The following is a 56,371-nucleotide window of genomic DNA, read 5'->3' as shown; positions in this document are numbered from 1 at the left end:
CCGTGCGCTTTCGGTTCCTTTTCGTATTCAAATGGTTCTCCGTCCGGCGCTGTTTCCTTCAGCCAATTTTGTTCAGCGCTTTCTGCTCCATCTGAGAAATGAATAAGCTTATGGGAGAATGACTGTTTTTCCAGCGCCTTCGGGAATGTCGAAGGAACGATCGGACCTTCCTGTTCTTCTAATTCTTTAATGGCCGCAAGCCATTGGTTTTGATGCATGGTATCGCGGGCCAATAAAAAGCTGAGCATATCTTTCACGCCTTTATCATCGGTCATTTCATACAGGCGTGCGACTTGAAGCCTTCCTTGTGATTCGGCGTTCAGATTGGCGCGGAAGTCTGCCAGAAGGTTTCCGCTTGCGACGATATAGCCTGCGCTCCACGGAACGCCCGTGCTGCTCTCCGGCATGGCGCCGAGTCCTGAGACAATGGCATGATGCGGGTTCATCCCGCCTAAAATGGACCCGATGACCGGATCATCAGCCGCTTTTTCCTGCTCTGCCAGCGGGGCGTCTTCTAACAGTCTCGCAATCATCGTCGCGATCATTTCGACATGGCCGATTTCTTCCGTCGCGGTATCCATCAGAAGATCCTTATATTTTTCATTGCCCCGTGTATTCCATCCTTGGAACAAATATTGCATGGCGACGGATATTTCCCCGTATTGTCCCCCTAAAATTTCCTGCATCTTTTTTGCGAACAGCGGGTCAGGACGATCCGGTTTAGCCGGATGCTGCAGTTTTTTCGTATGTGTAAACATGTCTCCATCTCCTTTTTTGCTCTGTCCCTATTTACTTCCCCGGCGGGAAAAGGGATGAAACGGAGATGGGCGTATTGGTCCTGCTAAGGCTCGCGGCGCAAGGATAACAAATCCTGCACAAGCCCGCGGCCGATCACCTGTTCATATTGTCCGTAAATCGGGTCGAGGCGTTTCATCCATGTGTTCTTTTCCGCTTTGCTCAGCACATGAATATGAATGGATGAATTCTTCTTTATCTCTTCAAGCTGGTCTTTATTCATTTTCTCAGCGGAGGCTTCGTTCCATTCCGTCGTTTCTCTCATCGCCTCCGTTAAGATGGTTCTCGTTTTTTCTGTCTGTGAATTCCAGAAATGCTCGTCGGTCATCACGGCATAACCGAGGTACCCGTGATTGCTGATTGTCAAATAATCTTGAACATTATAAAATTTTTTAGAATAGATATTTGAAATCGTATTTTCCTCTCCGTCTACGAGATTGCTTTCCAAGAGCTGAAACGTGGAATTAAAGGAATCCTGCCGCGGGTGCGCGCCGAGCAGGCGGTACTGGTCCTCGATCACGCTGCTCGGCATGATCCTGAGCGCCTGTCCTTTCAAATCGTCCGGAGAGAAGATCGGCCCTTTATTTGACGTGAGCTGCTTAAACCCGTTCGTCCAGTACGCCAGTCCTTTCAAATGATGCTTTTCTAATGAAGTGAACAGGCGTGTGCCGATTTTGCCGTTGAGGCCTTCTTGCACGGCTTTATAGTTTGTAAACGCGTACGGCAGATCCAAAACACCCCATTCGGGAGACAGTGATCCGAGCTTTGAGGTGGAGGGAGCGATGAATTGCACGTCCCCGTTTTGGAGGGCGTTTATTTCTTCATTATCTGAATAGAGGCTCCCGTTTGGAAACACCTCTACTTTAATGGTGCCGCCGGACTTTTGATAGACAAGGTCGGCAAACTTATTCGCCGCCCGCCCTTTAGGCGTGTTTTCAGCAACGACATGGCTGAATTTGAAAACGATTTGATCTTTCAGGCCTTCCTGTTCGTCATCATAATACGGTTCTTCCGTTGAGAAATGATCATGAAAGCCGATGAATAAAGCGGTTCCGATACCGAGTACCATCAGGCTGAGACAAGTCAGCAAGCTTTTCATCGAAAACCCCCTCCGCCATTTTCTATAACAAGCATAATCGGGCGGGCCGTTTTCGTAAAGAGACGGAAAGGAAGAGGCCAATGACGAAAAAAAAGCTCACCATCCGCTGGAAAATCACCATACTTTCGTATATCGTCGTGCTTTTTACCTTTTTGATCGTCGGCATCGTGCTGATCGGCAATATTCAGCATACAGAGGAGCGCGAGCTGAAAAAACGGCTGATGAATACCGCGCGGACGGTATCTGAGATGACCGATGTCAAACGCGCCCTCGAGCAGAAAAAACAAAGGGAAGACGTGCGCCATGCGGTCGAAGAAATAAGGATCATCAATGAAGCGGACTACATCGTCGTCATGGATATGGATCATATCCGCTATTCACATCCCGTCAGCACAATGATCGGAAAGCGTTCAAGGGGTGAGGACGAAGCCGCGGCGTTCGCCGAGCACATTTATTTTTCCGAAGCAAAGGGAGAGATCGGCACCGCCGTCCGCGCTTTTTATCCCATCAAAGACCGGGATTTGAATCAGATCGGCGTTGTTCTGGCCGGTAAAACGCTGCCCGGATTCGGTGAAATTCTTCTTCAGCTGAAACATGAAATACTGTTTATCGTTCTGCTGGCGCTCGGGTTCGGACTGGCCGGCTCCTTTTTACTGGCCCGCCACATCAAAAAACAAATGTTTTGGCTGGAGCCCCATGAGATCGTGAGAATGTATGAGGAACGGACCGCTACGTTTCATTCAATGAATGAGGGCGTCATCGCGATTGATAACCAGCATCACATCACCATTTTTAATGAAAAAGCGAAGCAGATATTCAATGTCAGACAAGAGACCGATGGCAGGCTGATCTGGGACGTGTTAAAAGATTCGCGGCTCCCTGAGATCGTCGAGCGGAACCGAGCCGTATACAATGAAGAAATCCAAGTCAGCGGAAAGGTGATCATGAGCAGCAGAATTCCGATCGTCATGAAAAAGAAGGTCATCGGAGCCGTCGCCATTTTTCAGGACAGGACGGAAGCGGCGAAAATGGCGGAAGAACTGACCGGTGTGAAAAATTTTGTCGATGCGCTCAGAGTTCAAAATCATGAACATATGAACAAGCTTCACACCATCGCGGGACTGATTCAGCTTGGAAAATCAGAAAAAGCGCTCCAGCTTGCTTTTAAGGAATCGTCAGAACAAGAAAGCGTCACTGATTTTCTTCATCAGGCCATTCAGAATGATGCTGCGGCGGGGCTGTTGTTAAGCAAAATCAAAAGAGGAAAAGAGCTTGGCATTTCTGTGAAAATTGATGAAAACAGCAGTTTCTCGGCATTTCCGGAGCATGTCGACCAGCATGACATCGTCGTCCTGCTCGGCAATTTAATTGAGAATGCGTTCGGCGCATTCGAAACAGCGGACACGGAGGACAAACATATTGACATCAGTATCGAGCAAAATGATGAAGTGCTTGCTATATTAATAGAAGACAACGGAAGCGGGATTTCCGATCAGCACATCCCGCGCCTTTATGACAAAGGGTTTACCGTCAATAAAACGGGAGGAACGGGATACGGCTTGTACCTCGTCAAACAAATCGTCGACAAAGGGATGGGCGTTATTGAAGTCGACACACGGCAGGGACAGGGAACGGCATTTTCTATTTTATTTCCGATGAAGGGGGAGGAATCATTCGATGGACATCAAGGTGCTGCTTATTGAAGATGATCCGATGGTGCAGGAGGTGAATAAAGAATTTATCACCGGTGTTTCGGGGTTCCGCGTCATCGCCACGGCCGCTGACGGAGACGAGGGAATCAGGCTTATAAAAGATCTGCGGCCCGGGCTCGTGGTATTAGATGTATACATGCCGAAAAAAGACGGAATTAAAACGCTCCAGGAAATCAGAAAACAAAAGCTCGAAGTGGACGTCATCATCGTCTCGGCCGCAAAAGACAAAGAAACAATCCAGCTTATGCTGCAAAACGGTGCGGCCGACTATATTTTGAAGCCGTTTAAGCTGGAGCGGATGAGACAGGCGCTCGAAAACTATAAACAATATAAACGGAAAATTGAAGAGCATGACACCATGTCGCAAGAGCAGCTTGACATGCTGCTTAAAATTCCGCAAAATCCGTCCCGGGATCTGCCGAAGGGGTTAAATCATTTTACGATGAATGAAATTTTGACTTATATGAAACAGCAGACGGAGCCGCTTTCAGCTGAAGAAGCCGCCAAAGCGCTCGGGATCGCAAGGGTGACGGCGCGGCGTTATCTTGATTTTCTTGAGAAAGACGGCCAGATTAAGCTCGACATTCAATACGGGGGAGTGGGCCGGCCGGTTAACCGCTACAAATTCGTCCGCTAGCCGAGACCAAAAAGACCAAAATGTCCGTTATGATCATAAGCTTCCCCTCTTCGTATGAAAACGCTATCATTCTCGTATAGACGCAGCGAGAGGCAAGGGGGAGTAGGGATGAAAATTTTCAAAAATCTTACGGTGCAGGTCATCACGGCGGTGATCATCGGCGTCATTGTCGGACTCGTATGGCCTGAGGCCGGGAAGCAGATGAAGCCGCTCGGCGATACATTTATCAATGCGGTAAAAATGATTATCGCACCGATCATATTCCTGACGATCGTGCTCGGCATCGCTAAGATGGGAGACATGAAAAAAGTCGGCAAAGTCGGGGGAAAAGCATTTATTTATTTTGAAGTCGTGACCACCATCGCCCTTATTATCGGACTTCTGGTCGTCAATATCATGAAACCCGGTGAGGGGCTTGATTACAGCAAGCTTGAAAAAGGGGATGTCTCTCAGTACACGCAAAACGGGGGACAGGGGATTGACTGGATTGAGTTTATCACTCACATCGTTCCGTCAAATATGGTTGACGCTTTCGCAAAAGGCGACATTCTTCAGGTCTTATTCTTTTCTGTTTTATTCGGTGTCGGCCTGGCGGCGCTCGGTGAACGAGGCAAAAGCATTATTGATTTCTTTGATAAACTGTCGCACGTTTTTTTCAAAATCATCGGCTACATCATGCGCGCGGCGCCGATCGGCGCATTCGGGGCCATGGCCTATACGATCGGGCACTTCGGCCTTGATTCCATCAAGCCGCTGGCGAGTCTGATGCTGTCTGTATACGTTACGATGTTCCTGTTTGTATTTGTCGCTTTGAATATCATTTGCAAACTATTCGGTTTCAGCTTGTGGAACTATCTCCGTTTTATTAAAGATGAACTGCTCATCGTTCTCGGCACAAGCTCTTCTGAGTCCGTCCTTCCGCGGATGATGGATAAAATGGAGCGTTACGGCTGTTCCAAATCGGTTGTCGGCCTTGTCATTCCGACGGGGTATTCTTTTAACCTGGACGGCACCTCGATTTATCTTTCCATGGCGACGGTTTTTCTGGCGCAGGTGTTCGGCGTTGACCTTACCATCGGCCAGCAGGTTACGATCATTCTCGTGCTGATGCTGACATCAAAAGGCGCGGCGGGCGTAACCGGAAGCGGATTTATCGTACTCGCCTCCACTTTATCGGCGCTTCAGGTTATCCCGCTGGAGGGACTGGCGCTGCTCCTCGGCGTCGACCGCTTTATGAGTGAAGGAAGGGCGATCGTCAACCTGATCGGAAACGGAATCGCCACCATCATCGTAGCCAAGAGCGAAAATGAGTTTGACGAAACGAAAAGCACACAGGCCGTAAAAGAAATGAAAACGGCGGTATAAAAGGAAAGGAACGGCATGCATCGGGCATGCCGTTCTTTTTTTCGGCCTCCATGAGTAAAAAAGATAAATTTGTTTAAATTTATTAGGAGGTGGACAAAGACCTTAGCGTCATTTTGTTATATAATTTACAATTAGAGAGTGAAAGATGAAATCTAAGGGCTTTTTGTCCTAGCAGGAGTGTATAAATGGCGGCTATTTTTAAATTTTTTCAGCATCCGGGTGTCAGACGTTTTTCCGTTTTTCTTGTTTTGACTGGGGTGTTAGTTGTATTCCGAAGTATGATTAATTTGATTTTGCTTACGTTTATTTTTACTTTTCTGATGGATCGGCTGGAGACTGTCATCCGGCACGTGTTGAACCATTTTTTCCGGATCAGCCAGAGGGTGGTCATCACCGTTTTATATATTGCGCTGGCTGTCGGAGCGACTGTCGGAGGCTTTGTCTTTTACCCGATTGTTGCCAAGCAGATTGAACAGCTGATTAAGCAGATCAAGCACATCGCGTATCATCCCGATGTCATTCCGTTTTATGATGAGATATCGAGCGTGTTCGGCGATATCAATATCGGTTCCTATGTAAAAGAGGGTTTTAATGTACTGTATACATACTTGGCCGATATCAGCACTTTCGGTTTGCAGGTCGTGATGTCACTGATTCTCAGCATGTTTTTCCTGTTCGAGAAAAAGCGGCTCACGGAGTTTATGAAAAAATTTCAGCACAGCAAGCTGTCTGTTTTTTACTACGAACTTGCTTATTTCGGCAGCAAATTTGCGAGAACATTCGGCAAAGTGCTTGAAGCCCAATTTATTATCGCGCTGGTGAACTGTATCCTCACCTTGATCGCATTGGCGATTCTGCATTTTCCGCAGCTGTTCGGCCTTTCAATCATGGTCTTTTTCCTCGGGCTCATTCCCGTGGCGGGTGTGGTGATTTCGCTCATTCCGCTCAGCATCATCGCGTATACGACGGGCGGCGCAGCGTATGTCATCTACATCGTGCTGGTCATTTTCGTCATCCATGCGATTGAGACGTACTTCCTTAATCCGAAACTGATGTCAGCGAAAACGGAACTGCCGATCTTTTTTACCTTTACGGTTCTGATTTTCTCGGAACATTTCTTCGGCATTTGGGGCTTGATTATCGGAATTCCGATTTTTGTGTTCCTGCTTGATATTCTGGATGTCGTCAATAATGAAGAGAAGGAAAAAAACGGACCGGTCCCGGATAAGACATAACGTCGGCTCCGCTCTTCACGAATATATGACTAATGTTATAATGCAGACAGTGCCTATGTACGGGCACTGTTTATTTTTTGTGAAAAAGGAGGAAGGCTGTATGACTGAGCCGATTTTACATATTGAAGGCCTTGACAAAACAATAGGCAAAAAGCACATTTTAAAAAACATCAGCATGGATGTCAGGCAGGGCGAGATCATCGGTTTGCTCGGTCCGAACGGGTCGGGAAAAACCACACTTATCCGAATCATCGTCGGTCTTTTAAAGAAAAACAGCGGCACGATTACAATTAACGGCTTTCAGCACGATGCTGATTTCGAAAAAGCGCTTGAATCAGTCGGAGCGATTGTGGAAAATCCTGAATTCTACCCGTACCTGACGGGGTGGGAAAATCTGAAGCACTTTGCCAACATGCACAAAAACATCAAAGAGGACAGGCTTCAGGAAGTCATCGAGCGGGTCGGGCTCACAAACGCCGTTCATGACAAAATTAAAACGTATTCCCTTGGTATGCGTCAGCGTCTCGGGATTGCGCAGGCCATTCTTCACCGTCCGAATCTGCTCATTTTAGATGAACCGACAAACGGGCTTGATCCCGGCGGAATGAAGGATTTCCGCGATCACTTAAAGGAACTCGCGGAGCTTGAAGGGACGAGCATCCTTTTTGCGACGCATTTATTGCGTGAAGTGGAGGACCTTTGCGACCGTGTCATCATCATTCAAAAAGGTGAGATCAAAACAGAGGTTGTTCTGCGCGGCGCTGAGGAAAAAGAAGAAAAAGCCGTCCTCGACATTCAGCCGGCTGACGAAGCCTTCGAATGGCTGTCCCAACAGCAATTTGCTCCGGAGAAAAACGGCGGGGGCATTACCGTCACCGTAGCGAAGAAGGACATCCCGGCATTAAACCGTGCGCTCGTCGGACAAGACTTTCTCGTGTATTCCATCATGCCGTATGCGGAATCGCTGGAGGATGAATTCATGAAAGTGACGACGGCGCTTCAAGAGGAGGGGGAGACGAATGTTTAAATTGACAGCGAATGAGCATATGAAGCTCTTTAACCGAAAAGTCTCATTAGTGGCGCTGATTCTGATGGCCGTTCTCCAATTTATTATGGCGCTTGTCATTAAACGGCTTGTCATCAGTTCCGGAACGGATGAGAATTTCATCGGCTATATGGCGTACGCGCCCGGGCTGAATATTCTGCTTGAGGCGTTAACAATCGTGATCGCGGCAACGATCATTTCCGCTGAATTTGATAAGAAAACGATCAAATTTTTGTTAATCCGCCCGGTAAAGCGGGAGCGGATTTTTGTATCTAAACTCATTACCGTATTTTTGGTCAGCTTGTACCTGTATGCGGCGTACTATGTTCTGTCTCTGCTGTTCGGCATGGCTTTCTTCGGCGTGTCGGTGACATCTGAATCAGGGACGCTTCTTATGAACACCCTGAAAGTAATCGGCACGAACTGGGTCGAGGCATTTGCGATGGCATGCTTTGGCTTGTTGTGTTCTTCTGTATTCCGAAACAGCGCAACGGCCGTCATTTTGTCATTTATCGTGCTGTACGGCGCAAAATCACTCGTGACGATTATGTCGCTCTTCCAAAACAAATGGGGAAGTTTTCTGCTGTTCGCAAATACTGACCTGACGCAATATATGAGCGGGGCGAAACCGCTGTTTGCGGGAATGACGCCGTTATTTTCCGCAGGCATTATCATTATCCATATCGTATTCTTCTTAGCCGTCGCTTGGTGGAGCTTTTGCAAACGCGATGTTCGGGTATAAAGTAAAGGAATGACATTTTTGTGAAAAAGATCACGATAAATCAATAATTTATGCTATTTTGATTTATAATAAAGGTAATGACGGAGGTGCTCACTTGAGAAATTTTATTACCGCATTACCGATTGTGTTATTGCTTGGTTTTTCCTTTGTGTCATTCATGTTCCAATTCGAACATCTTGTTTATTTCAGACTTGCGCTGGGATTGTTTTCTACAGTGGGGCTGTTTCTCTTATATAAATTGAAGACGGGATTCCGTTATTTCATCATCTATCTGTATGCAAGCTGGATCGTGCTTGCGGCAGTTACCGCGTTTGAAGAGCCGATTTTTTCAAGCTTTTTCTTTGGCGGGCTTGTGATGACGATGGGGTATCTCACATATATGCTGATTTATCTCGGGCTCAAGCAGGACCGCGGCCCGGAAGCAGTCTGAACGCGCTATTCCATGGAATAGCGTGTTTTTTTATACAGCCTCACAGTTGCGAAACGAGACTTGAATCTCTATAATACTTATTAACTTTATCGGAATTATAATGGGGGGATTCCAGTGTCTTTATGGATACAGAATGAACGGCAGAGGGAATGGATGGAAAAAATCGGCCTGCTTGCAGACGAATTTCAAAAAACAGCCCCGCTTGATGATGAGGCGGGCCGTTTTCCCGCTGAGAAAATTCAAAGACTGCGCGACGCAGGATATACGGCGTTAACGGTACCAGAGGCATTCGGCGGTGCAGGCATTTCCGTTTATGATATGGTGCTGTTTCAGGAACGGCTGGCGCGGGGAGACGCGGCCGTTGCTCTCGGAATCGGCTGGCATTTATCCGTCATGGGTGAGCTCGGAGAAGGAAACAGCTGGGATGAAGATGTCTTTTCATTTATCACAGAAGAGGTGAAAAAGGGAGCTGTCTTGAACAGGGCAGCGACGGAACGGCAGACCGGCAGTCCGACGAGGGGAGGAAGACCCGGCACCTCCGCTGTCAAAAAAGACGGAAAATGGGTGCTGAACGGCCGAAAAACCTTTACAACCCTTTCGCTGACTTTAGATTATATGCTTGTGACGGCATGGATTGAAGAAAAACAAACGACCGGTGTTTTTCTCATTCATAAAGATCAGGCAGGCGTCTCGGTCGAAGAAACATGGGATATGATTGCCATGAAGGCGACCGGAAGCCATGATCTCCTTTTAGATCATGTCACGGTCAGTGAAGAGCGGCTTGTGGAGCTTATCAGCGGGCCGAGAGCGGCGAAAGTGAATGGCTGGCTGCTTCACATTCCCGCTGCTTATCTGGGTATCGCTCAAGCGGCAAGGGACTATGCCGTCCGGTTTGCATCCGAATATTCGCCGAACAGCCTGAACGGACCGATTAAAGACGTGCCGGCCGTTGGGCAGCGTGTCGGGGAAATGGAGCTTGAATTGTTAAAAGCGAGACAGTTTCTCTTCACGGCGGCGCAAATGTATGATGACCCGAAACGCCGCCCTTTCATCAAAAACGAGCTCGGCGCCGCAAAACATATTGTGACAAATGCCGTCCTTTCTGTTGTTGATAAAGCAATGAGAATCACCGGCGCAAAAAGCCTGGAGCGAAACAATCCGCTTCAGCGGTATTATCGGGATGCCCGGGCCGGCCTTCACAATCCGCCGATGGACGATGCGGTCATCGGCAAATTAGCGGCGGAAGCCTTTGAGCAATAAAAAAAAGAGCCTAAAAAAGGCTCTTTTTATGTATGGCTGTTGTGCCGGAGCAGTTTTTGATGTTTGCGGTCAATTCTGTCATAGATCACATTCATCAGCTTTTGATTATTCATAATGGCCGCCTTGTTTTCTTTTATCAGCTGTTCGTATGTTTTTATTTTACGTTTCGCCATGAGCCTGCACCTTCCTAACATATTTGTATTCGCTTTCTAATTCTCCGAGCGATAATTCATATAAATGCCGTTCCGACTTTTTGTATATTCCGTTATTGATCAGCAAATGGATCAGATGTTTTTTTCGTCCTTCAACTGATGATCTGAGCTGAGGAGAAGACCTCATGATTACCCTCCTAATCAAATGATATTGAGAATCATTATCATTTAATGAAAGTATACAATGGGTATATTCATATGTAAAGGAAAAATACCGCCAATTTTTCGACAAAAAGTTTCCCGGGGAATAATGCTGTCGAATTGATTTGATTCTGACAGATCAAAGCTGCTATTTTTCCGCTTTTCCATCCATACTATGAATGAGAATGGAGGAGTCCTTACATGAATGATCAAACGGCAAACTTAAAACGGGGTGAGAAAGGCGCGATTCTTAATATCGCCGCGTACCTCATCTTTGCCGCCGTCAAACTGGTGATCGGTCTTATTTATCATTCCGAAGCGCTCAGAGCGGACGGGTTAAATAATGCCACGGATATTGCCGCATCGCTGGCTGTGCTGATCGGGCTCCGGATTTCCCAGCGCCCCGCGGACAGTGATCATGCCTATGGACATTATCGGGCTGAAACAATTTCTTCATTAGTTGCGTCTTTTATTATGATGGCGGTCGGTATTGAAGTGCTGATCGGAGGAGCAAAGGCGATTGTCAGCGGAACGAAGGCCGAGCCGAGCTTCATCGCGGCATGGACGGCGCTCGGAAGCGCGATTGTAATGTACGGCATGTATGTATATAACAGCCGTCTTGCGGATCGGGTTAAAAGTTCTGCGCTTCATGCGGCGGCGAAAGACAGCCGTTCTGACGCCTATGTCAGTATTGGGGCGTTTATAGGCGTCTTAACGGCCCGGCTTCATCTGCCGTGGATTGATCCGGTCATTGCTTTTCTGATCGGAATCATCATCTGTAAGACGGCATGGGACATCTTCAAAGATGCTTCCCACTCATTGACGGACGGGTTTGATCTGAAAGATTTGGAGCCGTATAAACACACAGTAAAAGAAATAAAAGAGGTCAGCAGGCTGAAGGATTTGAAAGCAAGGTATTTGGGGAGCACGGTTTATGTGGAAATGGTCATTACGGTAGATCCTGGACTGTCTGTGAAAGAAGGCCATGAAGTAGCCAATGAAGTCGAATATGCAATAAAACATGAACATGATGTGACTCATGTCCATGTTCATGTAGAGCCTGAAGTCATAAACAAAGATCGTGAAACGAATTAAATATGCTGTGATAAAAACTCTGTGACCTCTTCGGGCGTTTTCGCGTTTGCGCTGTGAAGATGCGCTTTCTTTTCGCCGTTTTTAAAGATCAGAAGGCTCGGGATGCCCATTACCTGATATTTGTCGGCAAGCTCAGGGAGCTCGTCTCTGTTCAGTTCATACCAATCATTTTGATTATATTCTTCCAAAATATCGCCGATGAACATATTCATGCGCGTGCAGTCAGGGCACCAGTCAGCGAAAAATTTCACGATGATTTCCTTGTCGGATTGAATAAGTTCATTAAATTGTTCTGTTGTACTGATTTTTTTCATATGACACATCTCCTTTTCCATGCCATTTTAATATAAAATAAAAAGGAATTACATACAAATGCTTTCATATTCAGAATGCCCAAAAATAATTAGATCATTTTCTGAGGAAAGTGATAAGATAGTAAAGATGAATTGTTGTGGGGGGAATATCCATTGAAAACAAGTCTAGGATTGGTGTACGGCGGAAAGTCAGCCGAACACAATGTATCGCTGCAGACAGCATTAGCTGTAACAAAAGCGCTTAATACTGAGAAGTTTGATATACATCCGATTTACATCACTGAAAAAGGAGAATGGCAAAGAGGCCCGCTGCTGACTGAGCCGGTTTCCAACGTGAAAATGCTTCAGCTGGAACAAAATGGTGAAAGTTTCGCTCTATCAGCATTGAACCGGGAAATGTTTCCTGAAGCGTCGCCTGACGAAAAGGCGCCGATCGATGTCGTATTTCCGCTTCTGCACGGACCGAACGGTGAAGACGGCACCATTCAGGGTCTGCTGGAATTGCTGAACGTTCCTTATGTCGGCAACGGGGTGCTTGCATCATCAGCCGGCATGGATAAAGTCATCATGAAGCATTTGTTCGCTCAAGCGGGGCTTCCGCAGGCGAAGTACGCCGCTTTCTTAAAAAAGGACTGGAAACAGACGCCGGACAGCTGCTTACAGCAGGTTGAAGAGGAGCTTGGGTATCCATGCTTCGTCAAACCGGCGAACCTCGGATCAAGCGTCGGAATCAGCAAATGCCGAAACCGTGAAGAGCTTGAAAAAGCCTTCGAACTGGCTTTTGAGTATGACCGGAAAATTGTGGTGGAAGAAGGAATCGCCGGAAGAGAAATCGAAATCGGCGTACTCGGAAATGACGAACCGAAATGCTCCGCCGTCGGTGAAATCGCGCCGAAAACCGACTTTTACGATTACAAGGCGAAATATGAAGACGGCGACACGGATTTAATGATTCCCGCGCAAGTGACGGATGAACAATATGCGGAAATCAGCGAAATGGCGATTAAAGCCTTCAAAGCGATTGACGGATCAGGCCTTGTCCGCGCCGATTTCTTCCTGACCAATGACGGTCAAGTGCTCATTAACGAAGTGAACACAATGCCGGGCTTTACGCCATTCAGCATGTTCCCGCTGCTTTGGAAAGAAGCAGGTGTAGATTACAGTGATCTGATCGAACAGCTGGTTGAGCTGGCAAAAGAACGCCATGCCGAAAAACAGCTGATTAAACATACATTTTAATGAAGACGGACACTGCCTGAAGGGGCAGTGTCTTTTCCCGTAACAGATAACATTTTCAGAAAGCGAGGTGCCACCTTTGATAAAGCGAACTGTAAAGCGAATTGCAGACATGGTCAAAGGCACACTGACAAATCCCGTATTTGAACAAACAATGATTGAGGGCGCCGCAACCGATACGCGGACTTTGGAAAAAAATCAGCTGTTCATTCCTTTAAAAGGCGAGCATTTTAACGGCCACACCTTTGTGCCGCAGGCTTTCGAAAAAGGCGTTTCCGCGGTGTTGTGGGACCGCTCTGAACCGAATCCGCCGGAAGAGCGTGCTGTCATCCTGGTCGATGACACGCTGGAGGCGCTGCAAACATTGGCAAAAGCTTATTTGAAAGAGCTCGGCACACGGGTTATCGGGGTGACCGGGAGCAACGGAAAAACGACAACGAAAGACATGCTTCACGCCGTTCTCGGCACTCAGTACCGCGTTCACAAAACCGCCGGCAATTTCAACAATCATATCGGCCTGCCGCTGACTGTGCTTGCCATACCTGAAGATACAGAAATCGCCGTTTTAGAAATGGGAATGAGCGCGAGGGGCGAAATTGATTTTCTGAGCCGTCTTGCTGAACCGGAAGCTGCCGTCATTACCAATATCGGCGAATCCCACATGCAGGATTTAGGCTCAAGAGAAGGAATTGCGGAGGCGAAACTTGAAATTATAAACGGACTTCGGGAAGACGGCGTTCTGTTTTATTTCGGGGATGAGCCGCTGCTCCGCCAAAAGGCGTACACTTGCCGGACAACGACATACGGCGCAGGCGCGGACAACGATCTCCGCCTGAAAGAAATAAAACAGGCGGAAGAAGGCACGTACTTTAATATTGACGGGATCGACCGTTCCTTCTTTATTCCCGTTCTCGGCAGACATAATGTGATGAATGCCATGGCCGCATACGCCGCCGGCATCTATTTCGGCATTACGCCGGAAAATGCCGCACTGGGACTGAGCCGCCTGAAGGTGACGGGGATGAGATTGGAACTGGTCAAAACGGACAACGGCATCTCGATCGTAAACGACGCGTATAATGCGAGCCCGACGTCAATGAAAGCGGCGGTAGAATTAATCGAAACGATGAAAGGCTATCGGAAGAAAATGCTCGTGCTCGGTGATATGCTTGAACTTGGTGATGAAGAAAAAGCATTCCACGAAGAATGCGGAGCTGCGGTCAATCCGGCGGAAATCGACCATGTATTTACTTACGGCACACTCGGCGCATTTATCGCTGACGGAGCGCGCCGGCATTTTGAAGAAGGGCGCGTCAGCCATTATCTTGACAAAAAAGAACTGCTTCACGCCATACAGGAAATGGCCGCTTCCGGCGATCTCCTTCTGTTTAAAGCATCGAGAGGTATGAAGCTCGAAGAAATCGTTAAAGATTTATTAGAGAAGAACTGAAAAAATACTGATCAGCATTATAAAAATATACAAAAATGAAGAAACTAATTCATGGTGAAATAATTCTGTCCGTATGAAAAAGAAAGACCGCCGGCTGGGAAATCCCGTCCGGCGCGGGGGCCGGCCTCGTTCGCGGGAAGAATCCGGTCAGGCCGCTTCCGGCCGCCTGACCATCTCGCCTTATTGAAAAACACATAGTGTAATGGTAAGATTAAACGTAAAGTAATTCGGGCTTTGTATACGTATGATCCTGTCCTTTGGATGAAAGGGCGGTTTTTAGTGGTAAATCACGACATTACTGAAACAGCAATCAGAAGGAGTTTGAATAATTTGACTATAACGTTTCAAGATTTCCAATTAAGTTCTGATCTCATGAAATCAATCAATCGTATGGGATTTGAAGAAGCAACACCGATCCAGGCACAAACGATTCCGCTCGGACTTTTAAATAAAGATGTCATCGGACAAGCGCAAACAGGTACAGGTAAAACAGCTGCGTTCGGTATACCCCTTGTTGAAAAAATGAACCCCGAGTCTCCTAATATTCAAGCAATCGTAATCGCGCCAACCCGTGAATTAGCCATTCAAGTATCTGAAGAGTTATATAAAATCGGACAAGATAAGCGTGCGAAAGTACTGCCTATTTACGGCGGCCAGGATATCGGACGTCAGATCCGCGCATTGAAGAAAAACCCGCATATCATCGTAGGTACGCCGGGGCGTCTTCTTGACCATATCAACCGCCGCACGATCCGTTTAAACAACGTGAATACGGTTGTCATGGATGAGGCTGATGAAATGCTGAATATGGGATTCATTGATGACATTGAATCCATTCTCTCAAACGTGCCGAGCGACCACCAAACGCTCTTATTCTCAGCAACAATGCCTGCGCCGATCAAACGGATCGCAGAGCGTTTCATGACTGAGCCGGAACACGTAAAAGTAAAAGCGAAAGAAATGACTGTGTCCAACATTCAGCAGTTCTACTTGGAAGTGCAGGAGCGCAAAAAATTCGATACGCTGACTCGTCTTCTTGACATTCAGTCTCCGGAACTTGCGATCGTATTCGGACGTACGAAACGCCGTGTCGATGAGCTTGCTGAAGCCCTGAACCTTCGCGGATATGCGGCTGAAGGAATTCACGGCGACTTAACGCAGGCGAAACGTATGGTTGCGCTTCGCAAGTTTAAAGAAGGTGCGATCGAAGTGCTTGTAGCGACTGACGTTGCCGCCCGCGGACTTGATATCTCAGGCGTTACCCACGTTTACAACTTTGACGTGCCTCAAGATCCTGAAAGCTACGTTCACCGTATCGGAAGAACGGGCCGTGCAGGAAAAACGGGTATGGCGATGACGTTTATCACACCGCGTGAGAAAAGCATGCTTCGCGCGATTGAACAAACGACAAAACGCAAAATGGACCGCATGAAAGAGCCGACGCTTGACGAAGCATTAGAAGGACAGCAGCAGGTGACGGTTGACCGTCTGCGCACGGCGATCAGCGAAAACAACCTGAACTTCTACATGACGGCAGCTGCGGAATTGTTAGAAGATCATGATGCAGTGACAGTTGTGGCTGCAGCCATTAAAATGGCGACAAAAGAGCCGGACAGCACGCCTGTACGCCTCACTGATGAAGCGCCGATGGTCAGCAAACGCTATAAAAACCAGCGTACTTCTAAGCGCAGAGACGGCCAAGGCGGCGGCTACCGCGGCGGCAAAGGGAAAACCAACAACCGTTCTTCCTACGATAAAAAACGCTCAAGCGACCGCCGTTCTTCAGGTGACAGACGCCAGAAAAAATCATACTAAAACACAGGAAGCGGACCCTTTTACGGGGTCCGCTTTTTTTTGATATGCCGGAAAGTGAATCTTTTTTGCAAATCAGCCGTATTTGTATGTATGATAAAAAATGGGAGGTAGGTATGTTGAGAGCACAGCCAAAAAATCGAATCAGTCCAAGCGGCTTAAAAGTCTGGCGTCTTCAGGAAATCATCCTGTCCGCTTTCTGTCTTCTGGCCGTTATAGCAGCAGCTGTTTTAAGCCATTTCTTCCATTGGCCGTATTGGATCACCGGAGTCCTCGGCATCATTTGGATCTTCGGTTCAGTGATATCCGTCTATGCCATACCGAAAATCAGGCACAGGATCTGGCGCTATGAAGTCCATGAAAATGAAATTGATATTCAATCCGGCATTTTTATTGTCAAACGGGTCATTGTGCCGATGGTGAGGGTGCAGCACGTAGATACTTCACAAGGCCCGCTCCTCAGAAGGTATCGTCTGGCCTCAGTCAAAATCTCCACGGCGGCAACCGTTCATTCCATTCCGGCGCTTGATATGGAGGAAGCTGACCGGCTGAGGGATTCCATTTCCCGTCTGGCAAGGGTGACGGAAGATGATGTCTGAGCCGAAACGTCTGCATCCGGCGGCCGTGATTTTGAACTTATTCCATACTATTATCGAAACCATTAAAAACATTATTCTGCCATTTTTTCTCGTCTATATTGTTAATTCCAACCACTTCATCCGCTTTTACGGAGGCATTGCGCTCGCCGTCCTGCTTATCTGGCTGATTACGGCAAGTGTAATCGAGTGGAGAAAGTTTACATACCGGATTGAGGACGGAGAATTCAGAATTGAAGAAGGCTTGTTTTTTACGAAAAAGAGATACATCTCCATTGACCGGATTCAATCAATGAATACGAGTGCCGGCATCATTCAGCAGCTTTTTAAGCTTGTTAAGCTTCAAATCGAAACGGCCGGCGACGGGAAAAACGCCGAAGCCGTCTTATCCGCCATTACTGTGGAAGAGGCGGAACGGATCAGAGCGGCTGTTTTTCAGCAAAAAGCGGAGCAAGAAGAACGAGGGGAGACCGAAGCGGAGCAGGAGCCGATGCGCGGGGAAGATATGCAATCCGTTTACCGCCTGTCTGTGGGTGAGCTGCTTATGGCCGCCTCAACATCCGGGGGAATCGGTGTCATCATCTCAGCGGTATTCGCCCTCTTTTCTCAGATTGATGAAGTACTTCCGATGGACTGGCTCTATGACAGGTTCTCCTTTCTCAAGCATGCGAGCATCGGCATTTACGCCGTGATCATTTTCATAGGATTGTTCATCGCCTGGCTGTTAAGCATCGCCGGTATGATGATCAAGCATGCCAACTTTAAGATAGAAAAAAAAGAACACGAATTGGTCATCACCAGAGGAATTATTGAAAAGCATCAAGTGACGATCCCGCTCCGTAAAATCCAAGCCATTAAAATGAAAGAAAATGTGATCAGGCAATTATTCGGATACGCGACGGTTGCGATTGTCAGCGCCGGAAGTGCGGGGAATGAGAAAGAAGGAGCTCAGACGATTCTGTTTCCGATCATCCGCAAATCAAAGCTCGGTGTGATGCTGAACGGTTTCACACCGGATTACGTGCTGGAAGAAAACCGGAATCATTTGCCGAAAAGGGCGCTGCGCCGGTATTTATTCCGATCCATAATCTTCTCGGTTTTCGTGATCATCCCGCTTTGTATTCTGTTTAAACCGTGGGGATATGCATCGCTCCTTGTGCTTCCCGTAGAAATAGTGCTTGGATATGCCTCGTTTAGGACAGCGTCATGGTGCATCAACGGCGGCAGGCTTCAGATCACCACGAGGCTTATCGGGAAGACGACCACGATTATGCTGAGAAGAAGAATGCAGATGTTTGAAGTCAGCCGCTCCTTTCTGCAAAAAAGAAGGCGGCTCGCATCTGTGGCTACCGCAGTGAAATCAGCTCACCACATGGAGCATGTCATGCTGAAGGATGTCAGTGAGGAAGATGCCGAACGCATCGGGCGCTGGTATTCATATGAAAAAGCGGACGGTTAATACCGCCGCTTTTTTTGCTGCACGCATAAAAAGGAAAGCAAAAATCCGCCTGCCAGTCCGAACAAATGCGCCATAATGTTAATATTAGAGTTGATAAACGTCGACAGTACCGCGATGATAAGCAGGGTCATAATCATTTTCGACTGATCCCGGCCGATCAGCTCCTTGCGGAAAACAGTCAAAAACACATACACGCCGAAAAGTCCGAAGATCGCGCCGGATGCGCCGACATGCACATAATCAAGCGGTTCGGCAAGATACGTGCCGATATTGCCGATGATGCCCGATGCGATGTACACAATCAGAAAACGGACTTTTCCGAGCATCTGCTCAAGCGGGGGCGCGAATAAAAAGAGAGACATGGAGTTAAACAAAAGGTGAGTGAAATTCGCGTGTAAAAACATCGGTGTCACCAGCCGCCACCATTCTCCCGAGGAAACGCCGTAATTATAGCCGGTCACAGCATCTGACCACATCATGACGGAATGAAGCGGCATACTGAAAAACAGCCACAAGAACGCCTGCAGCGCCAAGATACAGCTGACGGCCGGATAACGTCTGATAAAAGTCTGGAAATTTTCCGTTCGTATAAACATCGCAAGCCCCTTTGCATCTGATTTGTTACATATATAGTAACACGTTTATGACATAAACCGTTTTTTAGTACGGACTTTTAGGAGGAATTCACATGATTTTCGGAATCGGAATCGACATCGTTGAACTGCACAGAATTGAAAACATGCTCAGCCGGCAGGCGAGGTTTCCGCAAAGAATATTGACGGAGGCTGAATACGCCCGTTTTACATTGCTGTCGGACAAAAGGAAAATTGAATTTCTCGCGGGAAGATTTGCGGCAAAAGAAGCCTTTTCGAAAGCATACGGCACAGGTATCGGCAAAGAGCTCAGCTTTCAGGATATTGAAACCGGAAACGACACGGCGGGAAAGCCTGTGCTGGCCTGCGCCAAGCTTGACGGCGCGGCGGTTCACGTCTCCATTACCCATACAAAAGAATACGCCGCGGCACAGGTCGTGATTGAAAGGTTGTCACGCTAGTCTGCATATTAGCCGGAACCCCTTCATATATTTGATAGTGCATTAAGGGAGACAAGTTGTTTGAGGCTTTTATGGTACGCGTCCGTCCGTTCAGGGCGTACCGTTAAAGTCAAACAAGCGATTTCTTCCCTTTACATCAATTGAGAAGAAGGGGTTGAAAAAAGGTGAGAAAAAGCTTTGTTTTGCTTTTAACGGGACTGCTTGCCGTCCTTATTCTTTCGGCCTGCGGCCAAAAATCACAGGAAGATATCGTGAACGGTTTAGATAAGAAGGCGAAAGAATACACCTCGTACAAAGCGAAAGCCAAAATGACCATCGAAACGGGGAGTGATCCGCAAGTATACAATGTGGAAATCTGGCATAAAAAACCTTCCCTGTACCGGGTCTATTTGGAAAATCCGAAAAAAGACCAAAACCAAGTCATCTTACGGAACGCCAACGGAGTCTTTGTCCTCACGCCGTCTCTAAATAAGAGCTTCCGCTTCCAAAGCGACTGGCCGAACAACAGCAGCCAAGTATATTTGTTTGAGTCACTTGTAAAGGACGTGCAGCATGACAAAGACGCCGTCTATTCCGCCAAAGATAAAAAGTACACGTTTGAAACAAAAACAAACTATCAGCACAACAAAATGCTGCCGACTCAGGAAATCACTTTCAACAAAAAGGACATGAGCCCGTCGCTCGTCAAAGTCATGGATACAGACCGGAAAGTGATGGTAAAAGTCGAATTCAAAAGCTTTGAATTCAACAAGCCGTTTGATAAAGACTCTTTTGATGAGAAGAAAAATATGACGCTTTCCCAGATGGACGTCGCCACAAGCGCCAAGCCGTCTGATTCATTTGCGGTCAAAACACCGCTTCAAGTGCCGGCCGGTGTCAAAAAGCTTGAAGAGAAAGATATTTCAACGGCGGACGGCAAACGGATCGTCATGACTTACGGCGGAGAAAAATCATTCACCCTTATTCAAGAAAAAGCCCATATCGCAAAAGCCGCCTCTGCCGTCACGCTGAAAGGCGAACCGGTTAATCTCGGCTTCACGGTGGCCGCATTATCTGATACGTCTTTAACGTGGACATATGACGGAGTGGATTATCTTCTGTCATCACAGGATCTGACAAAAGATGAAATGGTGGCCGCCGCCAAAAGCATGCAGGGACAGTCGTCAAAATAACGTCAAAAAAGAGGCCGCCGCTGTCGGTCTCTTTTTTGATTCCATTTCACTTTGCAGAATAATTTTAGTATGATAATAACAATATGAATCGAAAATAATGCTAGGAAGTGTATCAATGAACACAGCATCTTTTTACAGAGAAACGTGGGCGGAAATCAACCTGTCCGCGATTAAAGAAAATGTCACGCATATGAAAAAACACATCGGGCAAAACGTCCATCTCATGGCGGTTGTAAAGGCGAACGCTTACGGCCACGGAGATTTGGAAGTTGGGAAAGCCGCGCTTGAAGCGGGTGCTTCGTGTCTTGCCGTAGCGATACTGGATGAGGCGATTTCATTGAGAAAACGGGGCATTACAGCGCCGATTCTCGTGCTTGGCGCCGTGCCGCCCGAATATGTACAAGCAGCTGCCGAGTATGACGTAACACTCACGGGGTATTCTGTTGAATGGCTTCAGGAAGCTGCGCGCCACCTCGGAAGTGCGACAGTGCCGTTTCATCTGAAAGTCGACACCGGCATGAACAGACTCGGAGTCAAAACGGAGGAAGAAATCCAAAGCGTGTTAAAAATCCTCAGCCAAAATCCCGGTTTAGTCTGTAAAGGCGTATTCACTCACTTTGCTACCGCGGATGAGAAAAACAGAGATTATTTCCTCTTCCAGTTTGACCGCTTTAAAAAATTGATCGCTCCGCTTCCTTTAAAAGAATTGATGGTGCACTGCGCGAACAGCGCTGCCGGACTTCGTCTTAAAAAAGGCTTCTTTAACGCGGTTCGTTTCGGCATCAGTATGTACGGGCTTCGTCCTTCTGCTGACATCCAAAGCGAAATTCCGTTTCAATTAAAACCGGCTTTTGCGCTGCACTCTGTTTTATCCCATGTGAAAAAGATCCGCAAAGGGGAAAGCGTCAGCTACGGCGCAACATATACGGCAGAGAAGGATCAATGGATCGGAACGGTTCCCATCGGCTATGCGGACGGGTGGCTCCGCAAGCTGAGCGGCACGTCTGTGCTGATCGGAGGCAAACGGATGAACATCGCGGGAAGAATCTGCATGGATCAATTGATGGTCGAATTAGATCAATCTTATCCGCCGGGCACCAAAGTCACCCTGATCGGCAGCCAGAAGGAAGAAACGATCACGATGGATGAAATCGCAGGGCGGCTTGAGACGATTAATTACGAGGTCCCTTGTACCATTAGTTCCCGCGTTCCCCGTATGTTTTTGGAAAATGAGAGTATAATGGAAGTAAGAAATCCTTTACTGCAAGATAATACAAACAAGTAGCCGTCATCCGGAAAAAGAGAATTTATAAAACAGCTTTGCTTGACGTTTGAATAATGGTATCATTATGTCTGGATGGATGTATTGGTCGTATCCGTAAGTTTGGTGGAGGTGTATGTTTTTTGTCTGAATCCAGCGCAAGAACCGAAATGAAAATCAGCTTGCCTGAAAACTTAGTAGCTGAATTGGATGGTGTAGCGATGCGGGAGAAACGAAGCAGAAACGAACTGATATCACAAGCAGTGAGAGCGTATGTCAGCGAACGGACAACTCGCCATAACCGTGATTTGATGAGACGCGGGTATATGGAAATGGCGAAAATCAACTTGAATATCTCTTCTGAGGCTCACTATGCTGAGTGCGAAGCAGAAACGACCGTTGAGCGCTTAGTCAGCGGAGGATAATCATTTTGATTGTAAAGCGCGGCGATGTTTATTTTGCTGATTTATCTCCTGTTGTTGGCTCAGAGCAAGGCGGCGTACGCCCGGTTTTAGTGATCCAAAATGATATCGGAAATCGCTTTAGCCCGACTGCTATTGTTGCAGCCATAACAGCCCAAATACAGAAAGCGAAATTACCAACCCACGTCGAAATTGATGCAAAACGCTACGGTTTTGAAAGAGATTCCGTTATTTTGCTGGAGCAAATTCGGACGATTGACAAGCAAAGATTAACGGATAAAATAACTCATCTGGATGATGAAATGATGGATAAGGTTGATGAAGCCTTGCAAATCAGTTTGGCACTCATTGATTTTTAGTCATATTTTGGTTGCTCATATGGAGCAACTTTTTTTGTTTTCGAAAAACATAAGCGCTATAATAAAGAGATAATCAAACAAAATTTGTTGTTTTGTGTCGGGAGGTCAGTGAAACCCATGTCGAATCAGAAAGTGTACCAGTTCATCATTGATCAGCATGATGAACTGCTTGATACTTGGACAGCCAAACTAAAAGAAGTAGGCAATCAGGAAGACTATCAGCTTACGAATCACATATGTGAAAATATTTGTAAAGACTATATAGACATTCTTTTATTATCGACTAAAAATGACGAGGCTACGGAAGAGCAGATCAGTGAACTCGCACTGCGCGCCGTTCAGCTCGGCCTGTCACTGAAACTTCTTTCAGCCACCCTGTCAGAGTTTTGGAAACTGCTTTACGAAACGATGGTCGACCTTAATATGGCCGATCAGGACAGAGCAGATTTGATTTTGGAAATAGACAGCTTTTTCAATCCGATCAACACGGAGATCTTAAATCAGTATTCTATCTCCTGGGAAAAAACGGTTACTTTGCAAAAAATCGCGCTTCAGGAATTGTCGGCTCCGCTGATCCCGGTATTTGAGCATGTAACGGTCATGCCGCTTGTCGGGACGATTGATACGGAGCGTGCAAAGCACATTATGGAAAATCTGTTAAACGGCGTCGTAAAGCACCGTTCACAGGTTGTATTAATTGATATCACGGGCGTGCCGGTCGTTGATACGATGGTGGCGCACCATATTATCCAGGCATCGGAAGCGGTGCGGCTTGTCGGCGCGAAATGCCTGCTCGTCGGAATCCGTCCGGAAATCGCACAGACGATCGTTAATCTGGGAATTGATTTGTCGCAGGTTATTACGAAGAATACCCTTCAAAAAGGAATTCAAACAGCGCTTGAAATGACAAATCGAAAAATCGTTTCATTGGGGGAATAACATTGTGAGACATCCAAAAATCCCGATCCTGAAACTGTATAACTGCTTATTGGTATCCATCCAATGGGAACTTGACGACCAGACAGCTTTGCATTTTCAAGAAGATCTGCTGAACAAAATCTATGAAACCGGCGCAAACGGGGTCGTCATTGACCTGACATCCGTTGACATGATCGATTCATTTATCGCGAAAGTGCTCGGCGATGTCATCACCATGTCTAAATTGATGGGCGCAAAGGTCGTATTGACGGGAATTCAGCCTGCTGTGGCGGTCACATTGATTGAACTCGGAATCTCACTTGAGGAAATTGAAACGGCGCTCGATTTAGAGCAAGGGCTTGAGACATTGAAGCGGGAATTGGGGGAATAGCGATGAACGACCAATCCTGTGTGAAAATCATGACAGAATGGGATATCGTAGCCGCCAGACAGCTTGGCCGCAACGTTGCGAAGGAATTAGGCTTCGGTACGGTGGACCAGGCCAGAATCACGACGGCTATCTCAGAATTGGCCAGAAACATTTACTTATATGCAGGCAAGGGCCAGGTCAGCATAGAACAAGTAAACGACAGAGGGAAAAAAGGCCTTAAAATTATAGCGGAAGACAAAGGACCCGGAATCCCCGACATCCGTAAAGTGATGGAAGACGGCTTTTCAACGTCAGGCGGACTGGGAGCGGGACTTCCGGGCGTCAAAAGGCTGATGGACGAATTCAGCCTGCAATCTGTTGCAGGGGAAGGAACAGAGATTCAAGCCGTGAAATGGCTTCGGTAGGAGGTTAGAACGTGGATTTCAGGGAGGTTATAGAGCAGCGGTATCATCAGCTGCTTAGCCGATATATAGCCGAATTAACAGAAACATCTTTATATCAAGCCCAAAAATTCAGCCGAAAAACGATTGAACATCAGGTTCCTCCGGAGGAGATTATCAGTATCCACCGAAAAGTAGTAAAGGAACTGTATCCGGATCTGCCGGAAGATGTTTTTCATTCGCTGGATTTTTTAATAGAAGTCATGATTGGCTACGGGATGGCTTATCAGGAACATCAAAGTCTGAGAGATATCCAGCAGGAGCTTCGTTCAGAAATTGAAATTGCCGCAAATGTTCAGCAGACGCTGCTTGGCACAAAAATTCCTGAAGAAGAAGATCTGGATATCGGGGCGATCAGCGTCCCCGCCAAACAGATGAGCGGGGATTATTATCACTTTGTCAAAGACAAGGAATCGATTAACATCGCGATAGCCGATGTCATTGGAAAAGGAATACCCGCCGCATTGTGCATGTCGATGATCAAGTATGCCATGGACTCTCTTCCGGAGACCGGCATTCACCCCTCCCAAGTGCTGAAAAATCTTAACCGCGTTGTAGAACAGAACGTGGACTCAAGCATGTTTATCACCATGTTTTACGCAAACTACAATACGAAAAATCACCAATTTACATATGCCTCTGCGGGGCATGAACCGGGCTTCTACTACTCTGAAAAAGAAAAAAAGTTTTATGATCTGGAGGCAAAAGGATTGGTACTGGGAATTTCTCAGGATTTTGATTACAGCCAATATGAACAGCACATGGACGAAGGAGATATGATCGTTCTTTTTTCTGACGGCGTCACCGAATGCCGTACCGAAAACGGTTTCTTAGAACGCAGCGACATTCAGCGCATGCTGGAAGAACATATGGACTGCTCCGCGCAGGGTATGGTCAAAAATATTTACGACAGCCTGCTGAGACTCCAGGACTTTCAGCTTCATGACGATTTTACGTTAATTGTTTTGAAAAGAAAGGTTTAAAAAAACAGCAGCACGGGTAAAAAGCCATTAGCACGAGTAAGGATAACTTTCAGAGGTGATACGATGAATTTAACGGTAGATATGAAGGAGAATCTTTCAGATATACAAATCAATATCGCTGGAGAAATCGATGTATACTCAGCTCCGGTGGTTCGTGAAAAGCTGATGCCCCTGGCAAACGAGGGGAAAGACATGAGAATCTGCTTAAAAGATGTAAATTATATGGACAGTACGGGTTTAGGCGTTTTTGTAGGCGTGTTTAAAACGGTGAGTAAGGAAGGCGGCTCTCTCAAGCTTGAGAATCTTTCCGACCGGCTCGTCCGTCTGTTTGAAATTACGGGGCTTAAGGACATCATCGACATTTCGGCAAAGTCAGAAGGTGGCGTGCAATGAGTACATCAGTTGATTATATAGAGATGAAAATTCCGGCCGAACCGGAATATGTAGGAATCGTCAGGCTTACGTTATCAGGGGTCGCAAGCAGAATGGGCTATACCTATGATGACATTGAAGATTTAAAAATCGCTGTCAGCGAAGCTTGTACAAACGCTGTCCAGCATGCATACAACGATGAAAATAAGGGAGAAGTATCCGTACGGTTCGGTGTGTTTGAGGATCGGCTGGAGGTCATTGTCGCCGATCAGGGAGACAGCTTTGATTTTGATCAGAAGCAGCAGGATCTCGGGCCGTACACACCTTCACACACAGTCGATCAATTGTCAGAAGGAGGGCTCGGTCTGTATTTAATGGAAACGCTCATGGATGAAGTCAAAGTTCAAAGCAACTCTGGCGTAACCGTGGCGATGACAAAGTATTTAAATGGGGAGCGAGTTGATCATGGCACAACCATCAAAAACTACGAAACTAACTAAAGATGAAATTGATCGGCTCATACTCGACTTTCAAACACATGATAATAAAGAAGCCCAGGAAACACTCGTCGAGGTGTATACCAATCTCGTCGAAATGCTGGCAAAGAAATATTCAAAAGGAAAAAGCTTTCATGAAGACCTCCGCCAGGTCGGAATGATCGGACTTCTCGGAGCCATTAAACGGTATGATCCCGAGGTCGGCAAATCCTTTGAAGCATTTGCGATTCCGACCATCATCGGCGAGATCAAACGCTTCCTCAGAGATAAAACATGGAGCGTACACGTCCCGAGACGGATTAAGGAACTCGGCCCGCGCATTAAAATGGCGGTGGATCAGCTGACGACAGAGACGCAGCGATCGCCGAAAGTCGAAGAAATCGCAGCCTTTCTCGATGTGTCAGAAGAGGAAGTGCTTGAAACGATGGAGATGGGAAAAAGCTATCAGGCGCTGTCTGTCGATCACAGCATCGAAGCGGATGCGGACGGAAGCACCGTCACGATTTTAGATATCGTCGGGTCGCAGGAGGAAGGATACGAACGCGTCAACCAGCAGATGATGATCAAAAGCGTGCTTCATGTGCTGTCCGACCGCGAAAAACAGATTATCGATTTAACATTTGTGCAAAATAAAAGCCAAAAAGAAACAGGGGACATTCTCGGAATATCTCAAATGCACGTCTCGCGCCTGCAGCGGAAAGCGGTGAAAAAACTGAGAGAGGCCTTGATTGGAGATCCCTCCATGGAGCTAATGTAATGATTCAGGTTGAAGAAAATGAACATGTTCAAACTCTTGTATACCAATTAAATAAAGAAGGCAAGTCCATATGCGGCGACAGCTTTTTTATGAAGGCGAATGAAGAAGAATTAGTTTGCGCGGTAGCGGACGGTCTCGGCAGCGGATCTCTTGCCAACGAATCCTCGTCAGCCATTAAAGACATCGTGGAAACGTATGCGGATGAGGATGTGGAAAGCATCATTGAGCGCTGCAATCAAGCGATGAAAAACAAAAGAGGGGCGACTGCCTCCATCTTAAAAATCAATTTCATCAAAAGGGAATTGACATACTGCTCGATCGGCAACGTCCGTTTCTTCCTGCACTCCCCATCAGGCGAAGTCTTTCATCCGCTGCCGATTTCGGGTTACCTCTCAGGCAAACCGCAAAGATACAAAACGTATACGTCATCATACGAAAAAGGGGCGAGGTTCATCATCTACACGGATGGGCTTGAAGTTCCGCATATCCGCACCTGCTTAAAGCAGGGACACTCAATAGAAGATATATCAAAATCACTTCATCCGTACACAACATCCAGACGTGATGATTTGACCTATATTCTAGGGCAGCTTTTATCGTAAGGCTGCTTTTTTTATGTTCCGCCGTTTTTTGATACACTAGAGAAAGAATGAAGAGATGGAGGCTTTTGTGATATGGAAACGTTAGCCCTTTTGAAAAAACAAATTGCTGAAGAAACAGCATTATCCCAAAAACATGTCGAAAGTGTCATCCGCCTGCTGGAAGACGGCAATACCGTCCCGTTTATTGCACGGTACCGAAAAGAGCAGACCGGCTCAATGGACGAGGTGCAGATTCAGGCAATCTCCGAGCGGTGGCAATACATACAAAACCTGACGCAGCGGAAAGAAGAAGTCATCAGATTGATCTCTGAGCAGGACAAGCTGACGGAAGGGCTGAAGCAAAAAATCGAACAAGCGGTCAAGCTTCAGGAAGTCGAGGATTTATACCGTCCCTTCAAACAAAAACGGAAAACAAAAGCCACCGTCGCCAAAAGCAAAGGCCTTGAACCGCTTGCGGACTATATTCTTTCTCTCCCGAAAGAAAACCGCCTTCACGACATCGCTGATCAATATATCAGTGCAGAAAAAGAAGTCGCTTCAAGAGAGGAAGCCATCGAAGGCGCGAAGCACATCATAGCCGAACAAATCTCGGATGATCCTCATTTCAGAAAGTGGATTCGCCAGGAAACGTATAAAAAAGGAATTCTCACTTCCGCAACAGGCAAGTCAGCCGCAGATGACGAGAAAAACGTCTATGAAATGTACTACGAGTACGAAGAGCCGATCCAAAAGGTCGTTCCTCACAGAGTACTTGCGATGAACCGCGGTGAAAAAGAAGGCATTTTAAAGATTGCGATCGAACCGCCCGCCGATCAGATAAAAGCTTATTTAGAAAAGCAAATCATCAAACACCGTGAAACGCCTGTGAAAGAAACGCTGAAAGAAGCCATTGAGGACAGTTACAAACGTCTGATCCAGCCGGCTATTGAGCGCGATATCCGCAAAGAGCTGTCAGAAAAAGCAGACGCGCAGGCGATTCATATTTTCGCTGAAAACCTGCGTAAGCTCCTGCTGCAGCCGCCGATGAAGGGGAAAGTTGTGCTCGGCGTCGATCCGGCCTTCCGTACGGGGTGCAAACTGGCAGTTGTTGATGAGACGGGAAAGGTGTTGAAAATCGACGTCATTTACCCGCACGCTCCCGTAAAAAAGACAGCGGAAGCCCGGAAAAAAATCAAAGAATTGCTGGACCGGTACGAAGTCGAGGTTGTGGCGATCGGAAACGGCACGGCATCACGGGAGACAGAGCAATTCGTCGTTGATGTGCTGAAAGAAACAGAGCGGGACATTTATTATGTCATCGTCAATGAGGCCGGAGCAAGCGTGTATTCCGCGTCAGAAATCGCCCGTGAAGAATTTCCGGATTTTCAGGTCGAAGAGCGCAGCGCCGTCTCCATCGCGCGGAGGTTGCAGGACCCGCTGGCCGAGCTTGTGAAAATTGATCCTAAATCCGTCGGCGTTGGGCAATACCAGCATGATGTCAGCCAAAAGCATTTAAATGAATCACTCCGTTTTGTCGTAGAGACCGTCGTCAACCAAGTCGGGGTGAATGTCAATACAGCATCAGCCGCGCTGCTTCAATATGTAGCCGGATTATCCAAAACCGTTGCCGGTAATATCGTTAAAAAAAGGGAAGAGCTCGGAAAATTTACAAATCGCAAAGAGCTGAAAGAAATCCCGCGTCTCGGGGCAAAAACATATGAACAGTGCATCGGCTTTTTGAGAGTGCCCGGGGGACCGGAGCCGCTCGACCGCACCGGGATACACCCGGAAAGCTATAAAGAGACAAAGGCGCTGCTCAAAAAACTGCAGCTCACTGCGCATCAGATCGGAAGCGCGGACGTAAAAGAGAAAATAAGCGCATTGCCGCTGTCTGAAACGGCTGAAGAGCTCGATATAGGGGAAATTACGCTTGCGGATATTTGCGGGCAGCTGACAAGGCCGGAGCGAGATCCTCGTGACGAAGTGCCGAAGCCTTTGCTGAAAAAAGACGTTCTGCAGCTTGAGGATTTAAAGGAAGGAATGGAATTGCAGGGCACCGTCCGCAACGTTGTAGACTTCGGCGCTTTCGTCGATATCGGCGTCAAACAGGACGGGCTTGTGCACATTTCAAAACTGAGCAATCAATACGTCAAACATCCTCTCGACGTCGTATCGGTCGGAGACATCGTCACCGTATGGGTCGAAGGGGTGGACGTGCAAAAAGGCAGAGTGTCGCTGTCTATGGTAAAATAAAAGCACTGCTTACGAGCAGTGTTTTTTTCTGTAGAAATACCAGCACTGGTTCAGCAGTTTGATTTGGTAATTGTCCTTTTCTAAAAACGCTTTTTGCATTTGTTTCATCAGCCAATTCGGCATGGCTCATTCCTCCTCAGCTTTTAGTTAGAGGTCGGTTTTAACTCATTGTATGCGAACGGTGAATTGTCCCGTTCAATGTTTTTAAAGCGGGGTGCACTTATGGATAACGAACAACTTCAAAAGCTGACGGAAGACATCTCTTTACAGGATTTCGGAAAACCGTTCCGTCACCGGGCCTTTTTCAATGACCGGCTGAAAACGACAGGCGGGCGGTACATGCTGTCTTCCCATAACATCGAATTAAACCGAAAATATCTTCTCGAACACGGGCAGAGCGAGCTGGAAGGAATCATTAAACACGAGCTGTGCCATTACCACCTTCACCTTGAAGGAAAAGGGTACAAGCACAGAGACAAGGACTTCAGAGAACTGCTTCAGAAAGTCGGAGCGCCGAGATTCTGCACGCCGCTGCAAACCAAAAAGCCACAAAAGAAAACATATATGTATAGATGCGCGGCTTGCGGCCAACAGTATATAAAGAAGCGGGCAATGAACCCGGAAAGATATGCCTGCGGAAAATGCAGAGGGAAAATCAAAAGAATTTTTTAAAAAGGCTTGACTCATTTTAATGTTCTATGTTAAATTATAAAAGTCGTTGAGAGACAACGACACTTTCTCAAAAAAATAAATGTTGCTTCTTGACACAATATGTCGCATCATTTATAATAAAGAAAGTCTGATTATTCCACAGTAGCTCAGTGGTAGAGCTATCGGCTGTTAACCGATCGGTCGCAGGTTCGAATCCTGCCTGTGGAGCCATATGGAGAAGTACTCAAGTGGCTGAAGAGGCGCCCCTGCTAAGGGTGTAGGTCGCGTAAGCGGCGCGAGGGTTCAAATCCCTCCTTCTCCGCCAGATAAGTTCTCAACCAGACGGCCCGTTGGTCAAGCGGTTAAGACACCGCCCTTTCACGGCGGTAACACGGGTTCGAATCCCGTACGGGTCACCATTTACCTTCGTTGGGCTATAGCCAAGCGGTAAGGCAACGGACTTTGACTCCGTCATGCGTTGGTTCGAATCCAGCTAGCCCAGCCATTTTATTTAAAATTTTTGAATCACTTTTAGAGCGAGCCATTAGCTCAGTTGGTAGAGCATCTGACTTTTAATCAGAGGGTCGAAGGTTCGAGTCCTTCATGGCTCACCACTTGTCACGCGGGTGTGGCGGAATTGGCAGACGCGCTAGACTTAGGATCTAGTGTCTTACGACGTGGGGGTTCGAGTCCCTTCACCCGCACTTTCTTTTCAAAGTGCTGATCATCATCACTAGCTTATATGCTTAGTGGAAAGACAGCTTCATAGCACGCGGTCGTGGCGGAATGGCAGACGCGCTAGGTTGAGGGCCTAGTGGGTGAATAACCCGTGGAGGTTCAAGTCCTCTCGGCCGCATCTCAATGATACCAAGGATAATAGAGATCCTTGGTATTTTTTTGTTTGTAGAAAATTTGTCTGTTACTGCCCACTTACTTATAGTAAGTCATCTAGTTTGATGCCCTTCGTTTTGTTTACTTTACTTATCTTGGTGAGTGGTCAAGGTTTCTTTACTCCCATTTACTGTCCAGAAAATATGAAAAAACATTAAAAAAGGTGTAAATAATGATACTGAGCGCTGTATAAAACTTAAATATAGGACAGGATAATATTTCATAAGGATGAGGGGAAAAGAGCAGGAAAAGCAGGAGAAGAAAATTGGAGAAAAGTAATTACTAATCGGTTTGATTTGCATCATATAGGATTTAATACAAAACCTTTTATTTCTAGAAAAAGAGAAGTTGAAAAACCTGGAGTGAATTTATCTCCAAAGTATAGAAAGTAAGGAATCTTTTAAAAAACTAAAAAAATGAAATTACGGAAAGGTAATGAGTGATTACCTTTCCGTAATTCGTTAATTATTTCTTTGAGCAATTTTATATTTCATCTTAACACTACCACCTTGAGCCGTTGGTGAAGCTGTAAATGTGTAATTGTATGTCCAACCAAACCAACCATTTTTTACCTCGGCAGAAATGTTGCCTTGCTTGCCTGGTGCGATGGTTCTTGAGACTATTCCGTCAATTGATATTTTTATGTCATTGCTTCCGTTATTTGAAATCCAGAAGTTTACTTGTGCTCCGTCATTCTCATCTAATTCGAACTCCCGACTCCAGCTTGATTGATCAACAGAGCCTTCTGAAACCTCCCTGTCTAGAGCTTTGAATACTCCACTTGTAACTGCATAATTTTTCGACGATACACTTGTAGTCGACTCCGCAAAAGCAGGTATAGTACAAGTTCCAACAATTGCACCAGCTATCAGAGTCGATGTTACTCCTTTGAAAATGGACTTAAGATTCACGATCAAGCACTCCTTTTAATTTCATTTATTACACATACATATTCCGTATGCACAATACAAATAGTACCATGTAAAATAATTACAGTAAACGTTCTTTTGGATAATAATGTTTGTAACTCAACTTTTGTACCCCAAACATCCCAAATCAGACAAGTAAGCCTTGATATAGTTAGGTAAGTGGAAATTGCGATCTTCTTATTGAGGTACTGCTACTAGCAAAGATTTTCTGATACCCACAAAACGAAAAAACACTATCCTTTCTCTAAAGTAACGAAAAGGGTAGTGTTTTTTGTGCTATTCAAGATTAATACGTACTCTTTTTTACTCTGTCTATCTACACTGAATTACAAAATCGGACAAGCCAAGGTACTACCAAAAGAAAAAACTATCGCACCTAGTGGGCGGGACTACATTACTTCTCTTGTTAGTGGTTACTTAGGTCTTAGCTGAAATTACAAATTTAAAGCTAATATTTTCAGTGATTTTTTTTTAAAAGTGCCCAAAATTCATAAAGAAAAAAACAGGTGGAAATGAAGATAAAGAATGCTTTATTTATAAGGTTTATGTAATACATGATACGCTTTCATTAGGTTGAGGGCCCAGTGGGTGAATAACCCGTGGAGGTTCAAGTCCTCTCCGCCGCCTCTCAATAATACCAAGGGTTCAACCACCTTTGGTATTTTTTGTACTTATTTTTAAATAATCTACTATCCACAAACTGCCCACTTACCTAAAGTAAGTCATCTGCAGTAGACATCGCACAAATATTTTCATCATTATAGGTAGTTACTAATGCCTCAAACTCCAATTTGCAAAAGCAGAGAAAGAATTTAGATACGAGATAATAGGGCAGGGGCATAAGGGTAATGAAAAGGTTTAATCTTTTTTAAAAGGTTAAGCCTTTTTTTGGCTATAAATGTAATCAGTGTCCAATTAGTTGCCCTGAATTCATGAAAAAGGATAAAATAGGTGTAAATAAGTTGTTATTTTAAAATTGGATTCAATTCATTATCGCAAAAGCAATAATAACTAATCGGCGAAGAAAGGATAACAGTCAAATGAAAACATTAGTTATCGTTATACACCCTAATTTGGAAACGTCTGTTGTCAACAGAACCTGGATGAATCGTTTAAAGCAAGAGAATGACATTACGGTTCATGACCTGTACGGTGAATACCCTAATTTTATCATTGATGTAGAAAAAGAGCAGCAGCTCCTGTTAGATCATGAGCGTATCGTTTTTCAGTTCCCAATGTATTGGTACAGCAGTCCCGCGTTACTCAAACAATGGGAAGATGATGTGTTAACACATGGCTGGGCTTATGGAACTGGAGGTACTAAATTGCATGGCAAAGAACTACTCTTAGCTATCTCCTTAGGCGCACAGGAATCTGATTATCAAGCAGGCGGAGAATATAATATCACGATCAGCGAGCTTATCAGACCGTTTCAAGTCACTGCTAACTATATAGGAATGCGTTTTCTTCCTGCCTTTACACAATATGGGACACTTCATCTTTCAAAAGAAGATGTTAAAAACAGTGCGGAGAAATTGGTTGACTATCTTAAAGCTGAGCATTGATCCGGTATTCGCGAGGGAAGCTGAAATAAATGATGTGAAACTCATTACAGCAGGGCGATGAGTACATATTTCTTGATGAAATGCAGATTTCCTTGGTCTCTAATAGGTGCCCGGTTTGTGCTCAGAATTCATGAAAAATGATGAAAATAAGTATAAATAAAATAAACAGATGCTTTGAATAAAAGCTTGGCCCAGCGGGTGAATAATCCGTGGAGATTCAAGTCCTCTCGGCCGTATCAATGATACCAAGGGTAATAGAGAGATCCTTGGTATTTTTTTGTGCTTATTTTTAAATGATCTACTGCCCACAAACTGCCCACTACCTAAAGTAAGTCATCTGCAGTAGACATCGCATAAATATTTTCATCATTTATAGGTAGCTGCTAATGCCTCAAACTCCAATTTGCAAAAGCAGAGAAAGTGCTGCTAAGCAAGGAAGAAAACCAAGACTTCGAGGAAAATGTTTGCTGATGTTGAAAATTTTTCGATTGAAGTCGCTGATTATTTTCATGAACGAGGAAGCTTTAATGCTTTCTACGAAAATTAAAAAAGGGGAGATGATTGATGAAAATCAGCCGGAGTCTATTGGATGCAGTGATTTTAGGTAGTGTGTTTTCAATAACTTATTTGCAAAGTGATCAAAATACTCAAACTATCTGGACAATACTTTGCTTGGTTCTTATTTGTCGATAGTCGCCGTAACGAAAGCACTAAACAACACATTAAAGAGATTCTTTTGATATGACGGACACATATGACAGTTTGCGATTGTCAAAATTCAATTTTTAATCTTTGTTCAACTTACCAAGGTCAGTTAAAATTTTGTTAAAATTGTGATAAATGTATGAAAGGATTAAATGTTCATATCGAAACATTAGGATTACAGGGAAGGGGAAACAAATACATGTCGATTTACCATAGAGTAATTGGAGAGGGATATCCGATCGTTATGCTGCATGGTTGGACACTTGACCATCAGGTGATGTTAAATGCAATGGAACCGTTATTCGAGAAACGAAGCGGTTGGAAGAGAATATACATAGACTTACCGGGTATGGGACATTCTAAGCCGAAACCGTCTATTCAGAACTCTGATGATATGTTAGAAGCGATATTGCGTCTTTTGGACGAGATTATTCCTGGTCAACAGTTTATTGTGTGTGGTAATTCATATGGAGGGTACATTGCCAGAGGTATCGTTCGTTCACGTCAGGAAACAGTTCGTGGATTACTGCTGATGGCACCATTAACTATACCTGAATTCGATGAAAGGGTAGTACCGCAGAAGACTGTTCTAAAAAGAGACAGCGACTTGATATCACAATTGTCTTCAGAGGAGGCGGATGAATTTTGCTCTATGGGGATTGTGCAAGGTAAAACTGAATGGGAGAGGTTTCGAGATGAAATTTTACTTCCTTCTAAACAAACAAATTATGAATTCATAAACAACATTCGTCAAAATGGATATGGGTTTACCTTCGATATTTCATCTAAACTTGATTATCCCACGCTAATTATCACAGGGCGTCAGGATAATGTAGTCGGATACCACGATGCGTGGCGACTACTCGAAGATTATCCAAGGGCAACTTTTGCAGTACTTGATATGGCTGGTCACAACCTGCAAATCGAACAAACCGATGTATTTAATTCATTGGTTCATAACTGGTTAAACAGACTTGAGTCGGAAAATTTTCAGATGGTATAACTTTTCATAAATATGAGTTTACTGTTACAATTACCAGTTAGTTAAACAAAATTGAGATAAGGAATATTGGAATTTGCTAAAATTTTAGTTATTATTAGTCTTTATTGTCATTGGGGATAATTTAATCATTGAATTCATGATGGAGAAGTAAAATTAAATGAAGGTGAAATGTTTGTCATTCCGAAAAAATGTTGAACATAAACCTTATGCAGAATCAGAGTGTGAAATTTTGCTTGCAGAACCTAAAGGTGTTGTGAATACCGGGCAAGAAATAACTGATCAAACAGCTGAAAATGATGTCTGGATTTAGCTGTAAGAAAAAGCCGACCGAAAATAAAACCATTATTTTACTTATTTCTGTTGTAGTCTGTATACTGATTAATAGGTAAAGAAAGTCGAAAAGGTATACGAAATTCTTCATACAAATTAAAGTTTTGAATGAAAGAGCAGGAGTACTCCTGCTCTTTTTCTTTCTAATTGGGCTGGATTAAACGCAGACGGTTATTCCTTGGCAAAAACAAAAAAAATTCCTTCTATCCATTGACTAGCTTGGCTTTAGCCGGGTTTCTATCACCCTGTTGGGCTTGTCAGATTTTAAAAAGGTATGCTACGTTTATAGTGTTTTGTTTCACCTGATTGTGGGGTAATAAAGATAGAATCAGTAAATAATTCTTAGGAACGACCTCAATCTTATAATAAACATATTGGAAGACGTAATGGAAGAACTAAAATAAAGGTTTAGGATACTTTGAAGAAATAAAAGTTTTTTTTCGATTGTGATAATATTCACAATAGAGCTGTATGAAGGGGAATCACTTCTCCAAATATTCTGCAGAAAACACCAACCACAGCCCAAGGATATATCACTAACCGCTTTGGCTGGTATTATCTGTTGGATGTTTCTCTTTTTGTTGCTTTTTGTATTATTTTTAGTCCAATCGGCAAAAATAAGTTAAGGAAACCAGCGAAAAAACTGAATTTCATCCTTCTTTCCTGGTTTACAATGTTATTTGGCTGATATGGATATTAGTCGAGTCTTTTAAGGTACAGTTGAACCAATTATCCACTATGCCGTTAGCTCTCCATCAGGTGAAACAGAAACCCCCAGACTTTTAGAGAAGCATTACGCTATACATTCTGGGACTGCATGCTTGGACCGTTTATGCGCTTGTATAATGTGGATTTGATAATTAAGGAGTCGATATTATTAAATGAAGTTTAACAAGAAAAAAATTAACGTTGTAGACATTCAAAAAGCGAAGAAAAGCGTGTTTGCTACAGGGATAGGAAACGCGATGGAATGGTTTGATTTTGCTTTATATTCTTATTTGGCAGTTATTATTAGTAAAAACTTTTTCAGTCCAGTTCAAAACGATGAATTAAAGTTAATATTTACTTTTGCTACATTTGCAATTGCCTTTTTGCTTAGACCGGTAGGCGGAATTATTTTTGGTAAAGTTGGTGACAAATTTGGTCGGAAAATAGTATTAACAATTACTATTTTAATGATGGCTTTATCTACTTTAATAATTGGTGTGCTTCCTACCTATGATCAGATTGGTGTATGGGCCCCTATATTATTACTCTTAGCTCGTATTCTGCAAGGTTTTTCTGTGGGTGGAGAGTACGCTGGTGCAATGGTATATATCGCAGAATCTTCTCCAGATAATAAGCGTATAAGGTTAGGCAGCGGTTTAGAAATCGGCACATTATCTGGTTATATAGTAGCTTCTGTTTTAGTTACAGTACTTTTCTGGACTTTATCTGATGTTCAAATGAATAGTTGGGGATGGAGAATTCCTTTCTTCTTAAGTATTCCAATAGGATTATTTGGTTTATATTTGAGAAGTCATTTAGATGAATCACCAATATTTGAAAGTGACATCTCTGAAAACCAAGAACAACAACCCGGTTTATTAGAAGTCATTAAAACATATAAAAAAGATATCTTTTTATGTATCGTATTTGTGGCATTTTTCAATATAACCAATTACCTTTTGTTAGGTTATATGCCTTCTTATTTAGATGAGAACCTTGGTATAAGTGATAATATAAGTACACCGGTTACAGCAATTGTATTGATTATTATGGTACCGTTCGCTTTAACTTTCGGTAAACTAGGAGATAAATTAGGAAATAAAAAAGTTATATCAATTGGATTAGTATTAGGAATTGTATTTTCGATTATCTCTTTTCAATTTCTTAATATGGGGAATATAACATTCTTATTTATAGGACTTTTAATGTTAGGTATTGTATTATCTGTATACGAAGGCACTATGCCAGGATCTTTACCTGCGTTGTTCCATACTGACATTAGATATCGTACATTATCCTGGACATTCAACTTATCAGTTTCTATTTTTGGTGGAACAACACCTTTAGTTGCTTCTTGGTTAACCCATGTGACAAGAAACAATTTGGCGCCGGGTTTCTATTTATTGGCAGTTAGTTTAATTGGCTTAATTGTTGTGTTAACCTTATTTAAAGATACTTCAGGTAAATCTTTAAAAGGTTCTTACCCAACAGTTGCTTCTAAAGCTGAGTTTCAAGAAGCTGTTGAAAATCCAAAAGATTCACTGTGGTGGAAAATGGAACAAACAGAAAAGGAATGAAAAAAACATCCATTTAATTGACCGGCTACTCGAAATACAGACTCAGAATAAGCTGGGATTATCCGAGCAGCAATGACTGCAGCTCTTTTATATTCTGGGGGGCTTACTGCTTTGCAAAAGCAGAGTTGCTATTTCGATCGTCATTATTTTATTGGTTGTGTCCTATTAATAAAACATTGACGCAAGAACGAAGAGAAATTAAAAGGTCCGAGCAATACAGCAAAATAAGAAGCAAGAAGCTTTGTTATGCCAGTTCTTCTCCCGAAGGAGAGCTGGCTTTTTATTTTCTATATGGGGTCCAAAGCAGAAAACGAGAACTTGTACGCTAATCACAGTATTTGGTTCTTCTTGTTTTATGGGAGAAGGAAAAAATATCTGTTAAAGGTTTAGGCGAAGAATTATATCTAGACTCCGGAACATTAACTCCAGTTTTAAAACGACTTGAGGAGCGAGGTCTTATTATAAGAGAGCGTTCAAAAGAGGATGAACGAAGTGTAATTATTACGTTAACAACTGAAGGGAATGAGTTTAAAGAAAAAGTCACAATGATACCTAATGCAGTATTTGATAAAACCGGTTGTAATGAAGAAGAAATTAAAAGTTATAACAAGGAAATTCGTAATTTACTTCACATGCTGTCAACTGAGCAATAGTTTTATGAATATAGATGGCGGGCCCAGCGGGTGAATAACCCGTGGAGGTTCAAGTCCTCTCGGCCGCATCAATGATACCAAGGGTTTTGACACCATTGGTATTTTTGTTTATAGAAATTTATCTGTTACTGTCCACTTACTTATAGTAGGTCGTATGATTTGTCAGTCACCTTCATCCTTCAGCTGACTGCGTGCGGCGGTAGTAAATATGATAATGCAATTAATGAAGTGATGAAGCAGGAGAAGAAAGTCAGAAAAGAAATACGAGCAGATTCAGATGAGCACAAAAGAGATAACGCTATAATTCGTGTATATGATGACGGGAAATATATTCAACTTGCGTTTTATCAGCCAGAAGAAAGTTCTCGTAGGCTGACTGCTTATTCTTATTATGAGAAGCTTGGAGATTCTTATGAGGAAATGGCACATATGCCGGGTGATGGTGATGGCGACCGCCTTGTTCTTTATAAGAAAACACCTGATTATAAAGAGGTTAAAGGCAAGGAAACAAAAACAATGTGCTTGTTCATTCCTGATAGGGGAACAATTGTTTTACCGTTAAGTTGTTGTGTGAGAGCCAGTATGTTAAAATGCTACGTAGATTTAATAATAAAGTTTAGATTCAAGGAGATTTATTTATGAAATTGGATGAATTCACCATCGGGCAGGTTTTTCAAACTAAATCTTTTGAATTAACAAAAGAGAATATAATGAATTTTGCAGAAGTGTATGACCCACAATACATGCATTTAAATGAAGAAAAAGCAAAAATGGGCAGATTTAATGGAATTATTGCTTCTGGAATACAAACGTTATCTATTACTTTTAAGCTTTGGATTGAAGAAGGGCGTCATGAAGACGATATTATTGCTGGGACAGGAATGAATAATATAAAATTCCTAGCACCCGTTTACCCTAATGATAAACTGCACACTATTGTTAAGGTTATTGATAAAAAACCAAATAAAAGCCAGACGGGGATACTTACTGTATTGTTATCTACCTATAATCAGAAAGAGGAAAAAGTGTTTGAAGGTGAGTTATCAGTATTAATTAAACGCTAAATGACCTTTGGGTGGCATATCATCGTCACCTTTCATTTTTTATAGGTGTCTGGATGAAATGAGCAATCATCTTAATTAATTGAGCAGACTTTATGTCTGCTCTTTTTTTGTTCATGAAAAGCCATTTTTTTAATCAAAAAATCAATATCAATTAGGGGCTGGATTCAATATGATCCAGTCCCTTTTTGTTTTATTGATTTTTCCTATCCCCAGTCTGATCAAAGATTTTCTGTGAATCATTTAACAATTATTGTTCAATTTTTCTTTTTCAATAATATCCTTTACCACATCCTCAATTGTTATATGCCCAAGAGCTTTTTCCAAGGCAGATTGGGCGATTTCAAATATTGGACCAATTGTACTTTGAATGTTCCGGCCTACAGGACATTGAGGATTGGGATTTTCATGTATACTAAACAATTCTTTATCTTGAACAACATGAACTGCTCTATAAACATCAAGTAAGGTGATTTCAGTTAAATCCTTCGCTAATTCAGCTCCTGCAATACCTGGCCGAACATTTACTAAACCTGCTTTTTTCAGCATCCCCGTAATTTTTCTTATGAAGGCGGGATTTGTATTTACACTTCCAGCTAAAAATTCAGAAGTGCTAATTCCGTCTTCATTTATTTCAATAAGAGCCAATATATGAATTCCTACAGCAAAACGGCTGCTAATAGACATGATTTCTTCACCATCCTAATTACATTACACTCTTTATAGTACACTTGTAACTGAATGTATTACAAGTTCTTTTACTCTAATATGCTCAATTAACAAGATGATAAAAGTATTGACAAATAAATAAGGTGTAACTAAAATTATTACATGTAATCAATATGGTTACATTTAAAATTTTGAATGATTAGGAGGACTTTAAATTGAAAATTGGAATCATTGGTGCAACCGGAAAAGCTGGAAGTCTTATCTTGAAAGAAGCGGTAAGCAGGGGACATGAAGTAACTGCAATTGTAAGAGATGCTGCAAAACTTAAAGAGGAAAAGATTTCAATCATTGAAAAAAATATAATTGATCTTACATCGGATGATCTAAAAAAGTTAGATGTAATAGTTAATGCCTTCGGTGCTCCATTAGGAGAAGAACAGGCACATGTAGATGCTGGCCGGGCATTAATTAGGGCATTAAAAGGAACGGGTACAAGAGCTGTAATTGTAGGTGGAGCAGGGAGTCTTTATGTAGACGAAAATAAAACTGTCAGTGTAATGGATACACCTGATTTCCCGGAGATTTTTATTCCAACAGCTAAAGGGCAAGGTCGTAACTTGCAAGAACTAAAGGAAACTTCTGATATTAACTGGACATTTATCAGTCCTTCAGCGATATTTGACCCAGACGGGAAAAGAACTGGATCTTATCAGTCGGGAAAAGATCATCTTCTTGTGAATTCGAAAGGCGAAAGTTATATCAGCTATGCAGACTATGCAATTGCAGTATTGGATGAAATTGAAAATCCAAAACATATAAATGAACGCTTTACAGTGGTTGGAGAAGCTGAATAAGTGATTGAGTAGAAGCAAAGGGGTACCATTAGTGTCATCGCTAATGGTATTTTCCTTCTAAGAATGTACGGAGACATTGAAAACTTTGCAATCAGAGTAGCTGATTATTTTTTGAAAAAGGGGATTTATCACGTTTAGAGCTTTTGTAAACCCACTCGTTTTCGTGAGTGGGCTTTTTTAAAATACATCTATCAACATGATATTTATAGTACGGTAAGGGGTCCGTCAAAACTTCTAAATTACAGAAGTTTATTTTCATGATAGTTTAATCATAATGTCACTTTCGAATAATATTGATTAAACTTGATTGAATAGATCAAGACATAAATAACGATTAGTGCGGCAAATGTGTTTAGAACAATGGTTTTATAACAGAAAACACAGTTTCACTTTATTGAGAGCCCAGCGGGTGAATAACCCGTGGAGGTTCAAGTCCTCTCGGCCGCATCCCATTGATACCAAGGGTTTTGACACCTTTGGTATTTTTTGTTGTAAGTGCATGTGGCATTAAAAAAGTGCTGACCTCTGCACAAAATCTTTGCGCGAGTCTGCACTTTTTTAATGCAAGATACACTGCCCATTATCATCGATTATGGGCGTTTATTTAATCCGTTCTTAGCCGAGCTGATACCTGGCTTTTAGAAGTTTTTTTTAAGTGGGTAAAACCAACAAATTTTTTGCCTTCTTCATCCCATAGGCGGAACTTTAACGACTTAATACTTGTTGCCAGTGTGATGGTCGGAACGTTTTGCAATGGTTCAGTGTTGTTATGCACGATTTCAAGCTTATAGTTTGGGACTCTTGGGCTTAAATGATGAACATGATGGAAACCGATATTGCCTGTTAACCATTGCATGACTTTTGGAAGCTTATAAAAAGAGCTTCCTTCAACGGCTGCTTTTACATATTCCCAATGCTCATCTTCTTCGAAATATGAATCCTCAAACGTATGCTGAATATAAAACATCCAAATTCCGAGGGATCCCGATATCATAAAAATTGGCGTCTGGACCAGCAGAAAGTTTTGCCAGCCGATAGCCCAACATAAAAGTGCTGCCAAAGCGACGATCCCCAGGTTGGTTACATATGTATTCATCCGTTCTTTGCGTTTTGCCCCTTTACGATTAAAACGATTGGTAATCCCGAAGACGTAAATCGGTCCGATAATAAACATAACAAACGGATTTCTGTACAAACGGTACATTATTTTTTTCTTAGTTGAGGCTTCTTTATATTCCTCAACAGTCAGTACCCAAATATCGCCCGTACCGCGTTTGTCCAGGTTGCTGCTTGTCGCATGATGGACAGAATGATCGTGTGCCCAATGATCAAACGGATGCAGAGTCAGAATTCCTGTAATTGTTCCAAGGATTCGATTCGCCTTTCGGTTCTTAAAAAAGGAATAGTGGCAGCAATCATGAAAGATAATGAAGGTTCTCACTAAAAAACCTGCCGCAACGACAGAAATCGCTAATGTAAGGATATAAGAAATCGACAAGCTCTTATAGGCCAAACACCATAACAGGAAAAATGGCACCAATGTGTTAATGATTTGATAAATACTTTTTTGTGAATCGGACTTTTCATAAGGGGTAACCAGTTTTCTCAAAGTCCTTAGGTTTTGTTCATTCATTTTTAAAAGCTTCCCCTTCCCTGATGTTCTTAATCTGCGTATAGAAAACGTTTTATTGCCTTTGAAGTCCCAGCTGTCATACTCCATGTATAATAAGTATCTTTCCTAATCCTGTGTAAAATTATTGAAGGTCAGAAAATGACCTCCATCTCGATTAAATCTTTATTAGCAATGGCCAGCCGGGATACAAAAAGCGTATGAAGATTATACCCAGCTCTTTATCGGGCCAAACTCTCTCCATGCTCCCCTATGTGAATCAGTTTATTTAGACTGTAAACTTTGATTGTTTGAGGAACAAACATGACAAGTTAATACCGTTAAACTAGGGGTATACCTGAGTGATCGTTTGGAAACATGTGCAGAAACAAAGCTATACCAGTGAACAGCCAAGAATATTTTGTGCTTGAACAAGAAACAGCTGAGCTTTTTAAAGAAACCTTTAACAATCAATATGAAGTACTGGGTTTGAAGGCACTCGTGATTCATTTTCACGGTGTTTTCAAACCATAGCTATTAATAGGCATCTTATTTTGCACTGGTATCGACAGGTTTAACAAATAAAACATGAATGAACACATTATTAATTTGCAGTTATTTCCGTTTCGTGCTATGATAAAGGAGAATTATTTTTGTTCGTGTAAAGGATAGTATGAATATCGACTTTTCGTCTTGATGATACTTTGGGCAAGGATAGTAATACAATGTGTAACACACTAGGAGGCAACAAAAATGGAACAAGGTACAGTTAAATGGTTTAATGCAGAAAAAGGTTTTGGATTTATCGAACGTGAAAATGGAGACGATGTATTCGTACACTTTTCTGCAATCCAAAGTGACGGATTCAAATCTTTAGACGAAGGTCAAAAAGTAACGTTTGACGTTGAGCAAGGTGCTCGTGGAGCTCAAGCTGCTAACGTTCAAAAAACTGCTTAATCTTCAATCGTTTATACAAACAGGCTCTTTATATAGGGCCTGTTTTTTTATGTTCTCTGTATCATACTGAATAAAAAAACCCTACTCAACGTTCGAGTAGGGACAGTTGCTACAAGGTAAGAAAAAGGTTTAAAACCTCAAAGGATTGTTTACAGTATAACATACCGGATTGACGATATGTGGAATATATATAAATGATTTGTTTTTATGTTCTCAAGATAACTGTATGTTATTCTTTGTTACAATTCGCATATCTCTTTTATGAAAAGAAGATAAACAACTGCTATTCACTGTGGAAGCAGATGTAAGAAATTCTTAAAGATAAAGAGGGGAGTGGTTGTTTTTTCTTCCGGAAATAATCACTTAGACCTAAAACAATGAAAGCCCTGCCTCTCTTCCATCCTTACGGCTCCTTGTCCGTGCCAGTGTGAATCAGGATTACAAAAATCAAGTGACTATTTCATCGAGTTTTTTGATAAAACATCGAATGTTCGTTGAAGAAATTTTTAATAATAAAAACTGATTAGATTGTAGGAATAATAAAAGAGGTTAATGTTATAAAAGTAAGTTGATGAAGTTAAGCGTCTTCGAAATATTTTAATCGTAATATTCCGAAAACTCGTGGGCGCTTTTTGGAATGCAAAACATTATTTAAAATTAACCTTAGCAGAAACTTTTTATTTGTTTTTCAGTGATTCCTTTAATGACTTCCAGTTCACTAATCAAAAATTCATATGCATGATCCAACATTTTTTTTTCGCTTGAATTAAGTGCTTTTTCTTTCTTCATTCGCATTAAATCACGTACAACTTCAGCGCCTTCTTGTATTTCACCCGTTTTTATTTTGTTCGTGTTTACTATATACCTTTGCTTCCACGGCAGTAACCTATCTGATTCTCCATGCTGAAAAATGTGTATAATGTGTTTTAATGCACGTATATCAGTAACTGGCCGTATATTTGAACTCAATATTTTACGCGTTGGAATCATAACTGTCATATTACTGATTGACATTCTTATGACATAATATTGTTGTTTTTCCTCTAAGAATTGTTTTTCTTCTATGGCTTCAATTGTACCTGCTCCGTGCATTGGATAAACAATGTTATCGCCAATTTGAAACATATAATCCACCTCCATATATGAGAACTTAACTTAAGGTTACCATATATGGAGTGAGATATCAAATTTTTAATGATAACATGGTCATTTATTGGTGTCAATAACTTTTTTAAAAAACAACATCAAAACAAGAGGGAACCTGTGCGATTCCTGAAAAAGGAAAGGTCAATTGGTCCGTGTATATCTTGGAATCTCGACTAATTAACAGAGTTCAGTTTTCGTTGAAAATGAGTTATTAAATCTCCTTTAGGAGTTCATGACTTGACATCAATTATAATCATTCTCATGCCGTCTTGAAAATTGACAGTATACCTGTAAGGGTATAATATTGATTCACAAACATTATCTAATTAATAATGTAGTGTGATAAAGCAGAGTATGAAGTGATAGTTGATAACATGCAAATATATAAATTTCAAAGAAGGAGTTCAACGCATGGAATATGATCAAAAGATTAAAAATCGCTTACGCCGGATAGAAGGACAGATAAAAGGTGTATTGACCATGATGGAACAAGGAAAAGATTGTAGAGAGGTTGTGACCCAATTAGCTGCTTCACGTAATGCGATCGATCGAGCAATGGGTTTGATTGTGAGCACAAACCTTGAACATTGTGTTCGTGAAAGTTTAGAAAAGGGAGAAGACACACAACACTTAGTAAAAGAAGCGGTCGACTTATTGGTAAAGAGCCGATAAAAAAATTCATCAACCTATCATCTTTAAGGTTGACGAATTTTTATATTTATTATAATATACCCCTACCGGTATTTTGGATTGAATAATAGGAGATCTTTCGAAAAAAATTTTAATTCCAATATACCCCCTGGGGTAATAGTGATTAGTCAGGAGAATAAACATGACAAAACAAACAAAACGCACAACAATTGTTTTATTTAGCGGGGAATATGATAAAGCAATGGCAGCCTATATTATTGCAAATGGTGCTGCTGCCTACGATCATGAAGTGACGATCTTCCATACGTTTTGGGGATTAAACGCTTTACGTAAAGAAGAGCTGATTCCAGTGAAAAAAGGATTTCTTGAAAAAATGTTTGGAAAGATAATGCCTCGCGGTGCTGATAAGATGGGTTTATCTAAAATGAACTTTGCAGGTATAGGCCCTAAAATGATTAAAAATGTGATGAAAAAGCACAATGCACTTACGTTGCCTCAGTTGATTGAGATGGCTCAAGAACAAGGTGTAAAGCTCGTAGCTTGTACGATGACAATGGATCTTCTTGGTTTACAGGAAAAAGAACTATTAGATGATATCGACTATGCTGGTGTAGCTGCTTATTTGGCAGATGCTGAAGAAGGCAATGTCAACTTATTTATTTAATGTTATCCATTGCAAATTGAATAAGTGAAGGGGGTTATAACGCTATGAATAGCGGAGTAATGTTCAATACTTTACTCATTTTATTTTTACTTTGGATCGTATTTCGACGTTTTTTCCCATTGCATGGTGTTAAACAAATAACAACTGCTGATTTAAAGTCAGAGCTGAAAAATAAAGACAAACAGTTTATAGATGTACGAACACCTTATGAGTTCCGCACAAGGCATATTAAAGGGTTCAAAAATATTCCTTTGTCTATCTTGCCTCGTCAAACTCATCAGCTTTCGAAAGACAAAGACGTCTTTGTGATCTGCCAAAGCGGAATGAGAAGTATAAAGGCAAGTAAAGTATTGAAGAAACAAGGATTTAAAAATATCACAAATATAAAAGGTGGTATGAATACATGGTATTAACATCCAGAGAGTAACTTTTTGCATATTTATATACCCCCGCCCCTATATAAGAAAAGGAGGAAAAAATCGTGAAAGCAAATATTGTATTAGACGCTAAAGGCTTGTCATGCCCAATGCCTATCGTAAAAACAAAGAAGAAAATAAAAGAATTAAAAGCTGGTGACATATTAGAAATTCAAGCAACAGATAAAGGATCGGCGGCAGATCTGCAAGCATGGGCAAAAAGCTCAGGCCATGAATATCTAGGTACTGAAACAGAGGGAGAAGTCCTTCGTCACTTTCTTCGAAAAGGAGGAGAGCATTCATCAGAAAATGCATCTTCAATTTCTGAGATTTCATTAGAAGCTTTCACACAGAAAGTGGATCGTGATGAGTCTCTTCACATTTTAGATGTACGAGAGATAGAGGAGTATGAAGAAGCCCATATCCCCGGAGCGGTGCATATCCCTCTTGGCGAAGTGGAAAAGCGCTCTAACGAATTAAACAAAAATGATGAAATTTATATTATCTGCCATTCGGGAAGAAGAAGTGAAATGGCAGCTCACACCATGAAAAAACAAGGTTTTAAAAAGGTTATTAATGTTATTCCCGGTATGCGGGATTGGACAGGTAAAACAGAAAAAGGAGGTATGTAAACATGACCGTGCAAGCACTTACCGCAAAAGAAGTCACACAAAAAATCTTTCACAAAGAATCTTTATTTATTTTGGATGTACGTAATGAAAATGATTTTAGCGATTGGAAGATTGAAGGACATGATTTTGACCATTTAAATGTACCGTATTTCGATCTTTTAGATGGCGTAGAAGATATCTTGGAGAAAATTCCTTCTGATAAAGAAGTGCTGGTCGTTTGTGCAAAAGAAGGTTCATCTGTCATGGTATCCGAAATGCTTTCTGAAGCAGGTCATTCTGTATCCTATCTTAAGGGCGGAATGAAAGCATGGAGCGAACATTTAGAGCCGGTAAAAGTCGGGGATTTAAAAGGTGGCGGTGAGATGTATCAGTTTGTTCGAATCGGTAAAGGCTGCCTGTCATACATGGTCATCTCCAATGGTGAAGCAGCGATTATTGATGCGACACGTATGGCGGATATTTTTATAGACTTTGCGAAAGACAAGGGCGCGGAGATTACTCACGTATTTGATACACATCTTCACGCAGACCATATTTCAGGCGGCAGAGTCATAGCTGAAAAAACAAAAGCAACCTACTGGTTACCGCCGAAGGATGCAGAAGAAGCGGTATTTGATTATCAGCCGCTGGAAGAAGGCAACGATATTGTCATTGGAAACATAAAGATTGGCATTCAACCGATTTATTCACCGGGGCACACGATTGGTTCCACTTCTTTCATTGTCGATGATCAGTATCTTCTTTCAGGTGATATCTTGTTTATTGATTCAATTGGAAGACCAGACTTAGCCGGTATGGCAGAAGACTGGGCGGGAGATTTAAGAACAACGCTTTATAGCCGTTACAACGCGTTATCAAAGGATTTAATTGTATTACCGGCACACTTTATGATCATTGACGAGCTAAATGAGGATGGAAGTGTTGGTAAAAAACTAAGTACATTATTTAGCGAGAACCATGGCTTGAACATTGCGGATGAAAGAGAATTTAGACACCTAGTAACAGAGGCCCAGCGGGTGAATAACCCATGGAGGTTCAAGACCTCTCAGCCGCATCACAATGATACCAAGGGTTCTGACACTTTTTGTGTTTTTTTGTTTGCAGCTGCCCCGTTACTTAAAGCAAGTCGTCTGGTTTGCCAGCTATCTTTTTTAAAGACTCTTTTTTGATTAATGAAATGATAAAATAGGAGAAGACAGCCAAAAAGAAATGAGAGCAGATTCAGGTGAGTAACACAAGAATAACTCATCGTGATCGCATTCGTACAATTTTCACAGAGGAGGACAATTATGATTGGAATACTGGCAGGAATGGGGCCAAAATCTACTGGGCCATTTGTAGATAAGGTAGTAGACGAGTGCCAAAAAATATATGGAGCAGTACATGATATGGATTTCCCTCATATGATGATTTATTCTTGTCCGACTCCTTTCTATATGAATAAACCTCTCAATCATACGGACATGGAAAAGGCAATTATTGAGGGGGCTGTAAAGCTTGAAAAAACGGGTGTTGATTTTATTGCAATCCCATGTAATACCGCACATATCTATTTTAATCAAATAAAAAATGCGCTTTCAGTCCCTTTACTAAACATGGTTGATGAAACCATAAAAAAAATATCTAAAGGTTCAAAAAAAGCAGCTCTTTTAGCCACCGTTCCTACGGTTCAATCTGGAATATTTCAAGAAGCGTTAAACAGAGAAGGTTATGATTTTTTACATCAAGATAGTTGGCAAATCTATGTCGATCACATAATAGAAAAGATTAAACAAGGTCAAATCAATGAGGCTGGTACATTATATGATGAATTACACCGTGACTTAGCAGAAAAGGTTGATACGGTTATCATTGCATGTACGGATTTAAATATGGTCACGGATCAAAAAAGAAGCGAACTTACCTTTGTTGATTCATCAGCTTGTCTCGCTCAAGCCATTGTAAATAAGTATGTATCATTAACAAAATAAGCCGTCTGATTTATCAGCAAATTCAGGGCGCTTTTTTTCCGTTAAAGCGCCCGGCTTCGGCAAATACATGATCCTCGATTACTTCTTGAATGTAACTTCCCCGTGTTATTGTTCTTTTAACATTGAATATTTTCGATACGCTTTATAGTAACTGATGCCGAAGATAACAGCCATAAGAGCGGGAAGCGACCTTAAAAGGGCAAATGGAGTTTCAAATAAAAATGCTTTCCAAAACATTGCGCCTTCCATACTCCACAGACCTTCAGCTAAATACAAACCTGAATCCTTGTAAATCAAATAAGAATAAAATAAGCAAAGTAAACCAAAACAAGATGAATAACTCATTAATCTTTTATAATAACTACTCTTTGATTGGCGATCCGAGAAGATTTCATTTTGATCATCATCTTCTTTTTGCCAATATCGAGTTCCGCTGAGCCATGGGCTGTTTATATAACTCCAGCCGAAGTCTTCATAGATCTCTCTGTAGTCTTTGAGCTTTTTCTTTGATAAATAATCATGATAATCCAGTCTCATCACATATCTCTTGTCGGTTTTTTCGAAAGTGTATATTCCTAATCCGCTGATATTTGTACAGCGATAGCCTTTTTGTAATTGCTCGTTCAGCCATTGCTCCTCTTTTTCAATATCAAAAAACATCTTAAATGTCTTCATTCGATTCACTTCCTTTGTACAGGGATAAAATATGCAGTAACCTGTTTTGTTCCATTTTCAAAATGGCGCTTCCTTCCGCAGTTATCATATAAACTTTTCTCCGGCCCGACTCTCCAACAGGTTCAATCCAGCCATGCTTATTCAAGTTTTCAATCGCGCCGTATAATGTGCCGGCTGCTAAAATAACAGTTCCGTTACTCATCTTTTCGATCTTCTGCATGGCGGCATAGCCATGAAGCGGCTCCCGCAAAGCTAATAAAATATAATGCATGGTTTCAGACAGCGGTAATAATTTATGTTTCATATCCTCATCCTCTATTCAGTCTGACTATATAGTTAAACTTAATACAGTCCAACTGAATAGTCAATGGTCTTTTCAAAATTTGTCAAAGGAACTTGAAAATCAAATCTAAAAAGTCGCTTTTCTTACGTAATGGGAAGCGGCTTCTGGGTAGGCCTATTCAATTAAATAGCCCGATTGTTGGATGTAATGCTTAACTTCAGTGCTTGAAATGCCGGGCGGTAATAAGCTTTCACCTTATCGAATGTCCAGCGTATAAATATCCCGTGAATGTCCAAATCCTCTCAGCCGCATTAAAAATACCAAGGGTTTTGAGTCCCTTGGTATTTTTTGTTCATTGTTTTAAGATGTGAATTTCCTTAGTGGCTGTCGTTCCAGTTTTTCTCTATAAATGTATTCGCAGGCTGTAAGTTGGTTTTGTTCGCAATTTCAATGACAGCGGGAACCACGGAAGGGTCTGTTTTGGAGAAGTTAGGAATCCGCGGATCTAACCGGAAAAAGCGGTCTCCCAGAAGGTTCGCGCTGACCATGGATTCATAGTAGCCATTTCCGCCGGCGATCATCTGAAGAAATGGCAGTAAAGGTTCATTAGGCGACCTGTCCAAAAGAACTCCCCAATTTGGAGGAAGGTTCTTCAGGTTTTCGGGACGTATGTTATCCGCACTTACCATTCCCCACCCTCTCGTATCTCTTCTTAACCGAGTCGGGGCTTCACCTGTACCGATGGATAACGCCGCAATTTGATCCAATGGCACGTTGGCTTTACCAACCGCAAACGCGATACTGGCCGTACTTGGGTTCGTTGCCACTACATATCCGTCCACGTAGTTTTGATAGGCTCGCTGCGTCGCGGGAGCACCGCTGCTCCGCAGTATGACATCACTCACTTTCTCATTTAAATAGGGTGAGCCGGGAAAGTTGTGAAATAATACGGGCGTCCAACGATCCAGTGCGGGGGAGTATAATTTGAATGAAGGGACAACAATTCGTTTTCTTACATCTTTAAGACGAAGGCCTGGCGGGAAAAAGTTCCGTACCGCTTTAATAAAACCGGAATATGGTAATTGCTGATTGAAAACAGGTCCCCCCGGCCGGGAAGTGCTGAATGCGGGCAGGATTTCATCCTCAAAATACTGAAGTGTTTCCTTCGGAGATCTTCCGCTTGCTAATGCAAGGGCAGTAAATGAACCGATTGAGTTTCCCGCAAATACATGGGTTCGGCTTATTAATGCTGGATTTTCTTCAGCCAGTCTGTTCAATAGTTGTAAACTTAAAGCACCTAAGGTACCTCCCCCGTCAAAGGTCATGATCCGATATTTTGTCAAAGCTGATTTCTCCTTTCTGATGAAAACTATCATTCAGTATATGTTCAGCCAGAGTCTATTGTATGGATGAATGAATATCTTCTTATCTTAAATTACCAATCCAGCGAGTCGGGAAAGAATACGTTTTTTATTTAAAGAGGTTTTTTCCGGGAAGAAGGAGAATTATTTAAAAATAAAAGGGGGAAAACACTTGAATACGATTGACCTTATTATTTTAAATTTTGAAGAAGTAAGACGGCGAAGCATCAAGTTATGGACAGCTATACCTGAGGAAAAACTGGACTGGCGCCCGGATTCCGAAGCAATGTCGTGTAAGGAAATGATAAGACATGTATTAGAAGCGGAATTTCTTTATCATCACATTTTACTAAAACAAATGAATGAATCTTCAGAGGAATCTAAAAACCCATATGAATCAAAAACGTTTACCACAGTAACCGAAGAATTAGAATTTGCAAAACCGTATCGGGCCGAGTTTTTGACATTCATCAAATCATTAAACGAAACAGATTTAACAAATATAAAGATTGACAGGTCTGATGTTGGATATATTCGCGAACTAGGAGACATGTTATTAAGAATCGCTTACCATGAGTCCGTACATACCGGTCAGCTTTTAGACTATCTCAGAACTGCTGAAGTGGACAGGCCTTTAATTTGGGACTAGTTAAATGAGTGAGTTTTACACGGGAAGGGGAAAGAATGGAATATAAACCGATTAATTTCCAAGAGAAATTAGCTGCGTTCCAAGATCAATGGTCTCCAAAAGTAATCGCTGAAATGAATGATTATCAATTTAAACTTGTTAAGGTACAAGGGGATTTTGTTTGGCATAAGCATGACGAAACAGATGAAGTCTTCATTGTCATTGAGGGTAATTTAATCATTGAATTTCGTGATGGAGAAGTAAAATTAAATGAAGGTGAAATGTTTGTCATTCCGAAAAATGTTGAACATAAACCTTATGCAGAATCAGAGTGTCACATTTTGCTTGCAGAACCTAAAGGTGTTGTGAATACCGGGCAGGAAATAACTGATCAAACAGCTGAAAATGATGTCTGGGTCTAGCCTGTAACAAAAAAACGATCAAAACTTCGAAAGATCGAATGACGATTAGAGAAAATGATCAGGAAAACCAATTAAGAATGATTTAAAGTTAAATATTGAAAAATTTTGTTAATATTATAATACATTGTTTGGAAATGTAATCATTTTATAAGGAGTTTTCTAATTGCGTTGGAGTAAATGGTTCAATATTTTTTGCATAGCAGCATTGGGATCAATATATGGCTATAAATTGTTTACTAACCAAGAAGTCAGTACGGCTCGTTTGATCATAGCTGCTGCAATTATCTTGTGGAACATTGTGGGACTTTTTAGCAAAGAACCAGTAAAACAAACACAGCAAGCAAACTAAAAGTCAAAAACACAAAAAGTTGGTACAGAAGGATGCTGCAGCGCGCAGCATCCTTTTTACGCTGCTTATTATAATCGTCAAAATCATTCAAGCATCCAGAATCTGTTTGTATCGATAAATCAAAATTGCCCTAAAATGTGCCGGTTCATCATAATACCAGTCCAAGCTGCAGTTATTTCTTTACATAGTATGTATAGATTAAAAAATGAGAGAAGGAGTGGCGTAATGTATTATAACGAAGGTGAAGATCAACAGTACGTTCAGAAGAAAAAGCCATACAACGAAGCCTGTGACCTTGGCCATGATTTTGATATGGCGGACGACGAAGCAAGAGCGGAAGCAGCAAGAGAAGCAGAAGCGAGAGCCAGAGCGGAAGAGGCAATAGCAAGAGCGGAAGAAGCAAGAGCCAGAGCAGCAGAAGCGGCAAGAGCAACAGCAGAAGCAAAGGTAAAAGCGGCAAAATTAGCAGCAAAAGCGAAATGTAAAAAACATCATAAGAAAGAGAAAAAACAGGATTGCAAACGTAAGCACAAGAAGAAAAAATAAGAGCTTTTCATCATGTGTATTGATGTTATCCGTACAGGGGTGCAAAAACGATAAAGAATAAGATTCTTGTCGGGGAATCAAGCAGAAAGATTGCTCAGCCGGTGTCTCAGCAGAACCACGAATGGCAGGGCAAACATAATTTTCTATGGACTTCCATAGTTTGGTCGGGATATCACACCCAATAAATGTAAGTTCCTATCATGATAAAAAAGGCAGGAGAGACAAGAGTTTCGGCAGCTTGCCGCTCTTGTCTTTTTTTTGTTTTTATATCATCTTCGCATATATGTATCTATTTTTAAATTTGCAGAACATCTGTCTAAGAATTTGTCCAATTCCTACATATACTGGTATCGGAATCAAATGCTTATTGGGAGTGAAATAGATGGGATCAGCACAGTTAACGGGACGCGTCATCTTCAAAGGGGACCCCGGCTATACAGAGGCGGTTAAGAATTGGAACCCTTATGTTGATGTCTGTCCGCTTGTCTTTGTTTTTGCACAAAATTCATACGATGTAAGTAATGCTATTAAATGGGCTCGTGAGAAGAATGTGCCTATGCGTGTCAGAAGCGGCCGCCATGCTCTGGATAAAAATCTTTCCACGGTAAGTGATGGGATTGTTATTGATGTGAGCGACATGAATAAAGTTTTCTTAGATGAAAAAAACGCGGTAGCAACCGTTCAAACCGGCATTCACGTCGGCCCGCTTGTAAAAGGTTTAGCTCGGGAAGGTTTTATGGCCCCGTTCGGAGACAGTCCAACCGTCGGAATCGGAGGAATCACAATGGGAGGCGGATTTGGAGTGCTCTCCCGATCGATCGGCCTGATAAGCGATAACCTTCTCGCACTGAAAATGGTAGATGCCAAAGGCAGGATTATTCAAGCAAATCAATCCCGCAATGAAGATTTACTGTGGGCTTCCAGAGGCGGCGGGGGAGGCAATTTCGGATATAACACGCAATATACGTTCAAAGTTCACCGTGCCCCTAAAACCGCAACCGTCTTTAATATTATTTGGCCGTGGGAACAGTTAGAAACTGTATTTAAAGCGTGGCAAAAATGGGCGCCGTTTACAGACGAACGATTAGGATGCTACCTTGAGATTTACAGCAAAGTAAATGGCTTGTGCCATGTGGAAGGATTGTTCCTCGGTTCAAAACCAGAGCTGGTTCAATTATTAAAACCTTTATTAAATGCCGGAACGCCGGCACAAACAGTAATCAAAACACTATACTACCCGGATTGTATAGATTTCTTAGATCCTGACGAACCGATTCCCGGCAGATCGGATCAGAGTGTTAAATTCTCCTCGGCGTGGGCGCTCAATCTTTGGCCGGAAGAACCTATTGCAGTAATGAGACAATTTTTAGAAAAAGCGACCGGGACAGAAACCAATTTCTTTTTTATCAATTGGGGCGGCGCGATAAGCAGAGTTCCAAGCAGTGAAACAGCCTTCTATTGGCGCCGGCCATTGTTTTATACGGAATGGACGGCCAGTTGGAAAAATAAATCACAAGAAGCTTCGAATCTTGCATCAGTTGAAAGAGTGCGTCAGCTGATGAAACCATATGTAACAGGTTCATATGTGAATGTTCCGGATCAAAATATCGAGAACTTCGGAAAAGCATATTATGGCTCAAACTTTGCAAGGCTTCAAAGAATAAAGGCGAAATACGATCCCGAAAATGTATTCCGTTTTCCGCAAAGCATCCCGCCATCGTATAAATAGTTTGATCGTTTTGGGAAACAAAATAAAATGCTGCGTTTGCATTCTGTTGGAACACACCAGAACATTCAGGTGTGTTTTTATTGTTGCTTTCATTTCTGAAATGTGGTTATTCACTTATACCCCAGTGCGGATTCCAAACGATTTCCCATAAGTGTCCATCGGGGTCTTGGAAGTGACCGGCATATCCGCCCCAAAGAGTATCATGAGCGGGATCAGTTATCGTCGCTCCTGCCGTTATGACTTTATCGACTTCAGCTTTACTGCTGACGTTATGTCCTCATGTAAATTCCGCAGTACTTGGAGCAGTGAACGTAATGTTTGATTCATGTGCGATGTTTTTGCGGTCCCAAAGGGCAAGTTTCAGTCCCGTTTGCAAGTCAAAAAAAGCAGCTGCGCCATGTTCAAATTGTGTACAGGCTATTCCTTCTGTAGGCAGACCCAAGCCATCCCGATAGAAGTGCAGCGATTTTTCTAAATTAAAGTAATTACTGTAATCCGCGGCTTCATAGCAATCATTGATTAAGAGCAATATAAAGTATTGGACATTTTCATCGAAAATATTTTGACATTTCAGTAAAGAACCTATATATTCATATATGAGCACATAATCATATAAGGTTATTTTGTCCATGTTAGAATGCT

The 56,371-nt window shown here is 42.7% G+C and carries 62 protein-coding genes, 7 tRNA genes and 7 pseudogenes (1 of these 76 cut by a window edge); 61 read left to right on the top strand and 15 right to left on the bottom strand.

Annotated elements, in window-relative coordinates; all coding sequences use genetic code 11:
* Positions 1-758, bottom strand: partial view of a manganese catalase family protein gene (locus HWY38_RS13145; protein ID WP_003156225.1) — the 5' portion only. It extends 64 nt beyond the left edge of the window; the window shows 758 of its 822 coding nt (coding positions 1-758); the start codon lies at positions 756-758; its stop codon lies beyond the left edge, outside the window.
* A gap of 83 nt (positions 759-841) precedes the next feature.
* The gene (locus tag HWY38_RS13140) at positions 842-1,894 is read right to left on the bottom strand and encodes a TRAP transporter substrate-binding protein (RefSeq protein ID WP_224181996.1); all 1,053 of its coding nucleotides are present in this window, start codon (positions 1,892-1,894) and stop codon (positions 842-844) included.
* 80 nt (positions 1,895-1,974) lie between these two features.
* On the opposite strand from HWY38_RS13140, the gene HWY38_RS13135 reads away from it, so the two are divergent.
* From HWY38_RS13135 to HWY38_RS13100, 8 genes are all read left to right on the top strand, one after another.
* Positions 1,975-3,597 (top strand): sensor histidine kinase, encoded by a 1,623-nt coding sequence (locus HWY38_RS13135; protein ID WP_014416956.1) that lies wholly within the window; start codon positions 1,975-1,977, stop codon positions 3,595-3,597.
* On the top strand, positions 3,572-4,243 hold the full coding sequence (locus HWY38_RS13130) for a response regulator (protein WP_061581780.1): 672 nt from the start codon (positions 3,572-3,574) through the stop codon (positions 4,241-4,243). Before HWY38_RS13135 ends, HWY38_RS13130 begins: the two co-directional genes overlap by 26 nt.
* 108 nt (positions 4,244-4,351) lie before the next feature.
* A complete protein-coding gene (dctP, locus tag HWY38_RS13125) occupies positions 4,352-5,608 on the top strand; it encodes a C4-dicarboxylate transporter DctP (protein WP_032872974.1) in 1,257 nt (418 codons plus the stop codon).
* A gap of 185 nt (positions 5,609-5,793) precedes the next feature.
* Positions 5,794-6,843, top strand: a complete 1,050-nt coding sequence (locus tag HWY38_RS13120) for an AI-2E family transporter (RefSeq protein ID WP_007410215.1) — start codon at positions 5,794-5,796, stop codon at positions 6,841-6,843.
* 100 nt (positions 6,844-6,943) lie between these two features.
* Positions 6,944-7,870 (top strand): ABC transporter ATP-binding protein, encoded by a 927-nt coding sequence (locus tag HWY38_RS13115; protein ID WP_224181995.1) that lies wholly within the window; start codon positions 6,944-6,946, stop codon positions 7,868-7,870.
* Positions 7,863-8,630 (top strand): ABC transporter permease, encoded by a 768-nt coding sequence (locus HWY38_RS13110; protein ID WP_032872978.1) that lies wholly within the window; start codon positions 7,863-7,865, stop codon positions 8,628-8,630. Before HWY38_RS13115 ends, HWY38_RS13110 begins: the two co-directional genes overlap by 8 nt.
* Positions 8,631-8,724: 94 nt before the next feature.
* A complete protein-coding gene (locus HWY38_RS13105; protein ID WP_032872980.1) occupies positions 8,725-9,060 on the top strand; it encodes a hypothetical protein in 336 nt (111 codons plus the stop codon).
* Between the two features lie 114 nt (positions 9,061-9,174).
* On the top strand, positions 9,175-10,320 hold the full coding sequence (locus HWY38_RS13100) for an acyl-CoA dehydrogenase family protein (protein WP_224181994.1): 1,146 nt from the start codon (positions 9,175-9,177) through the stop codon (positions 10,318-10,320).
* A 26-nt stretch (positions 10,321-10,346) separates the two neighbouring features.
* On the opposite strand, the gene fbpB is transcribed toward HWY38_RS13100, so the two are convergent.
* Positions 10,347-10,493, bottom strand: a complete 147-nt coding sequence (gene fbpB, locus HWY38_RS13095; protein ID WP_003156206.1) for a Fur-regulated basic protein FbpB — start codon at positions 10,491-10,493, stop codon at positions 10,347-10,349.
* Positions 10,480-10,659 (bottom strand): Fur-regulated basic protein FbpA, encoded by a 180-nt coding sequence (locus HWY38_RS13090; protein ID WP_007609570.1) that lies wholly within the window; start codon positions 10,657-10,659, stop codon positions 10,480-10,482. The genes fbpB and HWY38_RS13090 overlap by 14 nt, the downstream gene beginning before the upstream one ends.
* A gap of 215 nt (positions 10,660-10,874) precedes the next feature.
* Here HWY38_RS13090 and HWY38_RS13085 point away from each other — a divergent pair, with 215 nt between their 5' ends.
* Positions 10,875-11,768, top strand: a complete 894-nt coding sequence (locus HWY38_RS13085) for a cation diffusion facilitator family transporter (protein ID WP_224181993.1) — start codon at positions 10,875-10,877, stop codon at positions 11,766-11,768.
* Here the strand turns inward: HWY38_RS13085 and HWY38_RS13080 are convergent.
* Complete coding sequence (locus HWY38_RS13080; protein WP_003156200.1) at positions 11,765-12,082, bottom strand: thioredoxin family protein; 318 nt, start codon at positions 12,080-12,082, stop codon at positions 11,765-11,767. The genes HWY38_RS13085 and HWY38_RS13080 overlap by 4 nt on opposite strands.
* A gap of 153 nt (positions 12,083-12,235) precedes the next feature.
* On the opposite strand from HWY38_RS13080, the gene HWY38_RS13075 reads away from it, so the two are divergent.
* The 5 genes from HWY38_RS13075 to HWY38_RS13055 all read left to right on the top strand — a co-directional run bounded on the left by HWY38_RS13075 (position 12,236) and on the right by HWY38_RS13055 (position 18,635).
* Positions 12,236-13,321 (top strand): D-alanine--D-alanine ligase, encoded by a 1,086-nt coding sequence (locus HWY38_RS13075; RefSeq protein WP_003156199.1) that lies wholly within the window; start codon positions 12,236-12,238, stop codon positions 13,319-13,321.
* A 76-nt stretch (positions 13,322-13,397) separates the two neighbouring features.
* Positions 13,398-14,768, top strand: a complete 1,371-nt coding sequence (locus tag HWY38_RS13070) for a UDP-N-acetylmuramoyl-tripeptide--D-alanyl-D-alanine ligase (protein WP_224181992.1) — start codon at positions 13,398-13,400, stop codon at positions 14,766-14,768.
* Between the two features lie 330 nt (positions 14,769-15,098).
* Positions 15,099-16,583, top strand: a complete 1,485-nt coding sequence (gene cshA, locus HWY38_RS13065; RefSeq protein WP_015239193.1) for a degradosome RNA helicase CshA — start codon at positions 15,099-15,101, stop codon at positions 16,581-16,583.
* Between the two features lie 116 nt (positions 16,584-16,699).
* Complete coding sequence (locus HWY38_RS13060) at positions 16,700-17,179, top strand: PH domain-containing protein (RefSeq protein ID WP_007410226.1); 480 nt, start codon at positions 16,700-16,702, stop codon at positions 17,177-17,179.
* Complete coding sequence (locus tag HWY38_RS13055; RefSeq protein ID WP_224181991.1) at positions 17,169-18,635, top strand: PH domain-containing protein; 1,467 nt, start codon at positions 17,169-17,171, stop codon at positions 18,633-18,635. Before HWY38_RS13060 ends, HWY38_RS13055 begins: the two co-directional genes overlap by 11 nt.
* On the opposite strand, the gene HWY38_RS13050 is transcribed toward HWY38_RS13055, so the two are convergent.
* Positions 18,632-19,231 carry a rhomboid family intramembrane serine protease gene (locus HWY38_RS13050; protein WP_003156193.1) on the bottom strand — a complete coding sequence of 200 codons (600 nt, stop codon included), beginning with the start codon at positions 19,229-19,231 and terminating at the stop codon, positions 18,632-18,634. The two genes, HWY38_RS13055 and HWY38_RS13050, sit on opposite strands and share 4 nt — an antisense overlap.
* 92 nt (positions 19,232-19,323) lie before the next feature.
* Between HWY38_RS13050 and acpS the strand changes: the two genes are divergently transcribed.
* The 14 genes from acpS to HWY38_RS12980 all read left to right on the top strand — a co-directional run bounded on the left by acpS (position 19,324) and on the right by HWY38_RS12980 (position 30,095).
* A complete protein-coding gene (gene acpS, locus HWY38_RS13045; RefSeq protein ID WP_007609580.1) occupies positions 19,324-19,689 on the top strand; it encodes a holo-ACP synthase in 366 nt (121 codons plus the stop codon).
* Positions 19,690-19,853: 164 nt separating this feature from the next.
* Entirely contained in the window at positions 19,854-20,861 is a 1,008-nt protein-coding gene (locus HWY38_RS13040) for a LolA family protein (protein WP_007410230.1), read from the top strand.
* A gap of 115 nt (positions 20,862-20,976) precedes the next feature.
* Entirely contained in the window at positions 20,977-22,146 is a 1,170-nt protein-coding gene (gene alr / locus HWY38_RS13035) for an alanine racemase (protein ID WP_224181990.1), read from the top strand.
* A gap of 119 nt (positions 22,147-22,265) precedes the next feature.
* Positions 22,266-22,547 (top strand): type II toxin-antitoxin system antitoxin EndoAI, encoded by a 282-nt coding sequence (gene endB, locus HWY38_RS13030; RefSeq protein ID WP_003156188.1) that lies wholly within the window; start codon positions 22,266-22,268, stop codon positions 22,545-22,547.
* 5 nt (positions 22,548-22,552) lie between these two features.
* Positions 22,553-22,903, top strand: coding sequence for a type II toxin-antitoxin system endoribonuclease NdoA (gene ndoA, locus HWY38_RS13025; RefSeq protein WP_003156187.1), 351 nt, complete (start codon positions 22,553-22,555; stop codon positions 22,901-22,903).
* 117 nt (positions 22,904-23,020) lie between these two features.
* Entirely contained in the window at positions 23,021-23,842 is an 822-nt protein-coding gene (locus HWY38_RS13020) for an STAS domain-containing protein (RefSeq protein WP_003156182.1), read from the top strand.
* A 4-nt stretch (positions 23,843-23,846) separates the two neighbouring features.
* Positions 23,847-24,212: an RsbT antagonist protein RsbS gene (rsbS, locus tag HWY38_RS13015; protein ID WP_003156180.1), complete on the top strand. Its 366-nt coding sequence runs from the start codon at positions 23,847-23,849 to the stop codon at positions 24,210-24,212.
* A gap of 2 nt (positions 24,213-24,214) precedes the next feature.
* Positions 24,215-24,616, top strand: a complete 402-nt coding sequence (rsbT, locus tag HWY38_RS13010; RefSeq protein WP_224181989.1) for a serine/threonine-protein kinase RsbT — start codon at positions 24,215-24,217, stop codon at positions 24,614-24,616.
* Between the two features lie 11 nt (positions 24,617-24,627).
* Positions 24,628-25,635 (top strand): PP2C family protein-serine/threonine phosphatase, encoded by a 1,008-nt coding sequence (locus tag HWY38_RS13005; protein ID WP_224181988.1) that lies wholly within the window; start codon positions 24,628-24,630, stop codon positions 25,633-25,635.
* 63 nt (positions 25,636-25,698) lie between these two features.
* Complete coding sequence (gene rsbV / locus HWY38_RS13000) at positions 25,699-26,028, top strand: anti-sigma factor antagonist RsbV (RefSeq protein WP_003156176.1); 330 nt, start codon at positions 25,699-25,701, stop codon at positions 26,026-26,028.
* Positions 26,025-26,507 carry an anti-sigma B factor RsbW gene (gene rsbW, locus HWY38_RS12995; RefSeq protein WP_007609591.1) on the top strand — a complete coding sequence of 161 codons (483 nt, stop codon included), beginning with the start codon at positions 26,025-26,027 and terminating at the stop codon, positions 26,505-26,507. Before rsbV ends, rsbW begins: the two co-directional genes overlap by 4 nt.
* Positions 26,473-27,261, top strand: coding sequence for an RNA polymerase sigma factor SigB (gene sigB / locus HWY38_RS12990; protein WP_224181987.1), 789 nt, complete (start codon positions 26,473-26,475; stop codon positions 27,259-27,261). The genes rsbW and sigB overlap by 35 nt, the downstream gene beginning before the upstream one ends.
* The gene (locus HWY38_RS12985) at positions 27,261-27,863 is read left to right on the top strand and encodes a PP2C family serine/threonine-protein phosphatase (RefSeq protein WP_007410234.1); all 603 of its coding nucleotides are present in this window, start codon (positions 27,261-27,263) and stop codon (positions 27,861-27,863) included. The genes sigB and HWY38_RS12985 overlap by 1 nt, the downstream gene beginning before the upstream one ends.
* Positions 27,864-27,935: 72 nt before the next feature.
* The gene (locus HWY38_RS12980; protein WP_224181986.1) at positions 27,936-30,095 is read left to right on the top strand and encodes a Tex family protein; all 2,160 of its coding nucleotides are present in this window, start codon (positions 27,936-27,938) and stop codon (positions 30,093-30,095) included.
* Positions 30,096-30,104: 9 nt separating this feature from the next.
* Here the strand turns inward: HWY38_RS12980 and cmpA are convergent, their stop codons facing one another.
* Positions 30,105-30,218, bottom strand: coding sequence for a cortex morphogenetic protein CmpA (gene cmpA, locus HWY38_RS12975; protein WP_003156164.1), 114 nt, complete (start codon positions 30,216-30,218; stop codon positions 30,105-30,107).
* A gap of 99 nt (positions 30,219-30,317) precedes the next feature.
* Between cmpA and HWY38_RS12970 the strand changes: the two genes are divergently transcribed.
* From HWY38_RS12970 to HWY38_RS12935, 8 genes are all read left to right on the top strand, one after another.
* Positions 30,318-30,767 (top strand): SprT family protein, encoded by a 450-nt coding sequence (locus HWY38_RS12970; protein ID WP_150941008.1) that lies wholly within the window; start codon positions 30,318-30,320, stop codon positions 30,765-30,767.
* A gap of 135 nt (positions 30,768-30,902) precedes the next feature.
* Positions 30,903-30,977: transfer RNA gene (locus HWY38_RS12965), tRNA-Asn, on the top strand.
* A 3-nt stretch (positions 30,978-30,980) separates the two neighbouring features.
* Positions 30,981-31,071 (top strand) — tRNA-Ser (locus tag HWY38_RS12960).
* A gap of 19 nt (positions 31,072-31,090) precedes the next feature.
* Positions 31,091-31,165, top strand: a tRNA-Glu gene (locus HWY38_RS12955).
* An 11-nt stretch (positions 31,166-31,176) separates the two neighbouring features.
* A tRNA-Gln gene (locus tag HWY38_RS12950) sits at positions 31,177-31,251 on the top strand.
* A gap of 33 nt (positions 31,252-31,284) precedes the next feature.
* Positions 31,285-31,360: transfer RNA gene (locus HWY38_RS12945), tRNA-Lys, on the top strand.
* A gap of 8 nt (positions 31,361-31,368) precedes the next feature.
* Positions 31,369-31,450, top strand: a tRNA-Leu gene (locus HWY38_RS12940).
* 68 nt (positions 31,451-31,518) lie between these two features.
* A tRNA-Leu gene (locus HWY38_RS12935) sits at positions 31,519-31,602 on the top strand.
* A gap of 496 nt (positions 31,603-32,098) precedes the next feature.
* Here HWY38_RS12935 and HWY38_RS12930 read toward each other — a convergent pair.
* Positions 32,099-32,548 carry a hypothetical protein gene (locus HWY38_RS12930; protein ID WP_224181985.1) on the bottom strand — a complete coding sequence of 150 codons (450 nt, stop codon included), beginning with the start codon at positions 32,546-32,548 and terminating at the stop codon, positions 32,099-32,101.
* Between the two features lie 1,058 nt (positions 32,549-33,606).
* Here HWY38_RS12930 and HWY38_RS12925 point away from each other — a divergent pair.
* The 11 genes and pseudogenes from HWY38_RS12925 (at position 33,607) to HWY38_RS12875 (ending at position 40,171) form a co-directional block, all read left to right on the top strand.
* Positions 33,607-34,131 (top strand): NAD(P)H-dependent oxidoreductase, encoded by a 525-nt coding sequence (locus HWY38_RS12925; RefSeq protein WP_038457036.1) that lies wholly within the window; start codon positions 33,607-33,609, stop codon positions 34,129-34,131.
* 451 nt (positions 34,132-34,582) lie between these two features.
* Positions 34,583-34,739 (top strand): annotated as a pseudogene (locus tag HWY38_RS12920) (tetratricopeptide repeat protein); the annotation flags it as partial.
* On the top strand, positions 34,696-34,824 hold the full coding sequence (locus HWY38_RS12915) for a hypothetical protein (RefSeq protein ID WP_224181984.1): 129 nt from the start codon (positions 34,696-34,698) through the stop codon (positions 34,822-34,824). The pseudogene HWY38_RS12920 and the gene HWY38_RS12915, both read left to right, overlap by 44 nt.
* Positions 34,781-34,920: pseudogene (locus HWY38_RS12910) on the top strand (IS1595 family transposase); the annotation flags it as partial. The gene HWY38_RS12915 and the pseudogene HWY38_RS12910, both read left to right, overlap by 44 nt.
* Before the next feature lie 115 nt (positions 34,921-35,035).
* Complete coding sequence (locus HWY38_RS12905; RefSeq protein ID WP_224181983.1) at positions 35,036-35,839, top strand: alpha/beta fold hydrolase; 804 nt, start codon at positions 35,036-35,038, stop codon at positions 35,837-35,839.
* Between the two features lie 97 nt (positions 35,840-35,936).
* A pseudogene (locus HWY38_RS12900) lies at positions 35,937-36,149 on the top strand (cupin); the annotation flags it as partial.
* 498 nt (positions 36,150-36,647) lie between these two features.
* Positions 36,648-37,012, top strand: a pseudogene (locus tag HWY38_RS12895) (BCCT family transporter); the annotation flags it as partial.
* A gap of 38 nt (positions 37,013-37,050) precedes the next feature.
* A complete protein-coding gene (locus HWY38_RS12890; RefSeq protein ID WP_224181982.1) occupies positions 37,051-38,454 on the top strand; it encodes an MFS transporter in 1,404 nt (467 codons plus the stop codon).
* Between the two features lie 338 nt (positions 38,455-38,792).
* Positions 38,793-39,107: a MarR family winged helix-turn-helix transcriptional regulator gene (locus HWY38_RS12885; RefSeq protein ID WP_411908475.1), complete on the top strand. Its 315-nt coding sequence runs from the start codon at positions 38,793-38,795 to the stop codon at positions 39,105-39,107.
* A 159-nt stretch (positions 39,108-39,266) separates the two neighbouring features.
* Positions 39,267-39,620 (top strand): annotated as a pseudogene (locus HWY38_RS12880) (cystatin-like fold lipoprotein); the annotation flags it as partial.
* A gap of 125 nt (positions 39,621-39,745) precedes the next feature.
* Positions 39,746-40,171, top strand: a complete 426-nt coding sequence (locus HWY38_RS12875; RefSeq protein WP_007609622.1) for a MaoC family dehydratase — start codon at positions 39,746-39,748, stop codon at positions 40,169-40,171.
* A 240-nt stretch (positions 40,172-40,411) separates the two neighbouring features.
* On the opposite strand, the gene HWY38_RS12870 is transcribed toward HWY38_RS12875, so the two are convergent.
* Entirely contained in the window at positions 40,412-40,855 is a 444-nt protein-coding gene (locus tag HWY38_RS12870; protein WP_224181980.1) for an Rrf2 family transcriptional regulator, read from the bottom strand.
* A 197-nt stretch (positions 40,856-41,052) separates the two neighbouring features.
* On the opposite strand from HWY38_RS12870, the gene HWY38_RS12865 reads away from it, so the two are divergent.
* A complete protein-coding gene (locus HWY38_RS12865) occupies positions 41,053-41,691 on the top strand; it encodes an NAD(P)-dependent oxidoreductase (RefSeq protein WP_044802979.1) in 639 nt (212 codons plus the stop codon).
* A 604-nt stretch (positions 41,692-42,295) separates the two neighbouring features.
* On the opposite strand, the gene HWY38_RS12860 is transcribed toward HWY38_RS12865, so the two are convergent.
* Positions 42,296-43,324 carry a fatty acid desaturase gene (locus tag HWY38_RS12860; RefSeq protein ID WP_224181979.1) on the bottom strand — a complete coding sequence of 343 codons (1,029 nt, stop codon included), beginning with the start codon at positions 43,322-43,324 and terminating at the stop codon, positions 42,296-42,298.
* A 184-nt stretch (positions 43,325-43,508) separates the two neighbouring features.
* Here HWY38_RS12860 and HWY38_RS19280 point away from each other — a divergent pair, with 184 nt between their 5' ends.
* Positions 43,509-43,607 carry a molecular chaperone TorD family protein gene (locus tag HWY38_RS19280; protein WP_224182033.1) on the top strand — a complete coding sequence of 33 codons (99 nt, stop codon included), beginning with the start codon at positions 43,509-43,511 and terminating at the stop codon, positions 43,605-43,607.
* A gap of 446 nt (positions 43,608-44,053) precedes the next feature.
* Positions 44,054-44,257: a cold shock protein CspC gene (cspC, locus tag HWY38_RS12850; protein WP_003156143.1), complete on the top strand. Its 204-nt coding sequence runs from the start codon at positions 44,054-44,056 to the stop codon at positions 44,255-44,257.
* Positions 44,258-44,920: 663 nt separating this feature from the next.
* On the opposite strand, the gene HWY38_RS12845 is transcribed toward cspC, so the two are convergent.
* Complete coding sequence (locus HWY38_RS12845; RefSeq protein ID WP_224181978.1) at positions 44,921-45,382, bottom strand: CarD family transcriptional regulator; 462 nt, start codon at positions 45,380-45,382, stop codon at positions 44,921-44,923.
* 432 nt (positions 45,383-45,814) lie between these two features.
* Here HWY38_RS12845 and HWY38_RS12840 point away from each other — a divergent pair, with 432 nt between their 5' ends.
* The 6 genes and pseudogenes from HWY38_RS12840 to HWY38_RS12815 all read left to right on the top strand — a co-directional run bounded on the left by HWY38_RS12840 (position 45,815) and on the right by HWY38_RS12815 (position 49,736).
* The gene (locus HWY38_RS12840) at positions 45,815-46,075 is read left to right on the top strand and encodes a metal-sensitive transcriptional regulator (RefSeq protein ID WP_003156141.1); all 261 of its coding nucleotides are present in this window, start codon (positions 45,815-45,817) and stop codon (positions 46,073-46,075) included.
* Positions 46,076-46,235: 160 nt separating this feature from the next.
* The gene (locus HWY38_RS12835; protein ID WP_038463650.1) at positions 46,236-46,718 is read left to right on the top strand and encodes a DsrE/DsrF/DrsH-like family protein; all 483 of its coding nucleotides are present in this window, start codon (positions 46,236-46,238) and stop codon (positions 46,716-46,718) included.
* Positions 46,719-46,762: 44 nt separating this feature from the next.
* On the top strand, positions 46,763-47,131 hold the full coding sequence (locus HWY38_RS12830; protein ID WP_022552640.1) for a rhodanese-like domain-containing protein: 369 nt from the start codon (positions 46,763-46,765) through the stop codon (positions 47,129-47,131).
* Positions 47,132-47,196: 65 nt separating this feature from the next.
* Complete coding sequence (locus HWY38_RS12825; RefSeq protein WP_224182032.1) at positions 47,197-47,766, top strand: sulfurtransferase TusA family protein; 570 nt, start codon at positions 47,197-47,199, stop codon at positions 47,764-47,766.
* Positions 47,732-48,773: pseudogene (locus HWY38_RS12820) on the top strand (MBL fold metallo-hydrolase); the annotation flags it as partial. The gene HWY38_RS12825 and the pseudogene HWY38_RS12820, both read left to right, overlap by 35 nt.
* A gap of 282 nt (positions 48,774-49,055) precedes the next feature.
* Positions 49,056-49,736: an aspartate/glutamate racemase family protein gene (locus HWY38_RS12815; RefSeq protein WP_224181977.1), complete on the top strand. Its 681-nt coding sequence runs from the start codon at positions 49,056-49,058 to the stop codon at positions 49,734-49,736.
* A 105-nt stretch (positions 49,737-49,841) separates the two neighbouring features.
* On the opposite strand, the gene HWY38_RS12810 is transcribed toward HWY38_RS12815, so the two are convergent.
* From HWY38_RS12810 to cotR, 3 genes are all read right to left on the bottom strand, one after another.
* Positions 49,842-50,411, bottom strand: coding sequence for a DUF2812 domain-containing protein (locus HWY38_RS12810; RefSeq protein WP_224181976.1), 570 nt, complete (start codon positions 50,409-50,411; stop codon positions 49,842-49,844).
* Positions 50,398-50,715, bottom strand: a complete 318-nt coding sequence (locus tag HWY38_RS12805) for a PadR family transcriptional regulator (protein ID WP_224181975.1) — start codon at positions 50,713-50,715, stop codon at positions 50,398-50,400. Before HWY38_RS12805 ends, HWY38_RS12810 begins: the two co-directional genes overlap by 14 nt.
* A gap of 356 nt (positions 50,716-51,071) precedes the next feature.
* A complete protein-coding gene (cotR, locus tag HWY38_RS12800) occupies positions 51,072-52,037 on the bottom strand; it encodes a sporulation hydrolase CotR (RefSeq protein WP_224181974.1) in 966 nt (321 codons plus the stop codon).
* 190 nt (positions 52,038-52,227) lie between these two features.
* On the opposite strand from cotR, the gene HWY38_RS12795 reads away from it, so the two are divergent.
* From HWY38_RS12795 to HWY38_RS12775, 5 genes are all read left to right on the top strand, one after another.
* The gene (locus HWY38_RS12795; RefSeq protein WP_082999017.1) at positions 52,228-52,704 is read left to right on the top strand and encodes a DinB family protein; all 477 of its coding nucleotides are present in this window, start codon (positions 52,228-52,230) and stop codon (positions 52,702-52,704) included.
* A gap of 35 nt (positions 52,705-52,739) precedes the next feature.
* A complete protein-coding gene (locus HWY38_RS12790) occupies positions 52,740-53,105 on the top strand; it encodes a cupin domain-containing protein (RefSeq protein WP_224181973.1) in 366 nt (121 codons plus the stop codon).
* A gap of 163 nt (positions 53,106-53,268) precedes the next feature.
* Positions 53,269-53,454 carry a hypothetical protein gene (locus HWY38_RS12785; protein WP_017419203.1) on the top strand — a complete coding sequence of 62 codons (186 nt, stop codon included), beginning with the start codon at positions 53,269-53,271 and terminating at the stop codon, positions 53,452-53,454.
* Positions 53,455-53,679: 225 nt separating this feature from the next.
* Positions 53,680-54,000: a hypothetical protein gene (locus HWY38_RS12780; RefSeq protein ID WP_224181972.1), complete on the top strand. Its 321-nt coding sequence runs from the start codon at positions 53,680-53,682 to the stop codon at positions 53,998-54,000.
* A gap of 382 nt (positions 54,001-54,382) precedes the next feature.
* On the top strand, positions 54,383-55,729 hold the full coding sequence (locus HWY38_RS12775) for an FAD-binding oxidoreductase (RefSeq protein ID WP_007609656.1): 1,347 nt from the start codon (positions 54,383-54,385) through the stop codon (positions 55,727-55,729).
* 106 nt (positions 55,730-55,835) lie between these two features.
* Here HWY38_RS12775 and HWY38_RS12770 read toward each other — a convergent pair.
* Positions 55,836-56,236: pseudogene (locus HWY38_RS12770) on the bottom strand (VOC family protein).
* Positions 56,237-56,371 lie beyond the last annotated feature (135 nt).

It is taken from the genome of Bacillus sp. KS1 (assembly GCF_020075515.1).
Lineage (GTDB): Bacteria > Bacillota > Bacilli > Bacillales > Bacillaceae > Bacillus > Bacillus velezensis.
This window is presented reverse-complemented; position numbering and strand designations above follow the sequence as displayed.

Bases quoted from the DNA above. Each gene is read 5' to 3' on its own strand.
- HWY38_RS13140 (WP_224181996.1), bottom strand. From the start codon at position 1,894: ATGAAAAGCTTGCTGACTTGTCTCAGCCTGATGGTACTCGGTATCGGA.
- HWY38_RS13135 (WP_014416956.1), top strand. From the start codon at position 1,975: ATGACGAAAAAAAAGCTCACCATCCGCTGGAAAATCACCATACTTTCG.
- HWY38_RS13130 (WP_061581780.1), top strand. From the start codon at position 3,572: ATGGACATCAAGGTGCTGCTTATTGAAGATGATCCGATGGTGCAGGAG.
- dctP (WP_032872974.1), top strand. From the start codon at position 4,352: ATGAAAATTTTCAAAAATCTTACGGTGCAGGTCATCACGGCGGTGATC.
- HWY38_RS13120 (WP_007410215.1), top strand. From the start codon at position 5,794: ATGGCGGCTATTTTTAAATTTTTTCAGCATCCGGGTGTCAGACGTTTT.
- HWY38_RS13115 (WP_224181995.1), top strand. From the start codon at position 6,944: ATGACTGAGCCGATTTTACATATTGAAGGCCTTGACAAAACAATAGGC.
- HWY38_RS13110 (WP_032872978.1), top strand. From the start codon at position 7,863: ATGTTTAAATTGACAGCGAATGAGCATATGAAGCTCTTTAACCGAAAA.
- fbpB (WP_003156206.1), bottom strand. From the start codon at position 10,493: ATGGCGAAACGTAAAATAAAAACATACGAACAGCTGATAAAAGAAAAC.
- HWY38_RS13090 (WP_007609570.1), bottom strand. From the start codon at position 10,659: ATGAGGTCTTCTCCTCAGCTCAGATCATCAGTTGAAGGACGAAAAAAA.
- HWY38_RS13085 (WP_224181993.1), top strand. From the start codon at position 10,875: ATGAATGATCAAACGGCAAACTTAAAACGGGGTGAGAAAGGCGCGATT.
- HWY38_RS13080 (WP_003156200.1), bottom strand. From the start codon at position 12,082: ATGAAAAAAATCAGTACAACAGAACAATTTAATGAACTTATTCAATCC.
- HWY38_RS13055 (WP_224181991.1), top strand. From the start codon at position 17,169: ATGATGTCTGAGCCGAAACGTCTGCATCCGGCGGCCGTGATTTTGAAC.
- HWY38_RS13050 (WP_003156193.1), bottom strand. From the start codon at position 19,231: ATGTTTATACGAACGGAAAATTTCCAGACTTTTATCAGACGTTATCCG.
- acpS (WP_007609580.1), top strand. From the start codon at position 19,324: ATGATTTTCGGAATCGGAATCGACATCGTTGAACTGCACAGAATTGAA.
- alr (WP_224181990.1), top strand. From the start codon at position 20,977: ATGAACACAGCATCTTTTTACAGAGAAACGTGGGCGGAAATCAACCTG.
- HWY38_RS13020 (WP_003156182.1), top strand. From the start codon at position 23,021: ATGTCGAATCAGAAAGTGTACCAGTTCATCATTGATCAGCATGATGAA.
- rsbT (WP_224181989.1), top strand. From the start codon at position 24,215: ATGAACGACCAATCCTGTGTGAAAATCATGACAGAATGGGATATCGTA.
- rsbV (WP_003156176.1), top strand. From the start codon at position 25,699: ATGAATTTAACGGTAGATATGAAGGAGAATCTTTCAGATATACAAATC.
- rsbW (WP_007609591.1), top strand. From the start codon at position 26,025: ATGAGTACATCAGTTGATTATATAGAGATGAAAATTCCGGCCGAACCG.
- sigB (WP_224181987.1), top strand. From the start codon at position 26,473: ATGGCACAACCATCAAAAACTACGAAACTAACTAAAGATGAAATTGAT.
- HWY38_RS12985 (WP_007410234.1), top strand. From the start codon at position 27,261: ATGATTCAGGTTGAAGAAAATGAACATGTTCAAACTCTTGTATACCAA.
- HWY38_RS12980 (WP_224181986.1), top strand. From the start codon at position 27,936: ATGGAAACGTTAGCCCTTTTGAAAAAACAAATTGCTGAAGAAACAGCA.
- cmpA (WP_003156164.1), bottom strand. From the start codon at position 30,218: ATGCCGAATTGGCTGATGAAACAAATGCAAAAAGCGTTTTTAGAAAAG.
- HWY38_RS12970 (WP_150941008.1), top strand. From the start codon at position 30,318: ATGGATAACGAACAACTTCAAAAGCTGACGGAAGACATCTCTTTACAG.
- HWY38_RS12925 (WP_038457036.1), top strand. From the start codon at position 33,607: ATGAAAACATTAGTTATCGTTATACACCCTAATTTGGAAACGTCTGTT.
- HWY38_RS12915 (WP_224181984.1), top strand. From the start codon at position 34,696: ATGAAAATCAGCCGGAGTCTATTGGATGCAGTGATTTTAGGTAGTGTG.
- HWY38_RS12905 (WP_224181983.1), top strand. From the start codon at position 35,036: ATGTCGATTTACCATAGAGTAATTGGAGAGGGATATCCGATCGTTATG.
- HWY38_RS12890 (WP_224181982.1), top strand. From the start codon at position 37,051: ATGAAGTTTAACAAGAAAAAAATTAACGTTGTAGACATTCAAAAAGCG.
- HWY38_RS12875 (WP_007609622.1), top strand. From the start codon at position 39,746: ATGAAATTGGATGAATTCACCATCGGGCAGGTTTTTCAAACTAAATCT.
- HWY38_RS12870 (WP_224181980.1), bottom strand. From the start codon at position 40,855: ATGTCTATTAGCAGCCGTTTTGCTGTAGGAATTCATATATTGGCTCTT.
- HWY38_RS12860 (WP_224181979.1), bottom strand. From the start codon at position 43,324: ATGAATGAACAAAACCTAAGGACTTTGAGAAAACTGGTTACCCCTTAT.
- cspC (WP_003156143.1), top strand. From the start codon at position 44,054: ATGGAACAAGGTACAGTTAAATGGTTTAATGCAGAAAAAGGTTTTGGA.
- HWY38_RS12845 (WP_224181978.1), bottom strand. From the start codon at position 45,382: ATGTTTCAAATTGGCGATAACATTGTTTATCCAATGCACGGAGCAGGT.
- HWY38_RS12840 (WP_003156141.1), top strand. From the start codon at position 45,815: ATGGAATATGATCAAAAGATTAAAAATCGCTTACGCCGGATAGAAGGA.
- HWY38_RS12835 (WP_038463650.1), top strand. From the start codon at position 46,236: ATGACAAAACAAACAAAACGCACAACAATTGTTTTATTTAGCGGGGAA.
- HWY38_RS12830 (WP_022552640.1), top strand. From the start codon at position 46,763: ATGAATAGCGGAGTAATGTTCAATACTTTACTCATTTTATTTTTACTT.
- HWY38_RS12815 (WP_224181977.1), top strand. From the start codon at position 49,056: ATGATTGGAATACTGGCAGGAATGGGGCCAAAATCTACTGGGCCATTT.
- HWY38_RS12810 (WP_224181976.1), bottom strand. From the start codon at position 50,411: ATGAAGACATTTAAGATGTTTTTTGATATTGAAAAAGAGGAGCAATGG.
- HWY38_RS12805 (WP_224181975.1), bottom strand. From the start codon at position 50,715: ATGAAACATAAATTATTACCGCTGTCTGAAACCATGCATTATATTTTA.
- HWY38_RS12790 (WP_224181973.1), top strand. From the start codon at position 52,740: ATGGAATATAAACCGATTAATTTCCAAGAGAAATTAGCTGCGTTCCAA.
- HWY38_RS12780 (WP_224181972.1), top strand. From the start codon at position 53,680: ATGTATTATAACGAAGGTGAAGATCAACAGTACGTTCAGAAGAAAAAG.
- HWY38_RS12775 (WP_007609656.1), top strand. From the start codon at position 54,383: ATGGGATCAGCACAGTTAACGGGACGCGTCATCTTCAAAGGGGACCCC.